The organism is Mesorhizobium sp. M1A.T.Ca.IN.004.03.1.1 (assembly GCF_003997555.1).
GTDB lineage: Bacteria > Pseudomonadota > Alphaproteobacteria > Rhizobiales > Rhizobiaceae > Mesorhizobium.
Genome location: NZ_RZTV01000001.1, coordinates 170,680 through 226,834 on the forward strand (window position 1 = coordinate 170,680; position 56,155 = coordinate 226,834).

The following is a 56,155-nucleotide window of genomic DNA, read 5'->3' on the forward strand; positions in this document are numbered from 1 at the left end:
AATGCCTTCAGGCGATTGAGAAGATCGGGCCGGGCGTCGTGCTCCTCGCCGGCTGCCGGCTGCTGTCGAGGAATATGCTCGCGAAGATGCCTTGCCCGGTGCTCAACTATCACGCCGGCATTGCCCCGAAATATCGTGGCATGAATGGCGGCTACTGGGCGCTGGCCTCCGGTGATCGAGGGAATTTCGGCACCACTGTGCATCTGGTCGATGCCGGCGTCGACACCGGCGGAGTGCTGAAGCAGGCGCGCGGCAAGTCGAAACGCGGCGACACCATCGCCAGCTACGCGCTGCGGCAGGCGGCATTTTCCCGCGACATCTGCGTCCAGGCAGTGGCCGAGGCGCTGGCGGGAAAACTTACGACGATCGATCCCGGCCTGCCCTCGAAACAGTGGTTTCACCCGACGATTTGGTCCTACCTCTGGACCGGCCTGACGAGGCGCGTCTGGTAATCTGCCGGCGTCGGAAATTCAGCACTCGCTTTGCGTCATCGCCAGCGTCGCTTTTGAAGGCGCGCGCGTCGTCCCATAACAAGCGGCACAAGGGCGCATGCGGCAATGCTCCCAACATCGAGGAGTTGAGAATTCATGGCCGATCTGATCGTCGTCTATTGGCGCGATATCCCTGCGCAGGTCATCGTCAAGAAAGGCCGGCAGAACGCCAAGCGCGAGCTGCCGCTGCGCTTCACCGAGGCGATCGACATGTGCGCCATGCGCACGGGCGCCGGCGGCACCGACGATTACCTCGCCGAATGGCGTAAGGCCGATCCGGTTCCGGTCGGCGACGACATCGAAGCCGAGGTCGAGAAGGCCTACCAGGAACTCGATACGAAATATGACCGCGAGCGGCTGGTCGCTCTGGTCAAGGCTGGCGGGAAAGAAAATGTCTGAGAAGCAGCCGGCGGTCACCCAGGCGACCCTGGTCAAGAAGGCGGCGCCGAAGTCCGACTACAAGCCTGCGGACGTGTCGCCGCAACGCCGCGTTCAGCGCACTTTTGCCGTGAGGTTGTGGTCCATCCGCCATTCGCGACTGCTCGAATGGTTTTATGGCAGGTTCGCCGATGTCTTCCTGCTCTTGCATCCTTTGTGGAAGGGCATCGGCTACGGCCGCGTCGAAGCGCCGGTGAAATTCGTCGAGAAACGCGTCAAGGGCTTCATGTTCGACTGCCGCATGTGCGGCCAGTGCGTGCTCTCCTCCACCGGCATGTCGTGCCCGATGAACTGCCCGAAGCAGCTGCGCAACGGCCCCTGCGGCGGCGTGCGCGCCAACGGCAATTGCGAGGTCGAGCCGGACATGCCCTGCGTCTGGGTCAAGGCCTGGGAAGGCTCCCGCAACATGAAGCATGGCGACAAAATCCTCACCGTGCAGAAGCCGGTCGATCAGTCGCTGCGCGAAACCTCGGCCTGGCTCAGGGTGACCGCACAGGCGGCCGCGGCGCGTGAAGCCGCCCAGAACCCGCAAAACCCCGGAGCTTCAGCATGAGCATCCGCCACCAGCGCGACGAGAACCCGGCCGGCGTTCACCTGCCGCTCGATCCCCTGCCCGGCCATTCGTCGCGCGGCCGGCTGGAGCGCGTGCTGCGCCGCGGCGAGTTCGCGGTGACGACCGAGCTCAACCCGCCCGACAGCGCCGACCCTGAAGACGTCTACAACCGCGCCAAGATCTTCGACGGTTGGGTCGACGCCATCAACGCGGTCGACGCCTCCGGCGCCAACTGCCACATGTCGTCGGTCGGCATCTGCGCGCTTTTGACCCGTATGGGCTACGCGCCGATCATGCAGATCGCCTGCCGCGACAAGAACCGCATCGCCATTCAGGGCGACGTTTTGGGCGGCGCGGCAATGGGCGTCGCCAACATGCTCTGCCTCACCGGCGACGGCGTGCAGGCCGGCGATCAGCCGGGCGCCAAGCCGGTCTTCGACCTCGATTCCATGTCGCTGCTCGAAACTATCCGCATCATGCGCGACAACGGCAAGTTCCTGTCCGGCCGCAAGCTGACGACGCCGCCGCAGGTCTTCCTCGGTGCTGCCGTAAACCCCTTCGCGCCGCCTTACGATTTCCGTCCCATCCATCTCGGCAAGAAGATCGCCGCCGGCGCGCAATTCGTGCAGACGCAATATTGCTTCGATGTGCCGATGTTCCGAACCTTCATGCAAAAGGCGCGCGACCTCGGCCACGCCGAAAAAGTCTTCATTCTGTGCGGCGTCGGGCCGCTCGCCTCTGCCAAGACCGCCAAATGGATCCGCTCCAACGTGCCGGGCATCCATATCCCCGATGCGGTGATCAAGCGGCTCGAGGGCGCGCAGGACCAGAAGAAGGAAGGCAAACAGCTCTGCATCGACATCATCAACGAGGTGAAGGAAATTCCGGGCGTCGCCGGCGTCCATGTGATGGCCTACCGCCAGGAAGAGTATGTCGCCGAGATCGTCGATGAATCCGGCGTGCTGAAAGGCCGCCAACCCTGGAAACGGGAGATCCGCCGCGACGACCAGATCGTCGCCGAGCGGCTCGACCACATACTGCACGACGAGATTACCGAAACCCAGGTCGACATGGTGAAGACCGCGCATTGATGTATGTCGCCCAAAAGTGGGAACCGGTTTTGGGACACCGACATACATGAACTTAAAGTCCAAGGCGCGGCCGGCACCCGTCCGCTTGAACAAGACCAGATAACGATATAAAGAACTCTTTATATCCCGACGGAGAGATTGCATGACCCGCACCATCGTCGCCTCGGCGACCCGAGAAATCGTCATCGGCTTCGATCAGCCCTTCTGCGTGATCGGCGAGCGCATCAACCCGACCGGCCGCAAGAAGCTGGCCGCCGAGATGGTGGCCGGCAACTTCGAGACCGTCATCAAGGATGCGCTGGAACAGGCCGCCTGCGGCGCCACCATGCTCGACGTCAATGCCGGCGTCACCGCCGTCGACCCCAATGCGACCGAGCCGGCGCTTTTGGTGCAGACGCTGGAGATCGTGCAGAACTTGGTCGATCTGCCGCTGTCGATCGACTCTTCGGTGACCGCCGCGATCGAGGCGGCGCTGAAGGTCGCCAAGGGGCGCCCGCTGGTCAACTCCGTCACCGGCGAGGAAGAGAAGCTTGAAGCCATCCTGCCGCTGGTCAAGAAATACAACGTTCCGGTCGTCGCCATCTCAAATGACGAGACCGGCATCTCGATGGATCCGGACGTCCGCTTCGCGGTCGCCAAGAAGATCGTCGAGCGCTGCGCCGATCACGGCATTCCCGCGCATGACGTCGTCGTCGATCCGCTGGTGATGCCGATCGGCGCGCTGGGCGATGCCGGCCGCCAGGTGTTCGCACTGCTGCGCCGTCTGCGCGAGGAACTCAAGGTCAACACCACTTGCGGCCTTTCCAACATCTCGTTCGGCCTGCCGCATCGCCACGGCATCAACGCCGCCTTCATCCCGATGGTGATCGGCGCCGGCATGACGAGCGCCATCATGAATCCGGTCCGCCCGCAGGAGATGGAGGCCGTGCGCGGCGCCAACGTGCTCAACGGCACCGACGAGAACTGCACCAACTGGATCCGCACCTACAAGGACTACAAGCCGGCCGAAGGCGGCCATGCGGTCGCGGCTCCGGTCGCGGTCACCGCCCCTGGCGATGGCGCCGCCGCTGCCGGCGGGCGTCGCCGCGGCGGTCGTGAAGCCCGCATGGCCAGGGGGTAAGCGCGCAATCGTGAGCCGCATTGCAAACAGCCCTGATCCGGTCGCATCGTCGATGCGGTCGGAGAAGTCTGCTTTGCGGTCAGGCGACGCCCAATATGGCGTCGAACAACGCCATTCCAGCCCAGGATCCGAAGATGCCTGTGCCGCCGCCGACGATGACATCATCGTCGTAGGCGGGCCAGAATGCGTGCAGCAGGAGCGCTCCGACGATCGCGCCGAGAATTCCGGAGGCCAGATATTGCGGATTGCGCAGCCATGGGCCTTTGAGCACGCGCACCATGGTGAAAGCGGTGAAGATGGCGGGCAGCAGAATATCCGACATGTTTGGCCCCTGGACCAACGTACACTCCACCCAACAGTAAAACGATCCGTTAAACGGTATCGGCAATTGCCATCGAGACGCGTGCCAGCATGAATCCCCCGCCCAACATCACCGATCCGCTTGTGCTGTTCATGCCGTCAGGCAAGCGCGGGCGGTTTCCCGTTGGCACGCCGGTGCTGGACGCCGCGCGCCAGCTCGGCGTCTATGTCGAGAGTGTGTGCGGCGGCCGCGCCACTTGCGGGCGCTGCCAGATCGAGGTGCAGGAAGGCAATTTCGCCAAGCACAAGATCGTCTCTGCCAACGACCACATCTCGCCCAAGGGCGCCAAGGAAGAGCGCTACGAGCGCGTGCGCGGCCTGCCCGAGCGCCGCCGCCTCTCCTGCTCGGCGCAGATACTCGGCGACCTCGTCATTGACGTGCCGCAGGACACGGTCATCAACGCCCAGACCATCCGCAAGGCAGCCGACACCAGGGTGATCGCTCGCGATACGGCAATCCGCATGTGCTATGTCGAGATTGAAGAGCCCGACATGCACAAGCCGCTCGGCGACCTCGACCGACTCAAGATAGCCTTGATGAAGGACTGGGGGTTCAAGAATGTCGAGTTCGACTTCTATCTCATGCCGCAGGTGCAGGGCATTCTGCGCAAGGGCAATTGGACCGCCACCGCCGCCATCCACAAGGATGCGGACAGCGACATCGCGCGCGTCATCGCGCTGTGGCCGGGCCTGAAGAACGAGGCCTACGGGCTCGCCTGCGACATCGGCTCGACGACCATTGCCATGCATCTCGTGTCGCTGCTGTCGGGCCGCGTCGCCGCCTCTTCCGGCACCTCCAATCCGCAGATCCGCTTCGGCGAGGATCTGATGAGCCGCGTCTCCTACGTGATGATGAACCCGGACGGCCGCGAGGGCATGACGGTCGCCGTGCGCGAGGCCGTTTCCGGACTGGTCGACAAGGTCTGTGCGGAAGGCAATGTCCAGCGCAACGACATCCTCGACGCGGTGTTCGTCGGCAATCCGATCATGCATCATCTGTTTCTCGGCATCGATCCGACCGAGCTCGGCGGCGCGCCGTTCGCGCTCGCCATTTCCGGCGCCGTGCGCATCAAGGCCTCCGATCTCGGCTTGAAACTGAACCAGGGCGCGCGCCTTTATATGCTCCCTTGTATCGCCGGCCATGTCGGCGCCGACGCAGCCGCGGTCACGCTCTCCGAGGGTCCGCACCGCCAGGACGAGATGATGCTGATCGTCGACGTTGGCACCAATGCCGAGATCGTGCTCGGCAACAGCACGCGCGTCGTTGCGGCCTCCTCTCCCACCGGCCCGGCCTTCGAGGGCGCCGAGATTTCCGGCGGCCAGCGCGCGGCGCCCGGCGCCATCGAGCGCGTGCGCATCGATCCAGACACGCTTGAGCCGCGCTACCGGGTCATCGGTTCGGAACTCTGGTCGGATCAGCCGGGCTTTGCCGAAAGCGTGCAGGCGACCGGCGTCACCGGCATTTGCGGCTCCGGCATCATCGAAGTGGTGGCCGAGATGTATCTCGCCGGTATCATCTCCGAGGACGGCGTCGTCGACGGATCGCTTGGCGCGCGCTCGCCGCGCATCGTCGCCAACGGCCGCACCTTCTCCTATGTGCTGAAGGACGGCGAGCCGAAGATCACCATCACCCAGAACGACGTGCGCGCCATCCAGCTCGCCAAGGCGGCGCTCTACGCCGGCACCAAGCTATTGATGGAAAAGCAGCACACCGACCATGTCGACCGCATCCATTTCGCCGGTGCCTTCGGTTCTTTCATCGACCCGAAATACGCCATGGTGCTGGGGCTCATTCCCGATTGCGATCTCGACAAGGTCTCGGCCGTCGGCAACGCCGCCGGCGCCGGCGCGCGCATGGCGCTCCTCAATCGCGGCTACCGCCGTGAGATCGAGGAGACGGTGAGCAGGATCGAAAAGATCGAAACCGCTCTGGAGCCAAAATTCCAGGAGCACTTCGTCTACGCCATGGCGCTGCCGAACAAGGTCGACCCTTTCCCGAAGCTCGCGGCCGCAGTGAAGCTGCCGCCGCGCAAGACGGTCGGCGAGGACGGCGCCGCAGGCGACGCCACCCCGCGCCGGCGCTCGCGCGAAGAACGGGCGGCGCGGCGTGGGCGCGAATAGGTCCCCTTCGCCCGACGCCTCTCTTTAGTTCGTATGCATGCAAATGTTTCCGGATCCATCGATCCGGAAACCGGAACGCTGTTTTCGTGAAATCCGCCGGAAACATGCCGGGCGCATTTAGCCCGCCATCGAAGGCTGGCGCGAAATGTCTTCGAGCTGGCGCGACCTTCCGGAGGAACCCACTATGTCGATGTTCGATAACCTCGGCCGCTTCGGCGTGACCATCAGGCAGGCTCATGCCCGGAGCAAGGCGATCCGCGCGCTCAACGACCTGCCCGTGCATGTCCAGAAGGATATCGGCTGGCCGGCTTCGCCGCCGAGCGACCCGCAGGCAGCCCTGCACGCGCTGCTCCTGGGAACCGCCCGCTGATGACCTTCGCCGACAAATGTAAGCTGCTCGGCAAGCGCCGAGGCCGGCAAGCGGCCTCGGCGATCGGCGACAACAAGTTGCGCGCCGCGCTGCTGCCAGGGCGCCGTTGACGCGACCGCCGTCGCATCACGCCGATGTGCCCGCTGCGAACCTTGACATTTTCAACCTAACTACAATCTTCGCATAGCAGGGGGAATTTCTCTTAGTCGGCTCGACCGATCCGTGTTCCGTATGCCCAGTTTGAAAAGCCACGTCGTTTCGTTCATTCTCAGGCACAGCCGCAAGAAGGCCTTTTCCAGTCCCGAGAATCTGCAGCGCTGGATCGCCTACGCCCGCAAGACCGAAGACTATCATCCGCCGGCTCTTCTGAAGGCGCGGCTGGATATCGCCGAGACCAGCGTCGATGGTTTCCCCGTCTATGAGATCGCACCGAAATCGGGCGAGCGCCGGCGTATCCTCTATTTGCATGGCGGCGCCTTCGTCTTTCAGATCACGTCCTATCACTGGGTGCTGATTGCCGAGATGGCGGAGCGGCTGGGCTTCGGCATCACCGTGCCGATCTATCCGATCGCGCCGGAGTACAATTTCCATGACATGTTCGGCATGGTCGGCGACGTATACCGGCGCATGCTGCAAGAGACCAATGCCGAGAACATCGTCTTCATGGGCGATTCCGCCGGCGGCAACATGGCAGTCGTGCTCACCATGATGGCCGCCGAGGAAGGCCTGCCCTCGCCGGCGCGCCACGTGCTGATCTCGCCCGGCCTCGATATGTCCTTGTCCAATCCGGAAGTGTTCGAAGCCGAACGCAACGACCCCTGGCTGGGCATCCCCGGCGGGCTCGAGGCGATCCGGCTCTACAGCGCCGGCATCGACCGCTCCGACTGGCACATCAGCCCGCTCTACGGCGATCTCTCGGTGCTGCCGAAGACGCTGCTGCTCACCGGCTCGCGCGACCTGCTCAGCCCCGACAATCTGATCTTCGCCGAACGGGCGCGCGCCGCAGGAATCGAGGTCGAGGTCGTCTACGAGGAAGGCATGTTCCACGTCTGGCCGCTGATCGATATGCCGGAAGCGCGGCGCGCACGTGACAGCATCGTCGACTTCCTCACAGCCGATATCCTACCGCAGCGAGCCCATGCATCACGCCGAACCACTTATGCGGCGCGACCTGCGCCGGCGGCCGAATAGCTCAGAACTTGCCGGTTTCCCGGAACAGTTCGAAGGTCGCGCGGATGTGGTCGGCAACCGCCTTCACCGGCGCGCTGGCATCGGGTGCCACCACCATGGCGAGATTGTAGGTGCCGATATCGGGCATGCCGTCCTTCGCGCCCAGCGAAACCATCTCGTCGCCGAGGAAGGACTTCGGCAGCGGCGCGACGGCAAGGTCGGCCATGATGGCGGCGCGCTGGCCGGCGGTATGAGCGCTCATATAGGCGATGCGGTAGTTGCGGCCTTCCCGGCCGAGCGCTTCCAGGGCGCCGGCCCGCCAGGCGCAGCCTTCTTCCCAAAGCGAAACCGGCAGCGGTTCGCGCAGATGCGCGCAGCCGCCCTTGGCGCCGGCCCAGACGATCGGCTCGGTTAGCAGCACCTCGGCGCCGACCGCGCTGGTCTTGTAGGAATTGGTGAGCAACGTGATGTCGAGTGCACGGTCGTCCATGCGGCGGCGCAGATTGACGCTCTGGTCGATGGTGACGTCGACGGCGATCGACGGATGCGATTGCGCGAAGCGCTTCAACACGTGGGGCAGCACGCGCTCGCCATAGTCGTCCGGGGAGCCAAGCCTGACCACACCGACAATGTCGGGAATGATGAACTTCGACACCACTTCGCGGTTGATCGACAAAAGCCGCCGGGCATAGCCGAGAAGCATCTCGCCGTCCGTGGTCAGCGTCACCGAGCGCGCGTCGCGCGCGAAGACGGAACGGCCGAGAATGTCTTCGAGCTTCTTGATCTGCATGGAGACGGCCGAGGGGGTGCGGAAGACCGCATTCGCGGCGGTGGTGAAGCTGCCGGTCTCGGCGATCGCCACGAAGGTGCGCAGCACGTCGAGATCGAGCAGCGGCAAAGGATGGTTGAGTGGGGCGTTCATCGGAGCTTGCCTTCAATTTTTCTGATGCAAATGATCATTCCATTTCGTTTGATTGAACATCACTTCGAGCGCATAGTCAACTCGATCGATGCAGGATGCTGCCAAAAGCAGCCATCGAACGACCATGATACAGGCCTGCACTCGACATGAAATGAAGCTGAAACAGACCTGACGTAACCCATTGCCGGGCGCCTCCCTGCCCGAATCGAGGAGAAAGAAAATGTCTATCCTGTCGTCTATCGGTCGGCTCGCGACCGAATTCAGTGCCGCCCGCGCTCGCTACCAGACCGAACGCGCAATCCATGCGCTGCCGATCGAACTGCAGAAGGATATCGGCTGGCCGGAAGCCGCCGATGTCAAGACTGGATTGCGCCACGGCGTGGGAACCTGGGCCGGAGCCAAGTAAATAAGTGTGCATCACGTGCTAAGGGCCTGCCGCGTGTCAGACCGGCAGGCCCTTTTGTTTGTACTCAAATGACTTTTCCAGCCATGCGGCCGTCGCATGACGCATATGAAGCACTCGCATAGCGACGTCCGTTTCGAATTAAACCGCTGTAACTAATAGTAAATTTCGAGCGCAGAGCTCAAAAAAGTCGCATGGGATGTCGCTTTTCATAACAAGCGCTTCGTTTTTGCGATTTAGTTTTGGCTGGAGCAGGCCTATATCACCGCCAGCAAAAACGAGCTGCCCCACTCCATCAAGCGAAGGCGACCCGTCTGAGCAACCAAATGGAGATGATGATGAAGCTGTTTGCCCGCCTGTTCCCCCGTCGCGAAATGAACCTGACGACCGCTCTTGAGCGTCAGCGTCTTGCCAAGACCATGCCCGGCCAGACCGGCGCCATGGCTGCCGCTCGCCTCGGCTTCGTTGCCTGAGACAGCAGTTTCGAACGGCACCTGGTTGCCGTCGCGCTGAATGAAATTCAACGTCGCCCGGCTCCGCCGTGGCGGCGTTTTTCTTCTGACGGCGCATTCGTTGGAACCTGAAGTGCCAACCTTCAGTCTCGCGCCATCGACGATTGCCCGTTTGCGACCCGTGTCGCAAATTTAATCGTCGCTTAGCCGTCTAGCCGATTGACAGGAATGATTTTTCCTGATGTCGCTATGCTATTAGCGACATTCTGTTCGCGTCATGGCCGCGTGAGGTTTCCCGTGAATGCCGTCAAGCACCCGATCAAGAGATCGTTTGTGTTCTTCCTCATCCCCGACTTCACCATGATCGCCTTCGCAACGGCGCTCGACCCGCTCCGCTCGGCCAACCGGATGCTCGGCTACGAGGCCTACAGCTGGCGCCTGGCCAGTATCGACGGCAAGCCCGTGCGCGCGTCGAACGGCGTCGAATGCGCCGTCAACACCTCGCTCGAGGAAGAGCGCAGGAAGATGGCCGGGCCGGACCGCCCGAACATGGCGATCGTTTGCAGCGGCATGAATGTCGAGCGCTATCATAACAAGTCGGCCTTCGCCTGGCTGCGCGAGGAATACAACCGCGGCGTCGCCGTGGGCGGCCTGTGCACCGGCGCGCACATCCTGGCGGCCGCGGGCCTGCTCTCCAACAAGCGCTGCGCCATCCATTGGGAAAACCTGCCGGGCTTCTCGGAGGCCTTTCCCAAGGCCAACGTCTTCGCCGACCTCTTCGAGATCGACCAGAATGTCTACACCTGCGCAGGCGGCACCGCGGCGCTCGACATGATGCTGAAGCTGATCGGCGACGACTTCGACGAAAGCCTCGTCAACCGCGTCTGCGAGCAAGTGCTGACCGACCGCGTGCGCAGCCCGACGGATCGCCAGCGCCTGCCGCTGCGCGCCCGTCTCGGTGTGCAGAATTCCAAGGTGCTGACCATCATTGAATTGATGGAGGCGAACCTCTCCGAGCCGCTGTCGCTGATCGAGATCGCCGACCATGTCGATCTGTCGCGCCGGCAGATCGAGCGCCTCTTCCGCACCGAGATGGGCCGCTCGCCTGCCCGCTATTATCTCGAGATCCGGCTCGACCGCGCCAGGCATTTGCTCATCCAGTCGTCGCTGCCCGTGGTGGAAGTGGCTGTCGCCTGCGGTTTCGTCTCGGCCTCGCACTTCTCCAAATGCTACCGCGAGCTCTATGCCCGCTCGCCGCAGCAGGAGCGCGTCGACCGCAAGCAGTTGCTGGCCGCCTAAGCGACAAGGCTACGAAAACCTACGGCGGCTGTGCGGTCCGTATCGCCTCAATGCGGATGTCTTCGGTCAACTGCGCCTTCAGCGCCGAGAATTCCGGGCTGTTTTTGAGCGTTGCGTTATGACCGCTCGCCGGTTTGACGACCTCAATATCGGTCGCAATAGCACTCCGCGGACGAGATGCGGTCGTTCCAGCCGGAACCTCCGAAATCGCGGACCCTGCGATTGAGCTCGATCGAGCGGCCGCGCCTTCCTGCATTCTCATAGGCGACAAGCGTGCAGCCCCGCCGCACCAGCACCGAGGAAACGCGGTCGTTCCAGAAGCCGCCCCGGAAATTGACGGCGTCGTCAGGACCCATTGCAAGCGAGCGCCCGCGGAAGTTCGCATTCTCGAACAGCACGCAGGCGGCCTCGCCGTAAAATTGGGCGCTGGCGCTTCCGGCAAATATTGTCGACGCAAGCGCCGCCAGGATGACCAAACGTTTCATGCAATATTTCCTCATTTCATCGCGTTGCGCGATGGCGCGGGCCCGATCACATTTTGCCATTGTGCTACACGAGGAAGCAAGTCCGAACCCCGCTCCGGCGGAGCTTGCCGACCGTCACCGGCTATCCATCATCCAGCCGCGGTTGCGCCACATCTTCTCACCGGCCAGGCAATCGGCGGCCGGCCTGTCGTCGGCAAGCACGACCGGCGGGTGAGCCGCCTCTTCTGCCGCCCATTGCCGCGAGGCCGGGCCGGCGAGCTCGAGCACCAGCTTGCGACGGATCGCTTCCGGGAATTGCGTCCAGTCGTTGACCGGGATCATGAAGGCGCCCGGCCCGCCGATCACGCAGTCGCTGTAGTAGCGGTCGAGATTGCCGACGTCGAAGGCGCCGCCGTACCCGCCCCTTGTCATCAGCGGCAGTCCGTTGATGGTGATGCCCTGCCTCACCACCTCGTCGCGCGTGATGTCGACCGGCGCGCCCTGGTTGTTGGGTCCGTCGCCCGAAACGTCGATGACGCGCTTGGTCCCCTGAAAGCCGCTTTCGGCGAAAAGGTCGCTGCCGAAGGCCAGCGCGCCGGAGATCGAAGTACGTCGCGCGCTGTCCGGCGGACGTGCGTTCATCTGCGCAACGATCCGTTCGGCGTCGGCGCGATTGGCAATCGCTGTCCACGGTACGACGACCCGCTGCCATCTGGTGCCGGCCCACTCGACATAGGTGACCGCGATCTTGCCGTGGACGCCGTCGGCGATGGCCTTGAGCACGTTGTCATCCGTCAGTGCCGCCGCATAGCCACGGCGCTGGATCTCGAGTTCGGCCGGCGACATGGAGAGCGAAACATCGACTGCGAGCACCAGCTCGACATCTACCGGCTCTATCGCACTCGATCGCGTGGGCGGGCCGAGGAGCAGCGCCAGCGCGGCGGCGCCGGAAAGCCAATGCCTTGTTCGGCCCAAAGCGGACATGACGCAACGGTAAGCGATAATCGCGCATGAACAAAGCAAAAAGGCCCGGCGTCGACCGGGCCTTCCACCAATCCGGACGAACGCGCGCTCGCTTAGCTGCGCGGCTTGAGATTCTCCGGGTCGTAAAGCGGCTTGTAGCCGACGCCGGCCACCTCGACCGGATAGGTCTCGCCGAAATACTCCACCTGCAGCTTGCGACCTTCCTGGCAGCAGGCCCAGGGCAGATAGGCGAGCGCGATGTTCTTGCCGATGGTCGGGCCGTAGGCGACCGACGTGGTGAAGGAGCGCCGGCCGAGCTCGTCGACCAGCGTCTCGCCGGTCGCGGGATCCTGCACCGGCATGATGCCGACCGGATAGCGCGCGACGCCCTTGGAATCGGTGTTCTCGGTCATCACCAGCGTGCAGAGCATAGCCGGCTGATGCTCGCGGGCGCGATATTCCAGGTGCTTGGCCTTGCCGCAGAAGTCGTTCTCCTTGACCTTCGGGCGGGCAAGATCTGCCTCGAGCAGATTGTATTCGGTCAAGAGGTCGGCGTTCTGCAGCCGCAGGCTCTTCTCCATGCGGCGCGTGTTGGCGTAGGTCTCGACGCCGAACGGCATCACACCGGTCGAGCGCAGCGCGTCCCAGACGGCGAGCCCGTCCTCATAGCGCATATGCAGTTCCCAGCCCTGCTCGCCGACATAGGAGATGCGGAAGGCCGTGACGTCCTTTCCGCCGATCCTGATCGGCTTGATCGCCGCGAACGGGAAATTGTCCGGCGTCAGCCCGTTCGGGTCCTCGACCACCTTCTGCAGCGTCGTGCGCGCATTCGGTCCCCAGATGCCGATGGTGACGTATTTTTCGGTGACGTCGGTGACAGTGACATCGAAACCTTTGTCCTGCGCGGTGCGCTGCATGTAGCGGAAGTCGCGCGGCCCGGCGTCGGCGCCGTCGATGACGCGGCAGCGATCGGCCATGCGGATCACGGTGAAGTCGGCGCGCACCATGCCCTCCTCGTCGAGGAAGTGGGTGTAGATGCCCTTGCCGATATTGTTGTCGCCGCCGATCTTGGCCGCGCACAGCCATTCCAGCAGCGCGACATGATCCGGCCCCTCCACGTCGTACATCGAAAAATGCGAGAGGTTGACGATGCCGCAATCCTCGCTCATCGCCAGATGCTCGGCATTGGAGACGCGCCAGAAATGGCGGTTGTCCCACTCATTCTCGCGCACCGGGACGCGGTTGGCGTATTTTTCCAGGAGATGCTCGTTGGCGGCATAGCCATGGGCGCGCTCCCAGCCGCCTAGCTCCATGAAGTAGCCGCCGAGTTCCTTCTCGCGCTCCCAGAACGGCGAGCGGCGGATGTTGCGGCCCTTGGAGAACGGCTCGCGCGGATGCACCGCCGGATTGTAGACCTTCATCGCCGTCTCGGTGCAGCGATCCCAGATGAACTCTTCCTTCGTCTGGTGCGGGTAGAAGCGCGCATAGTCGATGGCGTGATGATCGATCGCGGTGCGGCCGTCGGTCATCCAGTCGGCGATCAGCTTGCCCATACCCGGGCCGTCCTTGACCCAGATGGCGACGGCGTACCAGAGGCCCCTGACCTTCTGGCTTTCGCCCATCGAAGGCCCGCCATCGGTCGTCACCTGCAGCAGCCCGTTGAAGGAATGGCCTTCATTGTAGCCGAGCTCGCCGAGGATCGGCGTCAGTTCCATGGCGCGCTCCAGCGGCGCCATGATCTGCTCCATGTCGAGGTCGCGCTGCGAGGGCGAGAGCCGCGCCTGGTCTTTTTCCAGCAGGTCGCGCGGATGGCAAAGGCGCGGATTGGTCTCCTCGTAATAGCCCCATTCGATCTGCCCGCCCTCCGCGGTCTTGGGATCCCCGGTGTCGCGCATATAGGCCGAGTTGCCCTGGTCGCGCAGCAGCGGCCAGCCGATCTCCTTGCCGGTGCCGGCGAACTCGTTATACGGGCCGAAGAAGGTCAGCGGGTGGTCGATCGGCATGACCGGCAGGTCTTCGCCGACCAGTGCCGCGGTCAGCCGGCCCCAAATGCCGGTGCAGACGACCACATAATCGGCTTCGATCGTGCCGCGCTCGGTCACGACGCCCTTGATGCGGCCGTTCTCGACGATCAGGTCCTTGGCCGAGGTGTTGGCGAAAGCCTGGAGTTTGCCGGAAGCGACACCCTGGTCGACGAGCTTGCCGGCCACCGTCTGCGAGCGCGGGATGACGAGACCGGCGTCGGGGTCCCACAACCCGCCCTGCACAAGATGCTCCTCGATCAGCGGGAACTTCTGCTTGATCTCGGCCGGCTCGATCAGGCGCGCGCGGGTGCCGAATGCCTTGGCGGAAGCAATCTTGCGCTTGATCTCGTCCATGCGGCCATCGTCGCCGACGCGCGCGACTTCGAGGCCGCCGATGCGCGCGTAATGCCCCATCTTCTCGTAGAAATCGATGGAATAGAGCGTCGTCCAGCAGGAGAGAAAATCGTGGCTGGTCGTGTAGCAGAAGTCCGAGGCATGCGCGGTCGAGCCGATATCGGTCGGGATGCCCGACTTGTCGATGCCCACGATGTCGTCCCAACCGCGCTCGATCAGGTGATGGGCGACCGACGCGCCGACAATACCGCCAAGACCGACGATGACGACCTTCGCCTTTTTCGGAAACTCTGCCATGCCCGCGACTCCAAAGTGCTAAAGCGGGCGCGCCGGCGCCCGTTCGAATTGCCAGAATATGCAGAGGACGCGGATTGAGCTACCGCCTGTTTGCGACACGTCGCGGATGCCGCGCGACCCGGCGCGCCGGCTCGGCTCGGGATGCGATTTCGCTCGGCGAAAGCCCAGATGGTCCTCGGCCTGGAGGCCGACCTGGTAGCCGGCGGTCTTAAAGCTTGACCACGAGCTGGCCGATCTCGGCCGCGGGCGAGCGCTCCGACCTCGATCTTGATCATGCCGGGGCGGTAACGCGTCCGGAAATGATAAAAGGCCGGACAAACGCCCGGCCGTGCCGATCATATTCAAGGAGTTCTTACTTGATCCGCGCAACGCCGCCGGAGATCTCGACCGTTTCCGAACCGGTCAGCGCTTCGAGATCACCATTGGGCAGGGTGACGAAGCAGCCATTCGGGCAGAACTCCACAGTCTCGCCGGCGGCCAGCGCCAGCTCGGTCTTGCCGCCGCCTTCGGTCACGATCAACGTCCGCGTCTGGGCGTCCTTGTTGACCGCGCTGGCGGCAAAAGCCGAACCGCTAAGGGCCAGGAAAGCGACGGCGGCAACGACAGACTTCCACATTGCAATTCCGGTGTTTCCACACCGCCTCTGTTCAATTTCGCAAGGCATTCTCGCCCTTTGCGTGAGAGCTTATATGAGATGTAACGTGAACCGCAACTGAATGCCGCATTCATGCCACAATCGGCTTCGGCGGCCGCCAAAGCTAGTCGGGGTCGGGCTTGCGGCCTCTTCTCTTGGTTTTAGCCAGACGCGCCTGCTCGGCCGCGGCCTCCGCTTCCAGCCGCTCGCGTTCGGCGAATTCGGCCTCGATCTTGTCGTCGTCGATCGGCCATGGCTCATGCTTCTTGCTCTCGACCACGGCGCGGGGCGCCGACGGGATCTCGATGTGCTCGTCTTCGAAGATGTCGAAGATCGCGAATCGGATGTCGTTCTGGACGATGCTGCCGTTCAACACGTCGGCGACGAACACGCGGATCTCGAATTCCAGTGCAGCCGGGCCGAAATTGGCAAACAGCACGAAGGGCTCGGGGTTCTTGAGCACCATCGGATGGGCGCGGGCAATGCCGAGCAGGATGGCGTAGACGCGCTTGACGTCGCTGCCATAGGCGACGCCCACCTTGATGTCGACGCGGCCAAGCTTGTTGCGGTGCGTCCAGTTGCCGACCGCATTGTTGATGAGGTTCGAGTTCGGCAGGATCACCGACTGGCGCTGGAACGTCTCGATCTCGGTGGCGCGCACGCTTATCTTTCTGACCGTGCCGCTGATGTCGCCGGCGACGATCCAGTCCCCGACCTTGAACGGTCGCTCGGCAAGCAGGATCAGCCCGGAGACGAAGTTCGAGACGACGTTCTGCAAGCCGAAGCCGATACCCAGCGAAAGTGCGCCGGCGACCAGCGCCAGATTGGAAAGATCGATGCCCGCCGCCGATATGCCGACCAGCGCTGCAAGCGCGACGCCGGCATAGCCAACCGCCAGCCGGATCGAATTGCGCACGCCGGTGTCGACCTTGCCGCGCGCCATGACCGAGCCGTCGAGCCAGCCCTGAAACCAGCGCGTGAGAAAATAGCCGATGGCGAAGACGACGATGCCGGTGAGGATGCCGAGCACCGAGATGGTCACCGACCCGATGGTCACGCCCGTTGCGAGCTTAAAGGCCCAGGTTTCGATATCGCCGGGCTGGAAGCCCCACATCAAGAGGATCAGCGGCAGGAACACCAGCACGATCATCAGGTTGATGGCGATGCTGACCACCAGGCCGAGCTGGTCGAGCGCGGTGTCCTCATAGCTGGAATTGGCTGACAGCCAGCGCCCGACCGAAGTGTCGGCGAAGCCGCCCTCCTCGCCGATCGCCCGCGCCGACAGGAAGCCGATATAGGCGGTGATCAGCGTGGTGCCGGTGACGACGACCTGAATAGAGACGAAAAGCGCAAGACCGATATAGCCGAGCAGTGCCGCGGCGATTGTGGAGACGCCGAGCCCGATGGCAATGAAGCGAAGCCAAGCCGGCCACGGACGCCACGAGCCGTCCTTCGCCCTGAAAGGCTTCAGCACACCCATCAGGATCAGGATGACGCCCACGATGACGGTGGCAACGAAGCTCCTGGCGATCGTCAGCGACAGCGGCGAGCCCATCTTCTCGTTGACGACGGACAGGAAGTAGTTGAAGCCGAGGACCACGGCCATGGCGGTGGCCAGCCGCACCAGCCAACGCGCCCGTCCGGTTGCGACTGGAATAAGCCGCCAGTTCGGCAGCCGCGGCTCTAGGGCGGCATTGGTCAGCCGGTTGACGCAGAACGCCACCGCGACGACCGAGAGCAGCGCGTTGAGGAATTCGCCGATGTCGCCGCGCAGGACGTTGTAATAGTTGAAGAAGAACACGGTCGAGGCGAGGAACGCGCCGAGCGCCACGGTCGGCAGCAGCGTCGACCAGAACGCCACCGAAAGCCGGCTCAGGTACGACGGCTCTTCGACCGAAGCATCGGCCTCGAAGATGCGGCCGAAGAGACGCCTGCCCCCGATCAGCAGCACGGCCGCCAGCGCCAGCGCCATCAGCGTCGCCGCAAGCATCGCCTGGAACTTGAACTTCAATGCGAAGGTGAGCCAGGACGCCACCGCCTTGTAGAGGCCGGTGAACTGGTCGTGCGCGTCGGAAAAGGCCTGCGGGCTCAGCGCATCGCTCAACTCGTAGCGTTTCGTCAGAACGCTGCGGAAAAGCTGACTGCGTAGCGTGGCGATCCTGTCGACCAGCCCGCTGATGCGGATGGACAGGTTTTGCGCGCCGGCGACCACGGCGTTGATCTCGGCCTTCTCGGCCGTAAGCGCCGCGCGCTCGTTGGCGACGATCGCCGGCTCCGGCGGCTGCCCCTGGGCCGGCGGCGGCCCCAATACCTGGATGCGCGCATTGATGTCGTTGAGGCGTGATCGGAACGCGAGCGCGCTGTTCAGCGCTGCCCGTGAAATATCCTCGAGCTGCAAGCGGATATCGACAAGGCCGGCATCGTCCTGGTCTGGGGCGCTTAACTTCTTCTCCAGTCCGTCGGTCTTGGCCGTCAGATCCTGGATGGCCTTGGTCTGGTCGGCGATGAGCTGCGTGGAGCCCTGGCCGATCGCCTGCGCCATCGCGCTGGGCGAGGGCTGCGCCGCGACGGCGACAATGGCGATCAGGATCAGGCGGAGCAGTCGGAAAATCATGACGTGACGGGCGACTCACGGCCGAAAAATCTTCGAAAATCCTGCCCTTGATAAAGACCGGCCTATCAGGCGGCAAGACGTCTCCATCCGCGGGCCTCGGCGCGGATCGAAGTCGGCCTGTCGAAAAGCGATGGCGCAATCTTGGCTTTGCGCTTCTCGCCTGCTCTATAGTCTGCCGGCTCGCACCAAAAGGACGACAGGAAGAATGGCGGAATACTCAGCCTTTTCGCTGCTCAAGAACGCGCTCAACGGCAACCAGGACTGGAAACCGGCCTGGCGCAAGCCGGACCCCAAGGCGTCCTATGATGTGATCGTCATCGGCGGCGGCGGCCATGGGCTCTCGACCGCCTATTACCTCGCCAAGGAGCACGGCATCACCAATGTCGCGGTGCTGGAAAAAGGCTGGCTGGGCTCGGGCAATGTCGGCCGCAACACCACGGCAGTGCGCTCCAACTATCTTTTGCCGCAGAACACCCGCTTCTACGAGCATTCGATGAAGCTGTGGGAGAACCTGTCGCATGACCTCAACTACAACGTCATGTTCTCCCAGCGGGGCTGCCTGAACCTCGCGCACACACCGGCTCAGCTCGACGACTATGCAAGGCGCGGCAATGCCATGCGCCATCTCGGCGTCGACGCCGAGCTGATGAGCGTCAATGAGATCAATCGGCTTGTTCCGGCCCTGGACGTTTCGGGCTCGGCGCGATTTCCAATCCTTGGCGGGCTGATGCAGCCGCGTGCCGGAACCGCGCGCCACGACGCCGTCGCCTGGGGCTATGCGCGCGGCGCCGACCGGCGCGGCGTCGACATCATCGAGAATTGCGAGGTAACCGGCTTCCTGCGCGACGGCGACCGCATCACCGGTGTGACGACGACGCGCGGCGATATCCGCGCCAAGAAGGTGGCGCTTGCGGTGGCCGGCAGCACCGGCCAAGTCATGCAGCTTGCCGGCATTTCGCATATGCCGATCGAAAGCCACGTTCTGCAGGCCTTCGTCTCGGAATCGCTGAAGCCGATCATCGGCACCGTTCTCACCTTCGGCATGGGCCACTTCTACATCTCGCAATCCGACAAGGGCGGCCTCGTCTATGGCGGGGACCTCGACGGCTACAACAGCTATGCCCAGCGCGGCAGCCTGCCCGTCGTCGACGAGGTGATGAGCGAGATGCTGGCACTCTTCCCGGGCCTGGCGCGGGTGCGCATGCTGCGCTCCTGGGGCGGGCTTTGTGACATGACGATGGACGGTTCGCCGATCATCACCACCGGCCCGCTGCCCGGCATGTATCTCAATTGCGGCTGGTGTTATGGCGGCTTCAAGGCAACGCCAGCCTCAGGATGGTGCTTTGCCTGGACCATCGCCAAGGACGAGCCGCACGAGTTCAACGCGCCCTTCACGCTCGACCGTTTCGATCGCGGCTTCATCATCGACGACAAAGGCCAGGGCGCGACGCCGCGGCTGCATTAGGTTTCGAATCATATGCTGATCACTTGTCCCTATTGCGGCCCGCGCGATGTCATTGAGTTCACCTACCAGGGCGACGGCAACCGCGAGCGGCCGCAGCCTGCCTCGCAGGATCTCGACGCCTGGAATGCCTATGTCTACGACCGGCTGAACCCGGCCGGCGACCACAATGAGATCTGGCAGCATTCCGGCGGCTGCCGCGCGCATCTGCGGGTGGTGCGAAACACCTTAACCCATGAAATCTTGAGCACTGCCTTTGCCCGTGGCGGACACAAGTCCGCGGGCCACAAAGCGGGAGGCCACCAGTGAGCCCTCGCCGCACAGAAACCGGCGGCCGCATCGACCGGCTGCGCACCATCCGCTTCACCTTCGACGGCGCGCGCTATACCGGACACGCCGGCGACACGCTGGCTTCGGCGCTGCTCGCCAACGGCGTGACGCTGTTCGGCCGTTCGTTCAAATACCATCGCCCGCGCGGCCTGCTCGCCGCCGGCGTCGAGGAACCGAACGCTCTGGTGACGGTGCTGCGCGGCGAGGTGCGCGAGCCCAACATTCCCGCCACCATGGTCGAGATCTATGACGGGCTCGTCGCGGTCAGCCAGAACCGCTCCCCCTCGCTCGCCTGGGATATCGGCGCGCTCAACCAGCTCGGCGGCAAGCTCCTGTCGGCCGGCTTCTATTACAAGACCTTCATGGGACCGGTGATCGGCCCGTTGAAAGGCACGCGCTTCTGGATGTTCTGCGAGCATTTCATCCGCCGCGCCGCCGGCCTCGGCAGAGCCGGCACCGCGCCCGATACCTCGCGCTACGAGCGCATGAACGCCTTCTGCGACGTGCTGGTCGTCGGTTCCGGCCCGGCCGGGCTGATGGCGGCGAAGGCCGCGGCCGACCAGGGCGCCCGCGTGATCCTGGCCGAGCTCGAAGCAAAGTTCGGCGGCTCCGCCAACTGGTCGGGCGAAACCATCGACGGGGCGTCGGCAGCCGACTGGGCGGCGCGCATCGTCGGCCAGCTCGAAGGCAATGACAATGTCCGCCTTCTGCCGCGCACGACGGTGTGGGGCTATTACGACGGCAACACGCTGGCCGCGCTCGAACGGGTGACGGACCACAAGGAAGTTCCGGCCAAGGGCGAGCCGCGCCAGCGCTACTGGGCGATCCGCGCCAAAACGGTGGTTCTCGCCACCGGCTCCTTCGAGCGTCCGCTGGTATTCCCCGGCAACGATCGTCCGGGCGTCATGCTGGCGCATGCGGCCGAACGCTACGCCAATGAATATGGCGTCCTGCCCGGTGAACGCATCGCACTGTTCACCAACAATGACAGCGCCTATCGTTCCGCCGTTGCACTGAAGAAGGCCGGGGCCGCCGTCGTCGCCATCGTCGATGTCCGCAGCGACGTGTCGAACGAGATGAGCAGGCTGGCGAGCCAGGCCGAAGCAGAGCTGCTTGCCGGCCATGCCGTGGTTGCGACCGAAGGCGGCAAGGCGCTCACCGGTCTCAAGGTGCGGCGCTTCGAATTGATGAACGGCGCGCTGAGCGGCGATGAGCGCAGCATCCATGCCGACTGCCTGTTGATGTCGGGTGGCTGGTCACCGACGATCCATCTCGCCAGCCAGGCTGGAGCCAGGGCCATATGGAACCCTGCCAGGCAGGCCTTCCTGCCGCCGCAGCCGACGCAGCGCTGGATCGGCGCCGGCGCCTTCACCGGCAGTTTCACGACCGCGGAAGCCATTGCCGAAGGCCGCGCGGCTGGCCTTCAGGCCGCCGGCGGAAGCGCGTCCTCCGCTCCGCTACTCGTCGTGGAGGCCGTCCCCGGTGAACCGGATCCGGCACCGGTCTTCGAGATCAAGGCGAAGGGCAAAAGCTTCGTCGATTTCCAGCACGACGTGACCGCCGAGGATGTGCGGCTCGCGCACCGCGAGGGCTTCGTCTCGGTCGAGCATCTGAAGCGCTACACCACGCTCGGCATGGCGACCGACCAGGGCAAAAACTCCAACGTGCCGGGCCTCGCCATCATGGCCGAGGCGCTGGGCAAGCCGATCCCCGAAGTCGGTACGACGCGGTTCCGGCCGCCCTACACGGCCGTGTCGATCGGCTCGCTGGCGGCCGAGCGCTTCGGCGACCTGAAGCCCGAGCGGCTGACGCCGATGCACGACTGGCACATCGACAACGGCGCGACCATGTATGCGGCCGGTCTCTGGTACCGCCCGATGATCTACGGTCTCGCCGGCGAGACGGTCGAGCAGGCCTATGTCCGCGAGGCCGCGGCAACGCGTGAGAGCGCCGGCATCGTCGATGTCTCGACGCTTGGGAAGATCGCCGTTCAGGGCCCGGATGCGGCGGAATTCCTCGACCGTGTTTACACGAACATGTTTTCCACCCTCGCGGTCGGCAAGGCCCGCTACGGTCTGATGCTGCGCGAGGATGGGCTTGCCTTCGACGACGGCACCACATGGCGGCTTGGCGAACAGGATTTCCTGATGACCACCACCACCGCCAATGCCGGCAAGGTGATGCAGCATCTGGAGTATTTCCTCGACGTGATCTGGCCGGAACTGAAGGTCACCGTCACCTCCGTCACCGACGAGTGGGCGGGGGCCGCGATCGGCGGACCGAAAGCCAGGGCGATCCTCGCTGCCTGCGTGAAGGGCACGGCCGTCGACAACGCCGCGCTTCCCTTCATGGGCATTGTGCACGGTGAGATCGCCGGCGTGCCGGTGATGATCTGCCGCCTCTCCTTCTCCGGCGAGATGGCTTTCGAGGTCTATTCCGGCGCCGGCTATGGAACGCGCGTTTGGGAGGCTCTCATCGAGGCCGGCAAGCCTTTCGGCCTGGTCGCCTACGGGCTCGAGGCGCTTGGCACCATGCGCATCGAGAAGGGCCACGTCACCGGCGCGGAGATCGACGGCCGCACCACGGCGCGCGACCTGCATCTCGACTGGATGCTGTCGAAGAAGAAGCCCTTCATCGGTTCCGCCATGATGGATCGCGAAGGCCTGATCGCCCCGGACCGGCTGGAACTTGTCGGCTTGATCGCTCTCGACAACCGCGCGCTCAACGGTGGCGGACATATCGTCGAGGAACTCGACGAAGCGAACCCGCACGATTCGATCGGCCATATCACCGCCTGCTGCTATTCGCCGGCGCTCGGCAAATACATAGCGCTTGCGCTTGTCAAAGGCGGCAAGGCGCGCCACGGCACGCGCGCCTTCGTCTCCGATCCGCTGCGCAACCGGTTCGGGCCGGTCGAGATCGTCTCCAACCATTTCTACGATCCGGACGGGAGCCGCATGCATGGTTGAACGACAACTTCCCGAGCGGCAATTGCCTGAGCGCCTGTCGCCGCTTGAACCGGTCTATCATCCAGGCTCGCACGGTAATTTCGAGCATGGCGTTGACGTTATCCTGTCCGAAACGCGGCCGGGCTCGATCCTGCAGCTCGCAGCATGGCCGGGCGAGGAGAAGCGGCTGATGTCCGGCATATACAAGGTGACAGGCCTTGCCCTGCCGGATGGAGCCGGCGGCGGCGTCGTCAACGGCGCGAAAGCCGCGTTCGGATTCGCGCCGGGCAAATTCACCGTGGTTGACGAGGCCGAGGGCCTGGCTTCCGCGTTCACCGGCCTGATCACGCCGTCCATCGGCACGATTACCGATCTCTCGCATGGCCGCACCGCGATTCGCATCGCCGGGCCGAAAGCGGAGTGGGTGATGGCGAAATTCTTCGCTATCGACTTCGCCTTGCCGGCCTTCCCGCTCGGCGCCGGCCGCTCGACCAACCACCACGATGTCTTTGCACAGATCCAGCGCACCGGTGGCGACCAATTCGACGTCTATGTGTTCCGCTCCTTCGCGCGCTCCTTTTGGAAGGCCTTGTGCCACGCGAGCGAGGAAGTCGGCTACGAGGTGCACTAAGCGCAATTCCAGGAAACTGCGCGGCGGTTTTCCGTGCCGAATTTGCCTCTAAGCAGGCAGCACTCGGGGATTGGTTCAGCCGGCGCGTGGCACTATCGACGGCCACAACTGCCGCTTGAGCCTTGGGCCAGCGAAGACGATAGATAAGGAACGCGGCTCTCGGAGCCCTCAGGCAACCGGTTCGACAACATCCTTCCATGACCGCAGAGACTACGGCGACAGCCACGACCCGCTTTGCTCCGGCGGGTGACCCGTCGCTGCTGTTGCCGGCGACCGTCGCCTTCGGCGTGTTCATGACCAGCCTCGACCAGAATGTCATTGTGACCGCGCTGCCCGGCATCGGCGAAAGCCTGGGCCGCCCGCCGAGCCAGCTCGGGCTTTTGATCACCGTCTATGTCGCGAGCCTCATCGTCACGATGCCGCTCGGCGGCTGGCTGGCCGACCGCTTCGGCCTGCGCAACGTCTATTGCTTTGCGCTGCTGGTCTTCGCCAGCGCCTCGGCCCTCTGCGGCCTGTCGGAAAACATCTGGATGCTGGTCGGCTCTCGCGCGCTGCAGGGCTTCGGCGGTGCGCTGATGGGCACCCTCGGGCAGGTCGTGATCCTGTCGAGCTTTCCGCGCGACCGCACGCTCAGGATCAACATGTATATTTCGCTCGCCGGCCAGTCCGGCCCGCTGGTCGGGCCCCTCGTCGGTGGCGCGCTGACCACTTACGTCTCGTGGCGCTGGATCTTCTACATCAACATACCGATCGCGCTGACGGCCGCGTTGCTCGCGGCCTCGCTGTTCCCCACGACCACCAAGCCGGTCCGCACGTCTTTCGATTTTCCCGGCTTCCTGCTAGTCGGCGGCGGCATGGCGCTGCTCGTCTTCGGCATGGATTCGCTTGCCGCGAAGGACGCCGCCGCCAGCATTATCGGCGTCGAGCTTGGCCTGGCAATCGCCATCCTCACCGTCGCCGCCTTCTATTGTCTGCGGGCCCGAAACCCTTTGCTCGACCTCAATCTGCTGCGTATCCGCACCTTCCGCATCAGCTTTCTGACCGGCGGCGGGCTCGACACGATAGGGCTAAGCTCCGTTGTCTTCCTGCTGCCGCTGATGTTCCAGCTCGGCTTCGGTATGAGCGCGGTGCAGGCCGGATCGCTGACCTTCGTCGCGGCGATCGGCTCGCTGCTTATGCGCTTCTTCATGCCGCGCATCTTGAACCGCTTCGGCTTCAAGCGGGTTCTGATCGTCAACACGCCGATCGCCGCCCTGCTGGTCGCAGGTTTTGCCTTGATGCAGGAAAGCACGCCTCCCTGGATCGTGCTTGCCTACATCTTCGCCTTCGGCCTTTTCCGTTCGGTGCAGTGGGCCTCGACCGGCAACCTCGCCTACTCGGACATCGCGCCCGAGCAGCTCTCGCGCTTCAGCGCCCTGTACTACATCCTTTGGCAGCTGGCGGTGGCGATCAGCGTCGGTCTGGCCGCTGCCATGCTCTCGCTGCTCGCCGGCGGCGGCCAGGCGAGCGTCAACGACTACCGGCTCCTGTTCGTTGTCGAAGGCTTGATCACGCTTTGCGCGCTGCTCGCCTATTTCAGGCTCACCCCGCAGGACGGTGCCCATGTCAGCGGCCATGGCGGGCATATCGGCACGGATTAGCACATCGGGCTGCGATCCGCGCCGGAGAGCTATGTCGCGAACGTCACCCAGTCTTCGAGCGGCGCGCGGTCGGTGCGGAATTCGTTCTCGGGCTTGGACGTGTCCTCATGACCAAGCGCCATGCCGCAGACCACGATCTCCTCGTCTGGTATGTCGAGCACCGGGCGGATCTGCCGGTGATAGGGCGCGAAAGCCGCCTGCGGACAGGTATGCAGGCCCCTGCCCCGTGCCGCGACCATGATGTTCTGCAGAAACATGCCGTAGTCGATCCACGAGCCCTTGTTCAGCCGCCGGTCGACCGTGAAGATCAGGCCGACCGGCGCGTCGAAGAAGACGAAGTTGCGGTCGTGCTGCGCCCGCATCCTGTCGACTTCGCGCCGGCCGATGCCGATCGCGCCGTAGAGACCGAAACCGTTGGCGCGACGCCGGCTGAGATAGGGCTCGAAGAACTGGTCGGGATAGTAACGGTACTCGTCCCATTCGGCCTTTTCGGCGCGGATGCCCGAATTGAGGATGGCGTCGCTGATGCGCCGCTTCACCTCGCCCTTGGTCACATAGACACGCCAGGGCTGCATGTTGGTGCCCGAGGGTGCCCTTGCCGCGACCGTCAGGATGGCGCGGATTGTGCTGTCGTCGACCATGTCGGGCAAAAACGCGCGCACCGACCGGCGCGACATGATCGCCTCATCGACGATCGCTGCGTCGAGCGTGCTCCGGTCATTCTTCTCCAGCATGGGCCGTCCCTTCACGCATGGCTGGACCCGGCAACCCGATTCCCGCAACGACCATAGGCAGACACAAATAACTAACTGGTCCTCGACCGGACGCCCCACTCGCGATTCGATGGCGAGGCTTTGCATCAACCACCAAAATGGCGCAAGCAAATCTTGCGTTGCATGAAAATTCACTTGATTTTTTCATGCACTTGCTTTCTCATGAAATTTGAGCAGATTTTTTCACGAGGAGCGGGTGACCTCGACCGCCATCAGATCGGAGCAGGACAATGGCGAGCGGCTGCTGGCCGGCGACATTCGTGCGCTGCGCAAGGCCCGCGGGTTGACGCTTGCCGAGATTGCTCTGAAGCTCGACCGCTCGGTAGGCTGGGTCAGCCAGGTCGAGCGCGGCTTGTCGGTCCCTTCGCTTGGTGACCTGCGGGCCTTCGCCGAACTCTTCGGCGTGCCGCTCAGCCTGTTCTTCAGCCATGACGTGCCTGCCGAAGAGGAGCGCGGCGTGGTTGTGCGCGCCGGCAGCCGCCGCTCGCTTGGCACAAGCGAATCGGGCCTCGTGGAGGAGCTTCTGTCGCCCGATCTTGGCGGTAGCTTCGAGATGCTGCGCTCGGTCTTCGCGCCGGGCGCGGAATTGAAGACCGAAGCGCGCCGCCCGACCGAGGAAGCGGGCTACGTCGCGTCGGGCACTTTCGAGCTCGAGATCGGCGGCGTCTGGCATCGGCTCAGCGAAGGCGACTCGTTCCGCTTCGAAGGCAAGCCGTTCCGATGGCGCAATCCTGGCGCCGACCCGGCGGTCGTCATCTGGGTGGTTTCGCCACCGGTGTACTGAACCAATGCATGCCGCCCAAAACTGTGCCGCGGTTTTTGGGACAAGGCCTGCATGAAACAAAGAATCAAAAGCGCGTCCTGACGCGCTTTGGACGTTGGAGGAGAACATGGCCGGTTTGCCGACCACGGCACGCGTGGTGATCATCGGAGGCGGTGTCGTTGGCGCCTCCTCACTTTACCACCTTTGCAAGGCGGGCTGGACCGACTGCGTGCTCTTGGAAAAGAACGAGCTGACCTCCGGCTCGACTTGGCACGCGGCCGGCAACGTGCCGACCTTCTCGTCGTCCTGGTCGCTGATGAACATGCAGCGCTATTCTACCGAGCTCTACCGGGGCCTCGCCGACGCGGTCGACTATCCGATGAACTACCATGTCACCGGCTCGTTGCGGCTCGCCCACACCAAGGAGCGCATGCAGGAGTTCGAGCGCGCCAAAGGCATGGGCCGCTATCAAGGCATGGACATCGACCTCGTCGGCCTCGACGAGATCAAGCGCCGTTACCCCTTCATCGAGACGCATGAGCTGAAAGGCGCGCTCTACGACCCGAGCGACGGCGACATCGATCCCGCGCAATTGACGCAGGCGCTTGCCAAGGGTGCGCGCGACATGGGCGCGAAAATCATCCGCTTCTGCCCGGTCACCGGCGTTCGCCGCGAAAACGGCGAATGGGTGGTGGCGACGCCGCAGGGCGAGATCCGCTGCGAGATCGTGATCAATGCCGCCGGCTATCGCGCCGCCGAAGTTGGAAAAATGTTCGGCCGCGAAGTGCCGATGATGGTGATGAGCCATCAATATATCCTGTTCGAGGAAATCCCCGAGCTGGCCGCATGGACCAAGGAACAGGGCAAGAAACTGCCGTTGCTGCGCGACGTCGACACCTCCTACTACCTGCGCCAGGAAAAGACCGGCATGAATCTCGGTCCCTATGAGCGCAATTGCCGCGCGCATTGGGTCGGCCACAACGATCCGATGCCGGAGGATTTTTCCTTCCAGCTTTTCCCGGACGATCTCGACCGTCTCGAGCATTACCTTGCCGACGCCGTTGCCCGTGTGCCGATCCTCGGCACCGCAGGCCTTTCCAAGGTGATCAACGGGCCGATACCTTACGCGCCGGATGGCAATCCGCTGATCGGTCCGATGCCCGGCGTGCCGAATGCTTTCGAGGCCTGCGTCTTCACCTTCGGCATTGCGCAAGGTGGCGGCGCCGGCAAGGTGCTGGCCGAATGGGTGACCGAGGGCCAGACCGAATGGGACATGTGGTCCTGCGATCCGCGCCGCTTCACCGCCTTTGCTTCGGCACCCGACTATTGCGTTGCCAAGGGCATGGAGATCTACGGCAACGAATACGCCATCCAGTTCCCGCGCCACGCCTGGCCGGCCGGCCGCGACCGCAAGCACTCGCCGCTGCATGAGCGCGTCAAAGCGCGGGGTGGCCAGTTCGACGCTTATAACGGCTGGGAGCGCGCCACCTGGTACGCGCAACCGGGCGACGACATTTCGGAAGAATCAACGCTGACTTTCCGCCGCGACGGGCCATGGCAGCAGCGCGTTCGCGAGGAATGCCTGGCTGTGCGCGACGCAGCCGGCATCCTCGACCTGCCCGGCTTCTCGCGTTTCAACCTCGAAGGTCCGGGCGCCGCCGAATGGCTGGCCCTGCAGGTCACCGGCCTCGTGCCGAAGCCCGGCCGCATCGGCCTGGTTTATTTCGCGGACGATAAGGGCCGCATCGTTACCGAAATGTCGGTCGTGCGCCATGGCGAGGACCAGATGACGCTAATCACCGCGGCCGTCGCGCAGTGGCACGACTTCGAATGGTTGAAGTCGCGCATGCCGGCCGATGCGGCCTTCAGGCTGACCGATCGCACGGAGGAATACTCAACCCAGATTCTCGCCGGCCCGAACTCGCGCGCTATTCTTGCTGACGTCTGCGACGCCGATCTTTCCCTGCCTTGGCTGACGCATCAGGAGACGACCATCGCCGGCCGCTGGGCGAAGCTGGTGCGCGTCTCCTTCGCCGGCGAGCTCGGTTGGGAGATCCACACCAAGGTCGCGGACACGGCTACCGTCTTCGACGCGGTCTGGGCCGCCGGCCAGAGGCATGGCCTAAAGCCCTTCGGCATGTACGCGCTGGATTCGCTTCGGCTGGAAAAAGGCTACCGCGCCTGGAAAGGCGACCTCTCGACCGACTATTCGATCCTGCAGGGCGGGCTCGAACGCTTCGTCAAATGGGACAAGCCCGACTTCCGCGGCAAGGCGGCGCTGCTCAACGAAAGGCAGCAGGGCGTGAAGAAGCGCTTCGTCACGCTGGTCGTAGAAAGCCCCAGCGATTGCGACGCGCCCTATATGTCGACGCTCTGGCATGACGGCAAGATTGTCGGCGAGACGACGTCGGGCGGCTGGGGCCATCGCGTCGATAAGTCGATCGCGCTCGGCATGCTGCGTTCCGACCTGACCGAGCCCGGCACGGCGGTCGAGGTCGAAATCTTCGGCGACCGTTTCAAGGCGGTGGTGCAGAAGGACGAGCCGTTGTGGGATCCGAAGAACGAAAGGTTGAGAGCATGACATCCGTCATTCTTGCCGATGGCGGCATGGGCCAGGAGCTGGTCCGTCGCAGTCAGTCCGAACCGACGCCTTTGTGGTCGGCCAGAGTGCTGATCGACGAACCGGAACTGGTGCGCGACCTGCATGCGGAATTCATCCGTGCCGGCGCCCGCGTCATTACCATCAACACCTATTCGGCCACGCCCGAGCGCCTGGCGCGCGAGGGCGCGGAAGAGCTGTTTAAGCCTCTGCAGAAGCGCGGCATCGAGCTCGCCCGGCAGGCGTGCGACGAAGCGGGTGAAGCCGCCATCGCCGGCTGCCTCTCGCCTCTCTTCGGCAGCTACGCGCCGGCGCTGACCATCTCCTTCGAGGAGACGCTCGGCATCTACCGCCGCATCGTCGCCGAGCAGGCAGAAGGCGTCGATCTGTTCCTGTGCGAGACCATGGCTTCCGCCGACGAGGCCCGCGCGGCGGTCACCGCGGCATGCGAGAGCGGCAAGCCGGTCTGGGTATCATGGACTCTCGCCGACCACGGCACGCCCCGCCTGCGCAGCGGCGAGAGCATTGCCGCCGCGGCTAGCGCCCTCGGCGATCTGCCGGTGGCGGCACGGCTGCTCAACTGCTGCCGGCCCGAAGCCATTGCCGCCGCATTGCCGGAACTGCTGGCCCTCGGCGGTCCGGTTGGCGCCTATGCCAATGGCTTCACCTCGGTCGAGGCGCTCAAGCATGGCGGCACGGTCGACGTGCTGCACGCGCGCCATGATCTCGATCCGCACGCCTATGCCGACCAGGCGATGGGCTGGGTCGAGACTGGCGCCAGCATTGTAGGCGGCTGTTGCGAAGTCGGGCCGGCTCACATCGCTGCGCTACGCGACCAGCTCATTGAGGCCGGCCATCACATCTCGGGAGTAGCCTGATGCCAAAACCATCAAAGCGCATTACCGGCATCGTGCCATCGGGCAAGGATGGCTGGGAAGTCCACTTCGCCGCCTGGACCCGCAGGGCAGCCGGCGAGGACATCATCGTGCTCTCGGTCGGCGACCATGATTTCGACACGCCGCCGCAAACGATCGAGGCCTGCGTCAACGCCGTCCGCGGCAGCAACCACCACTACACGCCGCTTTCCGGGCTGCCGCGCCTGCGCAAGGCGATGGCAGCGGCCTCCTCCGCCTGCACTGGGGTCCTGACGGAACCCGACGAGGTCATCGCCACGGCCGGCGGTCAGGGCGCGCTCTATGCCGCCGTGCAGGGCGTGCTCGACCCCGGCGATCACGCCATCGTCGTCGCGCCTTATTATGCCACCTACCCCAACACCTTCAGCGCCGCCGGCGCCAGCTTTACCGTAGTCGAGACGCCCGCCGAGGACGGCTTTCAGCCGCGCGCCGACAGGATCCGCGCGGCGCTCAGGCCCAACACGCGCGCGATCCTGATCAACACCCCGAACAACCCGACAGGCGCAGTCTATTCGCGCGAACGGCTCGAGCAATTGGCCGAAATCTGCAAGGAGCACGATCTCTGGTTGCTGTCCGACGAGGTCTACTGGACGCTCGGCGGCGGCGAGCACATCTCGCCGCGCTCGCTGCCCGGCATGTCCGAGCGCACGCTGGTCATCAATTCCATGTCGAAAAGCCACGGCATGACCGGCTGGCGCATGGGCTGGCTCACCGGCCCGAAGGCGATGATCGCGCTGATGACCGATCTCAACCTGGTGACCACCTACGGCCTGCCGGCCTTCATCTCGATCGCTTGCGCCGAGGCGCTTGAAAACCACTACGGCGTGGACGAAATAGCCGAGCGTTACGCCGGGCGCCGCGCCGTGTTCCTCGACGCCATTCGCGGCGCAAATGAAGTCACCGTGCGCGGCTCCGAAGGCGGCATGTATGTCATGCTCGACATATCGGCCATCGAGCCCGACGACGAGAAATTCGCCTGGGCGCTGCTCGACAAGGAGAAGATCGGCGTCATGCCTGGCTCGAGCTTCGGCGAGGCCGCCGCCGGCCACATCCGCATCAGCCTCTGCCAGCCTGAACCTGTCCTTCAGGAAGCAGCGCTTCGCGTGCGCCGCTTCGCTTCCGACTACCGCCGCGAGGCCGCATGACCAAAACCATTCCAACCAAAGCTCGCGCGGTCATTATCGGCGGCGGCGTCTCCGGCTGCTCGGTCGCCTATCATCTGGCCAAGCTCGGCTGGACCGACATCGTGCTGCTTGAGCGCAAGCAGCTCACCTGCGGCACGACCTGGCACGCCGCCGGCCTGATCGGCCAGTTGCGCGGCTCGCAGAACATGACCCGGCTGGCGAAATACTCGGCCGACCTCTACGTCAAGCTCGAGGCGGAGACCGACGTCGGCACCGGCATGCGCCAGGTCGGCTCGATCACCGTGGCGCTGACCGAGGAACGCAAGCATGAAATTTATAGGCAGGCCTCGCTAGCCCGCGCCTTCGATGTCGACGTGCGCGAGATTTCGCCAACCGAAGTCAAGGAGATGTACCCGCATCTCAACGTCTCCGATGTGGTCGGCGCGGTGCATTTGCCTCTCGACGGCCAGTGCGACCCCGCCAATATCGCCATGGCGCTGGCCAAGGGCGCGCGGCAACGCGGAGCGACGGTTATCGAAAACGTGAAGGTCATCAAGGTCCACACCAGGAACGGCCGCGTCTCCGGTGTCTCCTGGGCTCAGGGCGAGGACCAGGGCACGATCGAGACCGACATCGTCGTCAACTGCGCCGGTATGTGGGCGCGCGAGCTCGGCCGGCAGAACGGCGTCACCATCCCGCTGCACGCCTGCGAGCATTTCTACCTCGTCACCGAGCCCATCCCCGGCCTCACCCGCCTGCCGGTGCTGCGCGTGCCGGACGAGTGCGCCTACTACAAGGAAGACGCCGGCAAGATGATGCTCGGCGCCTTCGAGCCGGTGGCGAAACCCTGGGGCATGGACGGCATCCGCGAGGATTTCTGCTTCGACCAGTTGCCCGAGGACATGGACCATTTCGAGCCGATCCTCGAAATGGGCGTCAACCGTATGCCGATGCTGGGCACGGCCGGCATCCACACCTTCTTCAACGGCCCCGAGAGTTTTACTCCCGACGACCGCTACTATCTCGGCGAGGCGCCGGAACTCTCCGGCTACTGGATGGCGACCGGCTACAATTCGATCGGCATCGTTTCCTCCGGCGGCGCCGGCATGGCCCTGGCGCAGTGGATCAATGACGGCGAGGCGCCTTTCGACCTCTGGGAGGTCGACATCCGCCGCGCCCAGCCCTTCCAGAAGAACCGTCGCTACCTCAAGGAACGCGTCTCCGAAACGCTCGGCCTGCTCTACGCCGATCATTTCCCCTATCGCCAGATCGCTACCTCGCGCGGCGTGCGCCGCTCGCCTCTGCACGAGCATCTGAAGGCTCGTGGCGCCGTCTTCGGCGAGGTGGCCGGCTGGGAGCGCGCCAACTGGTTTGCCCGCGAAGGACAGGAGCGCGAATACCGCTATTCCTGGAAGCGGCAGAACTGGTTCGACAACCAGCGCGAGGAACACCTCGCCGTGCGCAACGGCGTCGGCCTGTTCGACATGACCTCGTTCGGCAAGATCCGCGTTGAAGGCCGCGACGCTTGTGCCTTCCTGCAGCGGCTCTGCGCCAACGACATGGACGTGGAACCGGGCAAGATCGTCTACACGCAGATGCTCAACGCCAAAGGCGGCATCGAGAGCGACCTCACCGTGACGCGGCTGTCCGAGACCGCCTATTTCCTCGTCGTGCCGGGCGCCACCTTGCAGCGTGACCTCGCCTGGCTGAGGCGGCACGTCGCCGACGAATTCGTCGTCATTACCGACGTAACCGCTGCCGAAGCCGTCATCTGCCTGATGGGCCCCGATTCGCGAAAGCTGATCCAGAAGGTGAGCCCCAACGATTTTTCCAACCAGGCCAATCCGTTCGGCACCTTCCAGGAGATCGAGATCGGCATGGGGTTGGCCCGTGCCCATCGCGTTACCTATGTCGGCGAGCTCGGCTGGGAACTCTATGTCTCGACCGATCAGGCCGCCCATGTCTTCGAGGCGATCATTGAAGCCGGCGCCGATGTCGGGCTGAAGCTCTGCGGCCTGCATACTCTGGATTCCTGCCGCATCGAAAAGGCCTTCCGCCATTTCGGCCACGACATCACCGACGAGGACCATGTGCTGGAGGCAGGCCTTGGCTTCGCGGTGAAGACGGCCAAGAGCGACTTCATCGGTCGTGACGCGGTGCTCAGGAAGAAGGAAGCCGGGTTGAGCCGCAGGCTGGTGCAGTTCCGCCTCAAGGACCCGCAGCCCCTGTTATTCCACAACGAAGCAATCCTGCGCGACGGCATGATCGTCGGTCCGATCACCTCGGGCAATTACGGCCACCATCTCGGCGGCGCGATCGGGCTCGGCTATGTGCCCTGCGAGGGCGAGAGCGAGGCTGATGTGCTGGGCTCATCCTACGAGGTCGAGATCGCAGGCGAGCGTTTCGCCGCGGAAGCATCGTTGAGGCCAATGTACGACCCGAAGGCTGAACGGGTGCGGATGTAGCGCAGTGTTCCCTTCTCCCCGTTCAACGGGGAGAAGGTGCCCGAAGGGCGGATGAGGGGCAGCGCCACACCTTTGCGACGCCGCCCCTCATCTGCTGCCGCCGTCTTCTCCTCATTTAACAGGGAGAAGAGAGCTATCCTCAAAAGCTTTCCAGCCTCGCCCTTACCTTCGCCAGAAACGCCGTCCGGCTCTTCGGCGTTGAGGAATCCATCAGGTAGTGCGCCAGGAAGAATGTCTTGCAGCGGGGGGCGCAGATGGCGCGCATGCCGCGCAGGATCGTCTTGCGGCCGGGCTGGCCGACAACGACGCTCCACCACGTCGGCGCGCCACAGGTGGTGATGACGCCGACCTTGGTCACATGGGTCATCAGCGATTGGATCCGGCCTCTGCCGCGCGGCAGCTTGAAGGCGATGTCGGTCGCCCACACGCGATCGAACCAGCCCTTCAGCATCGCCGGCAATCCGTACCACCAGGTGGGGTAGATGAAGAGGATCGCCTCGGCCCATTGCAGATGCTCGAAATGCGGCCTGAGCTCGGGATCCTCAGGCGCGCGCTCGTTGTAGGAGCGCCGCTCTTCGCAGCTCATCACCGGATTGAACTTCTCGGCATAGAGATCGAGCAGCCGCACGTCCCAGCCTCGTCGCGTCAGCACCTCTATCGCCATGTCGCGGATCGCGGCGCAATAGCTCTCCGGCACCGGATGGCAATAGACCACCAGCACGCGCATCAGAATTGATCCATGCTGGCGGCTACCTTCGCCATGAAGGCCTTGCGCGTCTGATCCGTCGAAAGGTTCATCGAATAGTGTGCGAGGTAAGAGACGGAGGCGCCTGGCTTGATGGTGGCCCGCAGCGTGCGCTTCACCATTTTGCGCGGCGGATCGCCCATCAGCATGGCGCGAAAACGACTGCCGCCGTAGGTGGTGATGGCCGCGAGCTTGCGGATGTTGTGCAGCGTCGGCCGAACCTTGCCGTCGACCAGCTTGAACGATACGCCGGGCAGGAAGACGCGGTCGAAGAAGCCCTTCAGGATAGCTGGATAGCCGTAATTCCAGACCGGAAACGACAGCACCAACGCTTCCGCCTTCTGAAGCCTTGCGATGTAACCGGCGACCGCCTCGTTCGGCCCGCGCTGATCGTGGTAGCCGAGCCGCTCTGCGCGCGTCATCCGCGGATCGAAATCCTCGGCATAGAGGTCGCAGTCGTCGATCGTGTGGCCCGCCGCGCCGAGCCGCTCGACGATCGTCCGATGCAGTCCGGCGTTGAAGCTGGTCTCCACCGGATGTGCGTAGAGCACGAGGATGTTCACGGGAGTGGATCCCGCAGGTCAGCTCGACAAACCCCTGTTGTCCCATGCCACATCTCCTCCCTTGTGCGGGAGATGTCGCCAAAGGCGACAGGCCAGAGGAGGGTGCAGCGCCGGGCGCTCATCGCGATCACCTCGCCTTTTGCAGCCCCTTGAACAGGAACGGCTTGCCGGAGCGATAGTCATAGCCCGGATTCTCCCAGGCAATCATCTTGCCGGGGTTGAGCAATCCTTGCGGGTCGGTCTCGCGCTTGAAGGCAAGCTGAACCTCGTCAGTCTGCTTCATGCCGCCCTCTTCCAGCGTGTAGCGATGGGGGTTGAAGATCCAGCAGCCATTGTCCTCGTGGATACGGATGATCTCGTCGAGCCTTTCTTCCGTGGTGAAACGGACCAGCGGCAGCCCGGCGGCGCCGATCGCGCCGTCGAAGCGGATGAATTCGAGATGCGCCGGCACCTCGTCGCCGAAGCGGTCGACCATCGCCTTGACGTGCGCGAGATGGTCCGGCGACGGATAGCGCGCCTGCAGATAGGTGATCGTCGGATCGACCCTGATGGCGCGCAGCGTCGTGTGGTTCCACGTCAGCTCGTAGGCCGGCGGCAATCCCTTGAGGTCGGTCTCCTGGTCGGCCCGGAAGACGATTTCGCCTTTGCTGGCCCGGACGAACGCGAGGAACCCATCCATCGCGTGCGGCGCGATCATGCACACCACGATGCTCTGCTCGCGCCGGAAGAACTTCTGGTGTCGCTTGAAATAATCGTAAGGAATGGGTGCCGCGATCGGCGTGATCAGCTTCGCCAATATGCCGTCCTGCTCGGCGAGGTCGTTGCCGAAGCCCGCGGCACCCATGAAATCGTCGAAGCCGACGATGACATCGAGCCAATCGTAGGACGCCGTCAGCGGCATCTCAACCTCGGTGATGATGCCGTTGGTGCCATAGGCATGCATGACCTTGAGCACGTCCTCGCCCGAGAGGTCCATGACGCGCGGCTCCGCCTCCATCGTCACGGTCCGCAGCCGGATCACATTGCCGAGATCGCGCAATCCGCCCCAGCGGATCGAGCCGATACCGCCCGAGCCGCCGGCGACGAAGCCGCCGATGGAGGCGGTGTTGTAGGTGGAGGGCGACATGCGCAGTTCCTGCGCGGAATGTGCCCGCGTGGCGCGATCGATGTCCGCCAGAACCGCTCCGGGCCCGGTCACCACGCGGCCCGGCGCGATCGCCTTGACTTCGTTCATCTCGGCGAGGTTGAGCACCACGCCGCCCGACAGCGGCATCGCCTGTCCGTAATTGCCGGTGCCGCTGCCGCGTGGTGTGACTGGAACGCCGTGCCGGTGGCAGGCGGCCAAAATGCGGATCACCTCGTCCTCGTTCTTCGGCGCCACGATCAGGTCACCGGTGACATGATCGAGCTGTTGTTTTAGGACGGGGCTGTACCAGTAGAAGTCGCGGCTCTTCTGCTGGACGATGGCCGGATGGTCGTCGATCTTGAGGCCTTCGAGATCGCGCTTCAGCGCTGCGATATCCATCATCACACCATCAATTCGTCGAGTTCAGCATAGTCGGGCAGCCGGCGCTCGATCGCCCTGCCCTCGCGCACCACGATGCGATCCGATTCGGGCCGCGACAGCAATTCGGTCCAGTTGCGTCCCTTGAAGACGACGAAGTCGGCGGTGCCGCCGGCGGCGAGAGTGCCGACGCCTTCCAGCCGCATCACCTCGGCCGGCGTCACCGCTATCGCTTTCGGCCAGTCACCGACAGGGTGGTCGAGGTGCAGGATGCGTGTCGCCATGCGGTAGACCTCCAGCATATCGAGGTCGCCATAGGCGTAGAACGGGTCGCGCGTGTTGTCGGAAGCGACAGCCACCTTGATGCCGCGTGCCTTCATCTCGTGCAGCAGCGTCACGCCGCGCCAGCGCGGCGTGGTGTGGTTGTTGCGACGGTCCTGCAGATAGAGGTTGCACATCGGCAGCGACACTACGGCCAATCCGGCCTTCGCCACCTTGTCCAGCGTGTCGAGAACTTCGAGGTCGGGCTGGCGCGCCAGCGAGCAGCAATGCCCGATCAGGATATTGCCCTCAAAACCGTTCCACAGCGAAGCCTCGGCGATCTTCTTCAGCGAGACGGCCGCGACATCGTCGGTCTCGTCGGCATGGAAATCGAGGTCGAGCCCATGCTTTATGGCTTCAGCGAACACCTTGTCGAGCAGTTCCTCGAGGTCGGGCACCATGTAAGTGACAACGCCGAGCACGCCCTTGGCCGCGGCGACGCGTTTTGCCAAACGCTCGAACCAGGCCTTGTCGCGCACGCCTTCGATGCCAAGCAGACAGGCGGCCTGCAGCTCGATCCGGCCTCGCCATTTTTCCCGCATCGTCTCGAACACCGGCCAGGAAATTTCCTCCTGCGGCGCCACGCTGTCGAGATGCGTGCGCAAGGCCCTGGTACCGTGCGCGTAAGCTGAGCGCAGCGAGAAATCCATGCGCCTCGCCACGTCCTCCGCGCTCCAGCGAGCGGTGCGGTCGGCGGCAGTTGCGTTGAGCGCGCCCATGAATGTGCCGTCGGGATTTGGCTTGCGCGGCCAGATATGGCCCTTGTCGATATGCGTATGGCAGTCGACGAAGCAGGGCAGCACGATGCGGCCGCCAAGGTCGATTGCGTCGAATGGCTGCTCGGCTTTGCCGTGCGCAATGATGCTAGCAATCTTGCCGTCGGCGACGGCAATGTCGGCAAGCGCAAAACCATCGGCATCGAAGCTTGCGGCAAGGCCCGGCGTCAGCGATTGATGAACGCGGACGTTGGCGAGCTGGTAACGACCAGAGGCTGGGATCAACATTCAGGCACCCTAGCGCTCCTGCTTCAGCGCGCTCTCGTGCCAGCGGCGCAGGATGAGATGCGACACCAGCGACAGCACGAGGAAGATCAGGATGCCGGTGAGCGAGATCAGGATCAGCGCCGCGAACAGCCTGGGAGCATTGAGCCGGTAGCCCGCCTCGATGATGCGCGAGGCAAGCCCGGACGATTGCCCCTGCGCGCCGGCGACGAACTCGGCCACCACGGCGCCGATCAGCGACAGGCCGCCGGCGATCTTGAGCCCACCGAGGAAATAGGGCATCGCCGCCGGCAGGCGCAGATAGCGCAATTGCTGCCAGCGGGTCGCGCCGTTGAGCTTGAACAAATCGCGCAGGTTGCGGTCGACTGAGTTCAGCCCGAGCGTGGTGTTGGAGAGGATCGGGAAGAAGGCGACGATCCAGGCACAGAGCAGGAGCTTGGTCGTCTGATTGTTAATATAGATGTTGATCAGCGGGAAGATCGCCACGATCGGCGTCACCTGCAGCACGATGGCGAAGGGGAAGAACGACATTTCGACCCATTTAGACTGCGCGAACAGCACCGCCAGCCCGACGCCGCCGATGACGGCAAGCAGCAGGCTGAGGAAGGTGATCCTGAGCGTCACCAGCAGCGAAGAGAACAACAGCCCGGCATCGTCATGCAGCGTCTGCAGCACCACGCCCGGGCGCGGCAGGATGTATTGCGGGATCTCGTTCCAGACGCAGATGCGATCCCACAGCCAGATCGCAAGCACCATGATCGCCAGAGGCAGAACCCATTTGCCGATCCGCTCCAGCCGCTCCTGGCGGACGCGGCGCGCCTCTTCCGCGTCGAGCTTCAGGGCATTGTCTTCAATGGCCGTCATGATGAGGTCCGGCGGTTGAGTTGATGGCATTGACCAGCACGTCCGAGGCCTGCCGGCAGAGCGCCGCATAGTCGGGCGAAGTCCGGAATGCCTCGTCGCGCGGATAAGGCGCTTCGATTGCAAGCTCGCCGTGAACGCGGCCCGGTCGTGCCGCCATGACGACGACACGACTGGACAGGAACACGCTTTCGAAGACGCTATGGGTGACGAAGACGACGGTAAACCGCTCGTCCTGCCAAAGCTCGAGAAGATCGTTGTTGAGCTTGAAGCGGGTAATCTCGTCGAGCGCCGCGAAGGGCTCGTCCATCAGAAGAATGCGCGGCTTGGTCACCATAGCCCGTGCGATCGAGACACGCATCTTCATGCCGCCGGAAAGCTCGCGCGGCACGGCATTCTCGAAACCGGTGAGGTGCACGCGCGACAGCATTTCCATCACCGCGGGCTTGGCCTCCGCGCGCGATACGCCTTTCAGCCTGAGCGGCAGCCAGACATTGTCGAAGACGCTGGCCCATGGCAGCAGCGTCGGCTCCTGGAAGACGAAGCCGATATTCGAGCGGTCGATCGAGCCGCGCCAGTCGAGCTGACCGGAGGTCGGCGTCGACAGGCCGGCGATCAACCTGAGCGCCGTCGACTTGCCGCAGCCCGAGGGCCCGAGCAGGCTTAGGAAATCGCCTTCGCGGATCGCCAGGTCGACCTTGCTCAGCGCCGTGACGCCGTTGGAAAAGACCTTGCCGACATTGCGTAAGGAAAGCAGCATCGGGCTCTCACCCGATGCCGTTGCCTGCGCCACTTTCTCCTGGATCATCTCAGGCAGGCCGCCTTACTTCTTCAGCTCCCGCCCGACCCCCTTGTTGATGAAGGCGAGCGTATAGGCCTTCTTGATGTCGATGCCCGGCTGCGCGACCTTGGCCTTGACCATCTTGTCGTAGAAGCTCTGGATGCGCGCTTCGGTCATGCCGCCGATACCGAGCTTTTCCGTATCGCCGGAATCGACAATGCCGAACTTCTTCAGCTGTTCGATCGAGAAGGCGATCTGCTCATCCGTCATGTCCGGATTGTCCTTCTTGATCATCTCGTTGGCGGCCTTGTTGTCGCCGTAGAGGTAGTTGTACCAGCCCTTGGCCGAGCCATCGACGAAGCACTGCACCACCTCCGGCCGCTTGTCGATGGTGTCCTGCATCACTTCGATGGTCGTGGCATAAGTATCCCAGCCATTGTCGGCGAGCAGGAACTGGTTCGGCACGAAGCCGCCCTGTTTCTGCACCGCGTAGGGCTCCGACGTGACATAGCCCTGCTGGATCGACTTCTTGTTGGCGATGAAGGGCGCCGGATTGAAGGTGTATGGCACGCGCTTGGCGGCATCGAAGCCGAGATCGGTCACCATCCACTGGAAGAAGGTCTGTGCGCCCTCGTCGCCGAGGATATACTGGTCGGCGTTCTTCAGGTCCTCCCACTTGTCCAGCCCTTCGCCCGGATGGGACATGATGACCTGCGGGTCCTTCTGGAAGTCGGCGGCGACGACGCGCATCGGAATCCCCTGCTGCACGGCGTCGAAGGCCGAGAGCAGGTTGCCGCCCATGTAGAAATCGATCTTGCCGGCCAGCAGCATCGGCCGGCCGCTGACCTGCGGGCCGCCCTGCATGATGGTGACGTCGAGGCCGCAGGCGGCGTAGGTTCCGTCGGCGATCGCCTGGTAGTAGCCGCCATGTTCCGGCTCGGCCAGCCAGTTGGTGCCAAAGGTGACCTTCTCGTTGGCCGCAGCGCCCAGCGTGCTGGCAGCAAGCAGCGCGATCGCACCCGCCAGGATTTTTTCTTTTCCGTACATAAACATCACCCTCTCTTGGCTCCGGCGCGCTGCGCGCTGGGCTCCACTCCATTGGTTCAAGAAGCAAGACACATGCCACCGCCTTGGGCCGCCTGCTTGCGCGGCAGTCATTGCCGAGACCGGACGGGTCATGCTGTACAAATGGCATCGTGCCCATTTTTTGGACGCCTGTCCATAATCGCCCGGGCGGCATGCACCGCATCTTGAAGCTTTCATGAATCCGGCCTTAGTCTGCCTGCCGACAGGAGAATGCCATGCTCAATTATCTCGCCCCCAAGTCGATCAAGCCGCCCTTTGCCCGTTATAGCCATGGCGTTGAAATTCCAGCGGGAAAGCGCCTTGTGCTATGTTCGGGTCAGTTGGGCATCGCGCCGGATGACGCCGTCCCGGAGGATGCCGGCGCGCAGACCGAGCTTTGCTTCAAGAATATTGCCGCAATCTTAAGCGAAGCCGGGCTGACGCTGAACGATGTCGTGCGCATCAACGCCTTCGTCACCGATCGCGCGCATCTGCAGGCCTATATGGACGTTCGCAATCGCCTGTTTTCCGATCCGGCGCCCGCTTCGACGCTGATGATCGTTTCAGGTTTTGCCCGCCCGGAATTCAAGGTTGAGGTGGAGGTTCTGGCAGCAGGCTAGCTGTTGCCCGGAATGCCCAGGCGCTTTAGACCTTCGGGCCGAACAGCAGACCATCGGGAGACGACAGTGACGACAAGACGTGTGTGGTGGGGCGACTATCGGACGACCGAATACGCCTCGATCGACGCGGAAGCGACGATTGCCGTTCTGCCGGTGGCCGCGGTCGAGCAGCATGGCCCTCACCTTCCCGTCTCGACCGACACCTCGATCATGATGGGCATGCTGGAGACGGTGATTGCGCGCCTGCCCGAGGACATCGACATCCGCCTCCTGCCGGTGCAGGCGGTGGGCAAGTCGAACGAGCATCTGCATGCGCCGGGAACGCTCACCTTGCCGGCCACCACCCTGGTCGACGCCTGGACGGAGCTTGGCCTCTCGGTCGCCCGCGCCGGGGTCAGAAAGTTGATCGTCGTCAACTCGCATGGCGGCAACGAGGAGATCATGGGCATTGTCACGCGCGAATTGCGCGTGCGCGCAAAGATGCTGGCGGTGAAGACGAGCTGGCAGCGCTTCGGCCGTCCCTCCGGCATGTATACCGAGCTCGAGGACCGTCACGGCATCCATGGCGGCGATGTCGAGACCTCGCTGATGCTGCATTTCCGGCCAGATCTCGTCGATATGGGCAAGGCCGACAATTTCGTCTCCAATGTCGGTCGCGCCGAAAAGGAATTCGCCCTGCTGCGGCACACCGGAACGCACGCCTTCGCCTGGATCGCCAGCGACCTCAATCCGAACGGCGTGGTCGGCGACGCCAGCATCGCCACCGCCGAAAAAGGCCGGCTCACGGCCGAGCATCAGGCCGATGGCTTCATCAGCCTGGCCAGGGATGTGCGTAAGGCGAGGCTTGCCGACTGGCTGGCGTAGCGGAACAGTGCGAGCTCAATCTCTAATGCTGAGTTCGAACGGAATCCCTTCAAATGCATCTGCACCGCGCCCGATTGCTTCGACCGCCGCGATCATCCGGCCTTCTCGCCCAAGCAACATATCCGCAACGGCAATCAGCCTTGGATTGGGCGTCGCTGACGGCGAGAGAAAGCGCAGCGTCTTCGCCAGCTCCGCCTCGTCGCGTTTGGGCGCCAGTGCCGCCGCGATAACATAGGCCGATGCCGTCGAGCGGCTGATACCGGCATAGCAGTGCACGACCATCGGTTTGGCCCTGTCCCAGCGATAGGCGAAGTCGAGCAGCGCGCGCACATGCTCCTCGCCCGGCATGGTCATGCCTTCCTGCGCGGCGACGATGTCGTGCATGACGAGATGCAGATGGTTTTCGGCCAGTATCGAGGCCGGACGGATCATCCCGGTGCCGTCGGCGAGCAGCGACAGCAAGCGCTCCGCGCCGGTTCTCGCAACGGTCTCCTCCACCTTCGACAGCGAACAGACATGGATCATCGTCAGCACTCCTTCGGCGCATAGTCGCGCCGCGAGGCCCACGCTGCAAGCGCGCTCTCGAGCCGCTGCCACTCCTCTTCGCTGCCGGGCAGACCGACGCGCAAGGCGTGCGGACGATCGGCAAAATGGCGGACCAAGATACCGCGTTCGCCAAGAGCGGAGAACAGGGAGGCAGCATCGGAGAACGACAAATAGCGGAACAAACTGGTGCCGCCGGCGACCGCGATACCGAATCGGCTGAGCAGCGCGTCGAGGCGCTTGGCATCGGCTGCCAGGCCCTGTCGCATGTCATCCTGCCACCCGGCATCCGCCAATGCGCGGATTCCGTATTCAAGTGCAGGACCGGCGACAGCCCATGGCCCAAGCTGCGCCTCCAGCCGCTCGGCTGTCAGTTGGTCGGCCAGCGCGAAACCAAGCCTGACGCCGGCAAGGCCGAAGAATTTGCCGAAGGAGCGCAGCACCACCATACCACCCTGGCCCACATCGCCGGCAAGGCTGTGTTGGACCGGGCCGACATCCATGAAGGCTTCGTCGACCACCAGCAGGCCGCCCTTCGCGCGAAGCCGCGCAGCAAGGCCGACCAGGCGGTGCCTTTCGATCACTCGCCCATCCGGATTGTTCGGGTTGACCAGCACGGCAAGGTCAGCGTCCGCCAAGGCGTCGAAGTCGCCCACCTCCACAATCGCATGGCCTGCAATCGCGGCCGCCCTGGCGTGCTCGGCATAGGTTGGACCCAGCACCAGTGCCTTGCCGGGCCTCACCAGCGAAGCGACCCGCGGCAACAGGATCTGCGTGCCGGGCGCGGCCACGACATGCGCCGCCGACCGCGCGCCATACGCCTTGGCCGCAATTTCGGCCAATTCGCGCAGTCGTCCTGGCTCGGGCAATCGTGACAGGGCGGTGGCGGGCAGATCGAAAAGCGGATAGGAGTGCGGATTGATACCTGTCGAGAGGTCAAGGAAAGGCTGTGGCGCATGAGGAAAGAGCGCGCTTGCCCGGCCAAGGCTGCCGCCGTGATCAACCGCTGCAACCGCTCCGCTTAGAAGCTTCATGTCGATACTGATCGCTTTCCTGTCACTCGCCATCGAACGTGCCCTTGGCTACCCGGACTGGCTGTTTAACGCCATCGGGCATCCGGTAACCTGGATCGGCAGGCTGATATCCTTTCTCGATCGCAGGCTCAACCGCGCCACCGATTCCGACGAATTGCGTCGCCGCCGCGGCCTCCAGGCGCTTCTGGTCGTCCTGCTGGTGCCGGCGGCCATAGGCCTGGCGCTGCATGTCCTGCTCTGGCTGATCTTTCCGTCCGGCCTGGTCATCGCGGCCATTCTCAGCTCCTCGCTTCTGTCGCAGAAGAGCCTCGCCGAGCATGTCGAGGATGTCGCCGATGCGCTGGAGACCGGCGGCCTCACGCTCGGCCGCATCGCCGTTTCGCGCATCGTCGGCCGCGATCCGGACAAGCTCGACAGGGCGGGCGTTGCCCGAGCCGCGATCGAAAGCCTGGCAGAGAATTTCTCCGATGGCGTCGTCGCGCCTGCCATATGGACCGGTGTCGGTGGTTTGGCCGGGGGTGCTGCCTACAAGGCCGCCAACACCGCCGATTCCATGATCGGCCACCGCACGCCGAAATACGAGGCCTTCGGCCGGGCGGCCGCTCGCTTCGACGACCTGGTCAACCTGCCGGCATCGCGGCTCACCGGCCTGCTGATTGTGCTGGCGGCCTTCATCGTCAAGGGCGCCGACCCCCGCAACGCCTGGCAGGTCATGCGGCGTGACGCGAAGAAGCACCGTTCGCCCAATGCCGGCTGGCCGGAAGCCGCCATGGCCGGCGCGCTGGGGCTCGCCCTGGCCGGACCGCGCAGTTATGGCGGCGAGGTCGTCGAGGATGCCTTCATGGGCGAAGGCGGCAGGCGCGAGGCCGAAAGCACCGACATAAGGCAGGCGCTGGAACTCTATCGCGTCGCCGACGGGCTGCTGATCGGCCTGTTCGCGATTTTGTCGGCGACGGTGATCTATCTGACCATTTTGATCGGCGGCTAAGGCGCCTCAGAACTCGATCCCCTGCTGCGCCTTCACGCCGGCCGCGAAATGGTGCTTGGTCAGCCCCATCTCGGTGACGAGATCGGCCGCCTCGACCAGCAGCGGCTTGGCGTTGCGGCCGGTGACGACGACATGCAGGCCCTCGCGGCGCGCCTTCAGCGCCGCGACCACCTTTTCCAGCTCGAGATAATCGTAGCGCAGAGCGATGTTGAGCTCGTCGAGGACGACGAGGCTGATCGAAGGGTCGGCAATCAGCTCGAGCGCCTTCGCCCAGGCAGCCTCGGCGGCGGCTATGTCGCGCTTCAGGTCCTGCGTCTCCCAGGTGAAGCCCTCGCCCATCGCGTGCCAGACGACGCGATCGCCGAAGGCGGCGAAGGCATCCTTCTCGCCCGTGTGCCATTTGCCCTTGATGAACTGGACGACGCCGACGCGCTTGCCGTAGCCAAGCATCCTCAGCGCCAGGCCGAACGCAGCCGTGGTCTTGCCCTTGCCCGGCCCCGTATTGACGATCAGCAGTCCCTTCTCGATCGTCTTGCCGGCCACCTCGGCATCCTGCACCGCCTTGCGCTTGGCCATCTTGGCTCGATGGCGTTCGGCATCCTTGTAGTCGATGATCGTGTCTTTGATCTCGCCCATGTCACTTCGCCTTGAGCGGCAGCCCCGCCACCATCATCAGCACGCTGTCGGCGACAGCCGCGACCTGCTGGTTGAGCCGCCCGGCGGCGTCGCGGAACCGGCGCGCCAGCGCATTGTCCGGCACGATGCCGAGCCCGACTTCGTTAGACACCACAAACCACGGTCCGCGCGGCTGCGAAAGCACATCCGAGAGCCGCCGGCACTCGGCCTCGATATCGTGGTCCGCCAGCATATGATTGCTCAGCCACAATGTCAGGCAATCGATAAGCACCGGCTGGTGATCGGGCAAGGCGTCGATCGCGCCGACCAGGTCGAGCGGCGCATCGACGGTGACCCAGCCTTTGCCGCGGCGCGAGCGATGCAGCGCGATGCGCTCGCGCATCTCCTCGTCATAGGCCTGCGCGGTGGCGATATAGGCCCAAGGCGACGGGCTTGCCGCCACCAGGCACTCGGCATGCGCGCTCTTGCCGGAGCGCGCACCGCCGATGATGAAGGTCAGATGGCCCTCCGCGCGATCAGGCAAAGCTGTCGCGCAGGCTGGTCGACGTACCGGTGAAGCGGCCGCGCACCACACCGACGGCCGCACCGAGCACCAGCCAGAAGACCAGATCGGTGAGGGTCACCGCCACCACGAACTGATGGTGCAGCCCCTCGGGAATCGCCGTCTCGAAGCTGACGGGCTGCGGCGCGCCGACTACGTGCGGAGCGACGATCAGCACGACCGCCAGAATTGCCAAGGGCAGCGACTTGCGAAAGGCGATCAATCCAAGGCCGACCGCGGTTGCGGCCACCGTCGAAATCCACCAGATCTGGCGCGGCAGAAGTTCCGCCGCCGGCATGGCCGGCAGTTCCGGCGGCAGGCCGAGGCCGGGCGCGAGCGTGAAAACCGCAAAGCCGGCAAGGCCCCAGAACACGCCCTGGCGCCAGCTGCCGATGCCACCGGCGAATTCCGAGACCGCGACCAGGATCAGCGCGAAGCCGATGCCGGTGACGATGTTTGCGACAACGTTGAAGGCGAAGCGCTCGAAGCCGTCGGCCGGAGCCCAGCCCTCGTCCTCGGTCGGAGCCGCCGCTTCCGTCGACGCAGGAGCGGCGCTGCTCATCGCATTGCCCGCCGGTTCGGCCGAGCTCATGGCAGTGCCAGTTCCAGTGTTGGCGGCATGGTCGTGGTGATGACCGCCGCCCGCCTTTTCATAGACTTCCGCTTTGAGGATCAGCGGCACGGTCGCATAGGCCTGCATGCAGGCAAGCGCGATGCCCGCCACGAGCCCTGCGATCGCCGCGACGAACACGACGTTGCGAAACAGATTCATGATATCGGGCCTTCGTCAGTGGCAGGGAAAAGCCATCGAGTGACGATAGTCGTGGGCAGCGTTGTGGATCGCATCGATGTGCGAGAAGCCGACGAAACCGACGACGAAAATGCCGAGCAGCGCGGCGAGAGCCAGCTGCATGATGCGCGACTGCGAGGAGACGGAGGCGCCGAGGGCGACGGAAGCGGTATTCATGTCTTGTCCTTTCGCCCTCCACCCGAGGGCATCGAAGTCAACTTTCCTGTCGCCGGCAGGTCTCCTGGCTCGCGGATTCGCACCCTTCCCCACCTTCCCGAGGACAAACCTCAGTGGTCTATGGAGAGGACTACCGCACACAGTTGCGGGGGCAGCCACGGCTTAGGGCAAAGACTCCACCCTCACCGCATTCCCTCTTGGCTCCAAAAACGGAACCGACGACGCCAGCGACTATAGGCAGAATCGTCGCGACCGGCAAACCAAATTCCGTCACGCCGCAGCGTGATTGCGGCACCGGTTTCGGACTAAGATCCGGCGATCCGCTCGGCGACGAGCTGCTGCAATCGCCACAAATGGCGGTCGTGAATACCGCGCTGTTCGAGGTTCTTCACCGTGTTGTAGAGATAGTCGGCGCCTGAACCCCAGTGGCCGCACGAGGTCGCCAGCCGTTCGACCACCTCGTCTTCGTTGAGTGGGCCGGCATAGGTCGTGCCTTTGCGATTGATGACGAAGGCAAGCGCTCTCAACGGCCCCTTGTCGGTTGCGAGTTGCAGCAGGCGCGGCCGGTAGCTGGTCGGCTTCAGCGTCATCTCGCGGCGAAAAAGCCTGTCCAGCGCCTGCCGGCGGTCACCACCGTTCAGGCGGAAAGCAACGCCCTTGCATTGGCCGCCACGATCCAGCGCCATCATCAGGCCGGGGCTTTGCTTGGTGCCGCGCCAGCGCGTCATCTTCATGCAGAAGGAGCGATGCCAGCCGCGAGCCACGGCGACGCGCTCCTCAAAATGCTCGATTTCCGGTTTCCAGATCAGCGAGCCGTAGCCGAACAGCCAGAGAGGCTCGGTTGCAGGTAGCTCGGCCTCGAATGCATCCAGCATGGCTTCATAGTCGCTGTCCACGAGATGCTCGGCATCCGGGTCGGGCCCCGGGTCATCGACCGCGCGAAAACAGCGGGCGACCAGTTCCACGGTCAGCGACATCGTTCTTGCAGGCATACTTTGCAATCCTGGGCAGCCGGCGAAACCGCAGGCGATTACGAAGTGACCTTAAGGGCAGCACCCGGAAGCGACAATGGCCGCGCAATTGACAACGGTCCTGCCCGGGTGTCGGCTGTCATCAGCCAAGGGGAGCCGCTCATGCAGCCAAATCCTAGCGAACACAGCCGCTACAATGGCCTCACCAGCCTCGAGCCGACGTTGCCTGCAAGCGCCTATCGGGAAGCCGACGCTTACCGGCTCGATCTCGAAGCGATCTGGTATCGGAGCTGGCTCATGGTTTGCCGCGAAGCCGATCTCGCGGAACCTCTTGCCTTTCGAACCGCGCGTATCGGCTCGCAGGAGGTCGTCGTGCTGCGCGACGAGGCCGGGAGCTTGCGCGCCTTCCACAACACCTGCCGGCATCGCGGCTCGCAGCTCTGCCTGGAAAGCGAAGGGCGGCTGAAGGCAAGGCTGCTCACCTGCCCCTACCACGCCTGGTCCTATTCGCTGCGCGGCGATCTCGTCCGTGTCCCATCGAAATCGCTGCCCGAAGGCTTCGACAAGGAAAATTATCCGCTCTACCGGGTGGCGCTGTCAGTGTGGCGCGGCTTCGTCTTCATCAATCTCGCAGAGGATCCCGATGGCTCGGGGGAAGCCTCCTTCGACTCCGCCTCCCGCGATCTTTCGAACTGGCCGCTGGAGACGCTCGTCCCCGGGCACCGGCTCACCAAGGTGATGAACTGCAACTGGAAAATCTTCTGGGAGAACTTCAACGAATGCCTGCATTGCCCGGGCGTGCACAAGGACCTGTCGCGGCTGGTGCCGATCTATGGGCGCGGCCTGATGGCGAGGCATGACGATCCGGAATGGGCGCGCTATGCGGATAATGATGCGCCGGAGTTTTCCGGCGGCCTACGCGCCGGCGCCGAGACCTGGTCGCGCGACGGACGCGTCCATGGGCCGGTCTTTGCCGGGCTGACGCCGGCCGAGCGAGCCGCCGGCCAGACCTACGCTACCTCGCTGCCCTCGATGTTCGTCGTCGGCCATGTCGACTATGTCCGCACGGTGCGTCTCGCCCCGCTCGGGCCGGAGCAGACGGAACTCACCGCCGAATGGCTGTTCGCGCCCGATGCCCTGGCACAAACCGATATCGACAACATCGTCGCCTTCGGCGCGCAGGTGCTGGAGGAGGACGCCGCGATCTGCGAGATCAACCAGAAGGGCATGCACTCGATCCGCCACCAGGCCGGCGTGCTGATGCCCGAGGAGTACGATTTGCGCCGCTTCCACGAGTGGGTGCGTGGGCGCCATGCCGCGTTGCAGCCGGTCAAAACGACTTCGGCAGATAGCGCCAGGTGAAGAAGCCACAGAAGGCGGCCAACAGGCCGAGCGTGACGAACACCGAGCCGAGACCGAAGAAGGAGAGCACCACCGAATAGACCAGCGGCGGCGTCAGCTCGGAGAAATCGAGATAGGTTCGGTAGACAGCCGCCATCTGCGCTCGTTCATAGGAACGCACTGAGCGCATGAAGGCTGTCGAGCCCAGCGCGTCGAGCGCAATGGTGAACAAGGCGCCGCCGAGCAGGAAGGCGGCGGTGAGCAGCGGCGCGGCGGCGCCGACGCCGCCGGCCACGAAGAGCATCGCCGCCATGGCGAAATAGGCGAAAGCCATGGTCCGACGGCCGCCGAAGCGCTTTCCCGCCCTGCCCCAGAAGATCGCCATGAACAGAAGCGCATTGCCGGCCGAAACCAGCAGCCCGCCGGCAAGCTTGCCCTCGCCCGTGATCACCATGAACAGCGGGCCATAGACGAAGAAGGTCGTCCAGAACACGAGCGCCCGAAGGCGATCAGCCACGCGAGGCGCAACCGCGGCTGCGCGACGAAGCGGCCGATATTGGCGAGCGGGTTGATCGGACGGCTCTTGCCGGGACGGATCGAAGGGTTGTCGCCCAGCCGATAGGTCCAGAACAACGCCAGCAGCGCCAGCGCGAAAGCCACGACCGCGCCGTTTGCGGCATAAATCCCGAAGCGCGTATAGAGGAAAATGCCGAGCGTCGGCCCGCCGGTCCAGGCGAACATCGACCAAGCCATGCGCAGCGATTCCGCCTGCATGAAGTCGGTCTTGCGGATATGGTCCATGATGTAGAGGTTAAGCGTGATGGACAGCGCGCTCGCCCCCATGACACGGCACAGCATCCCGGCGAGTTGTCCCGGCAGCGTGTGGGTGACGAAGAACACCGAGCCGATCGCCAGCATCAGGCAGCCGGCCGTGTAGACCCAGCGCCGCGCGAAGCGGCGGATCAGCATCGGCATGAACAGCGTCACCGACAGCCCGAGCAGCGACACGATGGTGTAGAGGATCGAGACGATCTGCTCGTTGTGCAGGATTTCGTAGGCCTGGATCGGGATGACGCTGGAGATGGTGGCGCGAGCAAAGGATTCGACCGCATAGAGCGAAGCGAAGGTGCGCGCATCGGCGGGCCTGAGAGCCGGAAGCCAGATCGGATGGCGCACATGGGTGGACATCGGCCCTCCGAAAAGTGAATCGCTCGCCAAATCTGGCCGGACCAGTCGCGGACCGGTAGCAGGAAACCGACTCCGAGAGGCCGAAAAGCGAAGCCGGCCAGAGGCTTTCCGCCGCTGGCCTAAAGCGGCTTGCCATGCCGCCTGAATGGCAGCAGCCGATCCACCCTCTGTTGTTCGCCCGAACCGTGATAGTCGTTTGGCACGACTGAATCGGATTGCGAGATCAATGACCCTTCAGACGACCGGCGTCGCCGTTCAAGACGCGCCGAAACACGGCCGCATCGTCGCCATCGACGTCCTGCGCGGCATCGCGCTGATCGCGATGGCGAGCTATCATTTCACCTGGGATCTCGAAAACTTCGGCTACACCTCGCCGGGCCTCACCGCCTTTGGTTGGTGGAAGCTCTACGCCCGCTGCATCGCCTCGACTTTTCTGTTCCTGGTCGGTGTCAGCCTTTTCCTCGCACATGGCCGCCATATCCGCTGGCCTGCCTTCTGGAAGCGCTTTGCAATGGTTGCGATTGCGGCGATCGCCATCTCGGTCGTCACCTATATCGCCACGCCGGACGGCTTCATCTTCTTCGGCATCCTGCACGAGATCGCGCTGGCAAGCCTGCTCGGCCTGGCTTTTCTCAGGCTGCCGACATTGCTGACGGCGATCGTCGCCGCGGCCGTGATTGCGGCGCCCTATTATCTGCGGTCGGAAGTCTTCGACCATCCGGCGCTGTGGTGGGTCGGACTGTCGCCGACCAACCCGCGCTCGAACGACTATGTGCCGCTGTTTCCATGGTTCGGCGCAGTGCTTGCCGGCATCGCGGTCGTCAAGCTCGCTTCGGCATCCGGGCTTCTCGCCCGGCTGGCGACCTGGATGCCCGGCCGCTGGTCGACCCCGCTGACTTTTATCGGCCGGCACAGCCTCGCCTTCTATCTCATCCACCAGCCGCTTCTGTTCGGCGCGGTGTGGCTGTTCTCGCAGGCCATGCCGGCCGCGCCACAAGACAAGGACGCTGGTTTCCTGTCGGCTTGCCAGGCGCAGTGCGAACAGCAACGGGACAGCAAGTTCTGTTCCAGCTATTGTGGCTGCATGCTGGACACGCTGAAGGGCGAAGGGTCTCTCGACAAGCTCTACAGCAACGACCAGTCCAGCGCCTGGAAATCGCATCTGGCCGATCTGGCGAGCACTTGTACCGCCGCGACCGAGGACGAGATGGAAGGAGGGCAGCAATGACAGGCATCGCAAAGCCCGGACACGGGATCATCCCCTGGCCACCTGTGATCTATGTCGTGGCGATCGCACTGAGCGTCGTGCTCGGCATGCTCTACCCGCTGCCCTGGATCGGGGACATATTCGGCGCTATCCTCGTCGGCGCCGGCTGGGTAGCGCTCTTTGGCGTGGCAGCGCTCTGGGTTACCGCGATCCGCGCGATGGTGCGCGCCAGGACGACGCTCAATCCCAATGCCGAGCCCGACCATCTGGTGACATCGGGGCCCTTCGGCATCACCCGCAACCCAATGTATCTCGCCAATACGCTGCTGTTGATCGGCGTCTCCTTCATCACCGGTATCGTATGGTTCCTGCTGTTTGCCTTCCTCGCTGCCTTCGCGACGCAGAAAATGGCGATCGAGAAGGAGGAAAAGATACTGGCGGCAAAGTTCGGCAAGAAATACCGCGATTACGCCAAGCGGGTCCGGCGCTGGATCTGAGGCTGTATCGACAATGAAGGTTGCTGGGTGCGAGCAGGGCCGCACCTCGGCGATTAGCAGAAGCATCCGTGACATCCTAGGGCGAAGCAAGCCGCGACGCCGCTTCGCGGCTGCTCCGCCGTGGGATGACGAAGTTCGAAAGCTCCGGCCAATCTCGAACGTCTGCGACGGTTAGCCTAGCTGAATTCTTTGGCTGTCAGCGGGCTACGTGTTCACGCCCAGCTCCGCCAACCGCTCCACGCAGGACTCCTCGGCCTGGTCGAGCTCGGCAAGCGTCTCCTCGAGGTCGCGCCGTTTCTGGCGTAGGTCCTCGCGCTTTTCCTCGATGCGCTTGATCATCAGCTTGAGCTGGCCGACCTCGCCGGGCGGTTCCTTGTACATCTGGATGATTTCGCGGATTTCGGCGATCGAGAAGCCGAGCCGCTTGCCGCGCATGATCTGGCGGATCAGATGCCGGTCGGACGGGCGAAACAGCCGCGTGCGCCCGCGCCGGATCGGCTGCACCAGCCCCTCGTCCTCATAGAACCGCAACGTCCGGGTGGACACGTCGAATTCGCGCGTCAGCTCTGTGATCGTGTAATATTCCCGCATTCTCGCTCCCACGCCCAAACGTCCAGGCATCGCCACGCAGAAGCGTCGCCCTTTCTCCAATCAACCCCGTCTGTGCCGGAATCGGCATCTGACCCCAGGGCAACGTCGCACGGCATTTACGTAAAAGTCAATTATAGCACTGTCTCAGGGAACGCCAAACCACCACGTGGCCAATGCGAGGAATGCAAAGAAGCCGACGCAGTCGGTGACGGTCGTGACGAAGACGGCGGAGGCTACCGCCGGGTCGATCTTGAAGCGGTCGAGCAGCAGCGGGATGAGAATGCCTGCCAGGGCCGCCGCGAACATGTTGATGATCATCGCCGCCGCGATAATGCCGCCCAGGTTGGGGTCGTGGAACCACAGTCCAGCAACCATGCCGATCAGCACCGCAAAGACGATGCCGTTGATGAAGCCCACTCCCACCTCACGGCGGATGATCCGGGCGGCGTTGTAGATGTCCAGATCCCTGGTCGCCAGCGCCCGCACCGTGACGGTCATCGTCTGCGAGCCGGCATTGCCGCCCATGCCGGCAACGATCGGCATCAGGACAGCGAGCGCCACGATATGCTCGATGGTCTGGTCGAACAGGCCAATCACCGAGGCCGCGAGAAACGCCGTGACCAGATTGACGAGCAGCCACGGCACACGCGATCGCGAGGTCGCAAGCACGGTGTCGGATAGCTCTTCGTCACCGACGCCGCCCATGCGCAGAAGGTCCTCCTCTGCCTCCTGCTGGATGACGTCGACCACGTCGTCGATGGTGAGCACGCCGACCAGACGCTCGTTCTCGTCGACCACGGCGGCCGAGAGCAGGTCGTACTGCTCGAATTCCCACGCCGCCTCTTCCTGGTCCATGGTGGCGGGGATGGCATGGCGCGTCTCATGCATCACCTCCTCGACCTTCACCGCGCGCTTGGTGCGCAGGATCTGGTCGAGATCGATGGCACCGAGCAGTTTGAAGCTCGGGTCGATGACGAAGATCTGGCTGAAGCGATCGGGAAGGTTCTTGTCCTCGCGCATGTAGTCGATCGTCTGGCCGATGGTCCAAAACGGCGGCACGGCGACGAACTCGGTCTGCATGCGCCGGCCGGCCGTCTCTTCCGGATAGTCGAGCGCGCGCCGCAGCCGGATGCGCTCGGTGAACGGCAGTTGCGACAGGATCTCGTCCTGGTCCTCCTGGTCGAGGTCTTCCAGGATGTAGACGGCGTCGTCGGAATCGAGTTCCTGCACCGCCTGCGCGATCTGTTCGTTGGGCAAATTGTCGACGATGTCGAGCCGGATCGCCTCGTCGACCTCGGTCAGCGCCGAAAAGTCGAAATCCGAGCCAAGCAATTCGACCAGTGCGCGGCGCTGCTCGGGATGGAGTGCTTCCAGCAGATCGCCGAGTTCCGACTGATGCAGGTCGTCGACTTCGCGTTTTAAGATGAGCGTGTCGCGATCGGCGATGGCCGCGCCGATCTGCGCAAGGAAGGCAGAACGGACGGCGCCGTCCTCGCCATAGATGTCGGCGCCGCCTTCCTCGACGGTCCTGGCGCCGGTCGTCTCTCTGTCCTGGCCTTCCACCAGCGCCTCCCGCCAACAGCAATCCGGAAAGGGTGTGAATCAGGTCTAGAGCATGAGCCCGAAAAGTGGAAACCGCATTTCGGGAAATCCGATGCTTATGCGGCAGATAGGGTCGAGACACGATTCGTCCTGAGAAAATATAGCCGTAGCGCGCGGAATACTCAGAGAAATGTCCCCGCGACGCCTCCCGGTAAAGGCGGGTCGCGCCGCATTTGCGGGTTCAGCCGCCGCGACAGCGCATGTCGCTGCGGAAAGAGCGCCCTTTTGCTGTTGGGGCAGAATTGCCATGATGCAGGTCCAGGTGGATCGGCAAGATCGACAGGACAATCGGCAGGCCTTGAACCTCAAGTCCCGGAAAACGAACGAAGCAGTTGGCGAGCAGCGCGTGCGTGTTATCGTCGCCGAGCGCAATCCGCTTGTCGTGTCTGCGCTTCGCGAGATGCTGGAATGCGACGGGCGTTTCGAGCTGTTGAGCTCCGTGCCGAGCGGCAAGCAATTCCTGGAATTGGCGGCGAACACCAGGTTCGACGTCGCCGTCATCGGCTGGAAGCTCGCCGACATGGATGGCGCCGATGTCCTGGCGGAAATCCAGAACCGCAAGCTCGACCTGCGCATCACGGTCTTTTCCAATGATCATGACATCGGCATCCTGAAGCAGTGCGTGCGGCTCGGCGCCCAGGGCTATTGCTTTCAGTTCGACGATCCCTCGATCATATTCGAGACGATCCTGGCGGTCGCGCATGGGCGGATCTGCATCCCTTACATCGACATCAACAAGGTCAACGATACGCCGCTGTCGCAACTCACCGTGCGCGAGCGCGAATTGCTTGCGGTGCTTTCCGATGGCTGGACCAATCTCCAGATCGCGACCCGCACCGGGATCTCCGAGAACACGGTGAAGTACCATCTCAAAAATCTTTACGACAAGCTTGACGTGCGCAACCGCGCCATGGCTGTCGCGCTCTATGCCAACGAGAAGCGACGCGGCTCCAAATCGCCTTTCGGGTAGGCGGATCGGGTAGGCTCGACCTACCCACGCGTGGCGACAACTTACCCGGCAAGGTGTTGTCGCTCGGCGCCATCGACATGAAACATCCTCCAGCATCCCAAAAAACGCAGGAGGAGTTTGCGCATGGCCGGGTTTACCCATCTTTTCATCCCTGGACCCACCAACATTCCTGAAGAGGTCCGGCAGGCGATGAACCTGCCGATGGAAGACATGCGCGCCGCCTCCTTCCCCAATCTCACGCTCCCGCTGTTCGAGGACATCAAGAAGGTTTTCAAGAACGAGACCGGCCGCGTCTTCATCTATCCGTCGTCCGGCACCGGCGCCTGGGAGGCGGCGATGACCAACGTGCTCAACCCGGGCGACCGGGTGCTTATGTCGCGCTTCGGCCAGTTCTCGCATCTGTGGGTCGACATGGCCGAGCGCCTCGGCTTCGACGTCGACGTCATCGATTGTGAATGGGGAACCGGCGTCCCGCTCGACCTCTACGCCGAAAGGCTGCGGGCGGACAAGTCGCACCAGATCAAGGCGGTCTTCTGCACTCAAAACGAGACCGCGACCGGCGTTACCAGCGACGTCGCCGGCTGCCGAGCGGTGCTCGATGCGGTGAACCACCCAGCGCTCCTCTTCGTCGACGGGGTCTCGTCGATCGGCTCGATCGACTTCCGTCAGGAGGAATGGCGCGTCGACTGCGCGGTAAGCGGCTCACAGAAAGGTTTCATGCTTCCCGCCGGCCTCGGCTTCCTGTCGGTCAGCAAGAAGGCGCTGGCGGCGTCGCGAGTCGCGACCCACCGGCGCTGCTACTTCTCCTTCGATGACATGATCCGCGCCAACGACGCCGGCTATTTCCCCTACACACCCGCCACGCAGCTGCTGCGCGGCCTGCGCGCCTCGCTCGACCTGATCGCCGAGGAAGGGCTGGACAACATCTTCGCGCGCCACCATCGCCTGGCCGAAGGCGTGCGCAA

At 63.9% G+C, this 56,155-nt stretch carries 53 protein-coding genes, 1 pseudogene and 1 riboswitch (2 of these 55 running past the window's edge); of the genes and pseudogenes, 28 read left to right on the forward strand and 26 right to left on the reverse strand.

Translation table 11 applies throughout. The annotated features are described in order from the left end of the window. From EOD29_RS00825 to EOD29_RS00845, 5 genes are all read left to right on the forward strand, one after another. Positions 1-452, forward strand: the 3' portion of a protein-coding gene (locus EOD29_RS00825) for a formyl transferase (RefSeq protein ID WP_127245713.1). It extends 331 nt beyond the left edge of the window; the window shows 452 of its 783 coding nt (coding positions 332-783); its start codon lies beyond the left edge, outside the window; the stop codon is at positions 450-452. A 135-nt stretch (positions 453-587) separates the two neighbouring features. Then, positions 588-890 (forward strand): virulence factor, encoded by a 303-nt coding sequence (locus tag EOD29_RS00830; RefSeq protein ID WP_066999671.1) that lies wholly within the window; start codon positions 588-590, stop codon positions 888-890. After that, on the forward strand, positions 883-1,482 hold the full coding sequence (locus EOD29_RS00835) for a methylenetetrahydrofolate reductase C-terminal domain-containing protein (protein WP_066999668.1): 600 nt from the start codon (positions 883-885) through the stop codon (positions 1,480-1,482). The genes EOD29_RS00830 and EOD29_RS00835 overlap by 8 nt, the downstream gene beginning before the upstream one ends. Beyond that, the gene (locus EOD29_RS00840) at positions 1,479-2,573 is read left to right on the forward strand and encodes a methylenetetrahydrofolate reductase (RefSeq protein ID WP_067329305.1); all 1,095 of its coding nucleotides are present in this window, start codon (positions 1,479-1,481) and stop codon (positions 2,571-2,573) included. Before EOD29_RS00835 ends, EOD29_RS00840 begins: the two co-directional genes overlap by 4 nt. A 142-nt stretch (positions 2,574-2,715) precedes the next feature. Continuing rightward, positions 2,716-3,693: a methyltetrahydrofolate cobalamin methyltransferase gene (locus EOD29_RS00845; protein ID WP_095778498.1), complete on the forward strand. Its 978-nt coding sequence runs from the start codon at positions 2,716-2,718 to the stop codon at positions 3,691-3,693. A gap of 79 nt (positions 3,694-3,772) precedes the next feature. Here EOD29_RS00845 and EOD29_RS00850 read toward each other — a convergent pair whose 3' ends face one another. Further along, on the reverse strand, positions 3,773-4,015 hold the full coding sequence (locus EOD29_RS00850; RefSeq protein ID WP_245299687.1) for a hypothetical protein: 243 nt from the start codon (positions 4,013-4,015) through the stop codon (positions 3,773-3,775). 89 nt (positions 4,016-4,104) lie between these two features. Between EOD29_RS00850 and EOD29_RS00855 the strand changes: the two genes are divergently transcribed. The 3 genes from EOD29_RS00855 (at position 4,105) to EOD29_RS00865 (ending at position 7,735) form a co-directional block, all read left to right on the forward strand. Beyond that, entirely contained in the window at positions 4,105-6,174 is a 2,070-nt protein-coding gene (locus EOD29_RS00855; protein ID WP_127245714.1) for an ASKHA domain-containing protein, read from the forward strand. Between the two features lie 184 nt (positions 6,175-6,358). Then, complete coding sequence (locus EOD29_RS00860) at positions 6,359-6,544, forward strand: hypothetical protein (RefSeq protein WP_067329623.1); 186 nt, start codon at positions 6,359-6,361, stop codon at positions 6,542-6,544. 231 nt (positions 6,545-6,775) lie between these two features. Further along, on the forward strand, positions 6,776-7,735 hold the full coding sequence (locus EOD29_RS00865; protein WP_127245715.1) for an alpha/beta hydrolase: 960 nt from the start codon (positions 6,776-6,778) through the stop codon (positions 7,733-7,735). A gap of 1 nt (position 7,736) precedes the next feature. Here the strand turns inward: EOD29_RS00865 and EOD29_RS00870 are convergent, their stop codons facing one another. Then, positions 7,737-8,636 (reverse strand): LysR substrate-binding domain-containing protein, encoded by a 900-nt coding sequence (locus EOD29_RS00870; RefSeq protein ID WP_066999645.1) that lies wholly within the window; start codon positions 8,634-8,636, stop codon positions 7,737-7,739. Positions 8,637-8,856: 220 nt separating this feature from the next. Here EOD29_RS00870 and EOD29_RS00875 point away from each other — a divergent pair, with 220 nt between their 5' ends. Then, on the forward strand, positions 8,857-9,042 hold the full coding sequence (locus EOD29_RS00875) for a hypothetical protein (RefSeq protein WP_127245716.1): 186 nt from the start codon (positions 8,857-8,859) through the stop codon (positions 9,040-9,042). A gap of 254 nt (positions 9,043-9,296) precedes the next feature. Here the strand turns inward: EOD29_RS00875 and EOD29_RS35765 are convergent, their stop codons facing one another. Continuing rightward, positions 9,297-9,563, reverse strand: a complete 267-nt coding sequence (locus tag EOD29_RS35765) for a hypothetical protein (RefSeq protein ID WP_164748305.1) — start codon at positions 9,561-9,563, stop codon at positions 9,297-9,299. Between the two features lie 288 nt (positions 9,564-9,851). Between EOD29_RS35765 and EOD29_RS00885 the strand changes: the two genes are divergently transcribed. Then, entirely contained in the window at positions 9,852-10,790 is a 939-nt protein-coding gene (locus EOD29_RS00885) for a GlxA family transcriptional regulator (RefSeq protein ID WP_348626470.1), read from the forward strand. A gap of 143 nt (positions 10,791-10,933) precedes the next feature. Here the strand turns inward: EOD29_RS00885 and EOD29_RS00895 are convergent, their stop codons facing one another. From EOD29_RS00895 to EOD29_RS00915, 5 genes are all read right to left on the reverse strand, one after another. Beyond that, on the reverse strand, positions 10,934-11,275 hold the full coding sequence (locus EOD29_RS00895) for a peptidase inhibitor family I36 protein (RefSeq protein ID WP_067000849.1): 342 nt from the start codon (positions 11,273-11,275) through the stop codon (positions 10,934-10,936). 114 nt (positions 11,276-11,389) lie between these two features. Beyond that, positions 11,390-12,238 carry a DUF1194 domain-containing protein gene (locus tag EOD29_RS00900; protein WP_127245717.1) on the reverse strand — a complete coding sequence of 283 codons (849 nt, stop codon included), beginning with the start codon at positions 12,236-12,238 and terminating at the stop codon, positions 11,390-11,392. A 92-nt stretch (positions 12,239-12,330) separates the two neighbouring features. Next, positions 12,331-14,892: an FAD-dependent oxidoreductase gene (locus EOD29_RS00905; protein WP_127245718.1), complete on the reverse strand. Its 2,562-nt coding sequence runs from the start codon at positions 14,890-14,892 to the stop codon at positions 12,331-12,333. A gap of 352 nt (positions 14,893-15,244) precedes the next feature. Further along, positions 15,245-15,508: a hypothetical protein gene (locus tag EOD29_RS00910; protein ID WP_066999629.1), complete on the reverse strand. Its 264-nt coding sequence runs from the start codon at positions 15,506-15,508 to the stop codon at positions 15,245-15,247. A 142-nt stretch (positions 15,509-15,650) separates the two neighbouring features. Continuing rightward, positions 15,651-18,140: a mechanosensitive ion channel family protein gene (locus EOD29_RS00915; protein WP_127245719.1), complete on the reverse strand. Its 2,490-nt coding sequence runs from the start codon at positions 18,138-18,140 to the stop codon at positions 15,651-15,653. Between the two features lie 205 nt (positions 18,141-18,345). Here EOD29_RS00915 and EOD29_RS00920 point away from each other — a divergent pair, with 205 nt between their 5' ends. The 5 genes from EOD29_RS00920 (at position 18,346) to EOD29_RS00940 (ending at position 25,151) form a co-directional block, all read left to right on the forward strand. Further along, entirely contained in the window at positions 18,346-19,605 is a 1,260-nt protein-coding gene (locus EOD29_RS00920) for a sarcosine oxidase subunit beta (protein ID WP_127245720.1), read from the forward strand. Between the two features lie 12 nt (positions 19,606-19,617). Next, on the forward strand, positions 19,618-19,911 hold the full coding sequence (locus EOD29_RS00925) for a sarcosine oxidase subunit delta (protein WP_067329272.1): 294 nt from the start codon (positions 19,618-19,620) through the stop codon (positions 19,909-19,911). After that, positions 19,908-22,901 (forward strand): sarcosine oxidase subunit alpha, encoded by a 2,994-nt coding sequence (locus tag EOD29_RS00930; protein WP_127245721.1) that lies wholly within the window; start codon positions 19,908-19,910, stop codon positions 22,899-22,901. Before EOD29_RS00925 ends, EOD29_RS00930 begins: the two co-directional genes overlap by 4 nt. Before the next feature lie 22 nt (positions 22,902-22,923). Further along, positions 22,924-23,511, forward strand: coding sequence for a sarcosine oxidase subunit gamma (locus EOD29_RS00935; protein WP_127246121.1), 588 nt, complete (start codon positions 22,924-22,926; stop codon positions 23,509-23,511). Positions 23,512-23,708: 197 nt separating this feature from the next. Then, entirely contained in the window at positions 23,709-25,151 is a 1,443-nt protein-coding gene (locus tag EOD29_RS00940; protein WP_127245722.1) for an MFS transporter, read from the forward strand. A gap of 29 nt (positions 25,152-25,180) precedes the next feature. On the opposite strand, the gene EOD29_RS00945 is transcribed toward EOD29_RS00940, so the two are convergent. After that, positions 25,181-25,885 (reverse strand): nitroreductase, encoded by a 705-nt coding sequence (locus EOD29_RS00945; RefSeq protein WP_127245723.1) that lies wholly within the window; start codon positions 25,883-25,885, stop codon positions 25,181-25,183. A gap of 235 nt (positions 25,886-26,120) precedes the next feature. Here EOD29_RS00945 and EOD29_RS00950 point away from each other — a divergent pair, with 235 nt between their 5' ends. From EOD29_RS00950 to EOD29_RS00970, 5 genes are all read left to right on the forward strand, one after another. Continuing rightward, entirely contained in the window at positions 26,121-26,708 is a 588-nt protein-coding gene (locus EOD29_RS00950; protein WP_206520444.1) for an XRE family transcriptional regulator, read from the forward strand. Positions 26,709-26,814: 106 nt separating this feature from the next. Beyond that, complete coding sequence (locus EOD29_RS00955) at positions 26,815-29,268, forward strand: FAD-dependent oxidoreductase (RefSeq protein ID WP_127245724.1); 2,454 nt, start codon at positions 26,815-26,817, stop codon at positions 29,266-29,268. After that, entirely contained in the window at positions 29,265-30,164 is a 900-nt protein-coding gene (locus tag EOD29_RS00960) for a homocysteine S-methyltransferase family protein (protein WP_127245725.1), read from the forward strand. Before EOD29_RS00955 ends, EOD29_RS00960 begins: the two co-directional genes overlap by 4 nt. After that, positions 30,164-31,345: a pyridoxal phosphate-dependent aminotransferase gene (locus EOD29_RS00965; RefSeq protein ID WP_127245726.1), complete on the forward strand. Its 1,182-nt coding sequence runs from the start codon at positions 30,164-30,166 to the stop codon at positions 31,343-31,345. Before EOD29_RS00960 ends, EOD29_RS00965 begins: the two co-directional genes overlap by 1 nt. Further along, the gene (locus tag EOD29_RS00970; protein WP_127245727.1) at positions 31,342-33,789 is read left to right on the forward strand and encodes an FAD-dependent oxidoreductase; all 2,448 of its coding nucleotides are present in this window, start codon (positions 31,342-31,344) and stop codon (positions 33,787-33,789) included. Before EOD29_RS00965 ends, EOD29_RS00970 begins: the two co-directional genes overlap by 4 nt. 139 nt (positions 33,790-33,928) lie before the next feature. Here EOD29_RS00970 and EOD29_RS00975 read toward each other — a convergent pair whose 3' ends face one another. From EOD29_RS00975 to EOD29_RS01005, 7 genes are all read right to left on the reverse strand, one after another. Next, entirely contained in the window at positions 33,929-34,516 is a 588-nt protein-coding gene (locus EOD29_RS00975) for an NAD(P)H-dependent oxidoreductase (RefSeq protein WP_067329249.1), read from the reverse strand. After that, positions 34,516-35,097: an NAD(P)H-dependent oxidoreductase gene (locus EOD29_RS00980; RefSeq protein WP_067329247.1), complete on the reverse strand. Its 582-nt coding sequence runs from the start codon at positions 35,095-35,097 to the stop codon at positions 34,516-34,518. The genes EOD29_RS00975 and EOD29_RS00980 overlap by 1 nt, the downstream gene beginning before the upstream one ends. A 127-nt stretch (positions 35,098-35,224) precedes the next feature. Then, positions 35,225-36,622 (reverse strand): FAD-binding oxidoreductase, encoded by a 1,398-nt coding sequence (locus EOD29_RS00985; RefSeq protein ID WP_127246123.1) that lies wholly within the window; start codon positions 36,620-36,622, stop codon positions 35,225-35,227. Positions 36,623-36,624: 2 nt separating this feature from the next. Continuing rightward, complete coding sequence (locus tag EOD29_RS00990; RefSeq protein ID WP_127246124.1) at positions 36,625-37,923, reverse strand: cytosine deaminase; 1,299 nt, start codon at positions 37,921-37,923, stop codon at positions 36,625-36,627. 12 nt (positions 37,924-37,935) lie between these two features. Continuing rightward, positions 37,936-38,787 carry an ABC transporter permease gene (locus EOD29_RS00995; protein WP_127245728.1) on the reverse strand — a complete coding sequence of 284 codons (852 nt, stop codon included), beginning with the start codon at positions 38,785-38,787 and terminating at the stop codon, positions 37,936-37,938. Then, positions 38,774-39,592 carry an ABC transporter ATP-binding protein gene (locus EOD29_RS01000; protein ID WP_095801964.1) on the reverse strand — a complete coding sequence of 273 codons (819 nt, stop codon included), beginning with the start codon at positions 39,590-39,592 and terminating at the stop codon, positions 38,774-38,776. Before EOD29_RS01000 ends, EOD29_RS00995 begins: the two co-directional genes overlap by 14 nt. 15 nt (positions 39,593-39,607) lie before the next feature. After that, positions 39,608-40,612, reverse strand: a complete 1,005-nt coding sequence (locus EOD29_RS01005) for an ABC transporter substrate-binding protein (protein WP_067329238.1) — start codon at positions 40,610-40,612, stop codon at positions 39,608-39,610. Between the two features lie 254 nt (positions 40,613-40,866). On the opposite strand from EOD29_RS01005, the gene EOD29_RS01010 reads away from it, so the two are divergent. Both EOD29_RS01010 and EOD29_RS01015 read left to right on the forward strand, forming a co-directional pair. Next, the gene (locus tag EOD29_RS01010; protein ID WP_067329236.1) at positions 40,867-41,250 is read left to right on the forward strand and encodes a RidA family protein; all 384 of its coding nucleotides are present in this window, start codon (positions 40,867-40,869) and stop codon (positions 41,248-41,250) included. Between the two features lie 66 nt (positions 41,251-41,316). Then, a complete protein-coding gene (locus EOD29_RS01015; protein ID WP_095801965.1) occupies positions 41,317-42,114 on the forward strand; it encodes a creatininase family protein in 798 nt (265 codons plus the stop codon). A gap of 15 nt (positions 42,115-42,129) precedes the next feature. Here the strand turns inward: EOD29_RS01015 and EOD29_RS01020 are convergent, their stop codons facing one another. Together EOD29_RS01020 and cobD are read right to left on the reverse strand one after the other, a co-directional pair. Next, entirely contained in the window at positions 42,130-42,639 is a 510-nt protein-coding gene (locus EOD29_RS01020; protein WP_127245729.1) for a tyrosine phosphatase family protein, read from the reverse strand. A 2-nt stretch (positions 42,640-42,641) separates the two neighbouring features. After that, positions 42,642-43,691, reverse strand: coding sequence for a threonine-phosphate decarboxylase CobD (gene cobD / locus EOD29_RS01025; protein ID WP_095829299.1), 1,050 nt, complete (start codon positions 43,689-43,691; stop codon positions 42,642-42,644). Here cobD and cbiB point away from each other — a divergent pair. Continuing rightward, entirely contained in the window at positions 43,690-44,679 is a 990-nt protein-coding gene (gene cbiB, locus EOD29_RS01030; RefSeq protein WP_095801967.1) for an adenosylcobinamide-phosphate synthase CbiB, read from the forward strand. The genes cobD and cbiB overlap by 2 nt on opposite strands. Positions 44,680-44,685: 6 nt before the next feature. Here cbiB and cobO read toward each other — a convergent pair whose 3' ends face one another. The 5 genes from cobO to EOD29_RS01055 all read right to left on the reverse strand — a co-directional run bounded on the left by cobO (position 44,686) and on the right by EOD29_RS01055 (position 47,815). After that, on the reverse strand, positions 44,686-45,315 hold the full coding sequence (cobO, locus tag EOD29_RS01035) for a cob(I)yrinic acid a,c-diamide adenosyltransferase (RefSeq protein WP_095825696.1): 630 nt from the start codon (positions 45,313-45,315) through the stop codon (positions 44,686-44,688). Position 45,316: 1 nt separating this feature from the next. After that, complete coding sequence (gene cobU / locus EOD29_RS01040) at positions 45,317-45,838, reverse strand: bifunctional adenosylcobinamide kinase/adenosylcobinamide-phosphate guanylyltransferase (protein WP_095801969.1); 522 nt, start codon at positions 45,836-45,838, stop codon at positions 45,317-45,319. Beyond that, a complete protein-coding gene (locus EOD29_RS01045; protein ID WP_067329223.1) occupies positions 45,831-46,628 on the reverse strand; it encodes a CbtA family protein in 798 nt (265 codons plus the stop codon). The genes cobU and EOD29_RS01045 overlap by 8 nt, the downstream gene beginning before the upstream one ends. 15 nt (positions 46,629-46,643) lie before the next feature. After that, positions 46,644-46,823, reverse strand: coding sequence for a CbtB domain-containing protein (locus EOD29_RS01050; RefSeq protein WP_067329221.1), 180 nt, complete (start codon positions 46,821-46,823; stop codon positions 46,644-46,646). 36 nt (positions 46,824-46,859) lie between these two features. After that, positions 46,860-47,058: riboswitch (cobalamin riboswitch) on the reverse strand. 70 nt (positions 47,059-47,128) lie between these two features. Next, the gene (locus EOD29_RS01055; protein WP_095780833.1) at positions 47,129-47,815 is read right to left on the reverse strand and encodes a gamma-glutamylcyclotransferase; all 687 of its coding nucleotides are present in this window, start codon (positions 47,813-47,815) and stop codon (positions 47,129-47,131) included. A 141-nt stretch (positions 47,816-47,956) separates the two neighbouring features. On the opposite strand from EOD29_RS01055, the gene EOD29_RS01060 reads away from it, so the two are divergent. Further along, positions 47,957-49,156 (forward strand): aromatic ring-hydroxylating dioxygenase subunit alpha, encoded by a 1,200-nt coding sequence (locus tag EOD29_RS01060; protein ID WP_127215867.1) that lies wholly within the window; start codon positions 47,957-47,959, stop codon positions 49,154-49,156. Here the strand turns inward: EOD29_RS01060 and EOD29_RS37995 are convergent. Continuing rightward, a pseudogene (locus tag EOD29_RS37995) lies at positions 49,125-50,323 on the reverse strand (MFS transporter). The gene EOD29_RS01060 and the pseudogene EOD29_RS37995 overlap by 32 nt on opposite strands. Positions 50,324-50,549: 226 nt before the next feature. On the opposite strand from EOD29_RS37995, the gene EOD29_RS01070 reads away from it, so the two are divergent. Together EOD29_RS01070 and EOD29_RS01075 are read left to right on the forward strand one after the other, a co-directional pair. Then, on the forward strand, positions 50,550-51,551 hold the full coding sequence (locus EOD29_RS01070; protein WP_127245730.1) for a DUF1624 domain-containing protein: 1,002 nt from the start codon (positions 50,550-50,552) through the stop codon (positions 51,549-51,551). Then, positions 51,548-52,027: an isoprenylcysteine carboxylmethyltransferase family protein gene (locus EOD29_RS01075; RefSeq protein ID WP_067329213.1), complete on the forward strand. Its 480-nt coding sequence runs from the start codon at positions 51,548-51,550 to the stop codon at positions 52,025-52,027. Before EOD29_RS01070 ends, EOD29_RS01075 begins: the two co-directional genes overlap by 4 nt. Positions 52,028-52,231: 204 nt before the next feature. Here EOD29_RS01075 and EOD29_RS01080 read toward each other — a convergent pair whose 3' ends face one another. After that, on the reverse strand, positions 52,232-52,618 hold the full coding sequence (locus tag EOD29_RS01080; RefSeq protein WP_040969921.1) for a MerR family DNA-binding transcriptional regulator: 387 nt from the start codon (positions 52,616-52,618) through the stop codon (positions 52,232-52,234). A gap of 144 nt (positions 52,619-52,762) precedes the next feature. Then, positions 52,763-54,181: a magnesium transporter gene (mgtE, locus tag EOD29_RS01085; protein ID WP_127245731.1), complete on the reverse strand. Its 1,419-nt coding sequence runs from the start codon at positions 54,179-54,181 to the stop codon at positions 52,763-52,765. A gap of 385 nt (positions 54,182-54,566) precedes the next feature. Here mgtE and EOD29_RS01090 point away from each other — a divergent pair, with 385 nt between their 5' ends. Together EOD29_RS01090 and EOD29_RS01095 are read left to right on the forward strand one after the other, a co-directional pair. Then, positions 54,567-55,190 (forward strand): response regulator transcription factor, encoded by a 624-nt coding sequence (locus EOD29_RS01090; RefSeq protein ID WP_067329607.1) that lies wholly within the window; start codon positions 54,567-54,569, stop codon positions 55,188-55,190. A gap of 123 nt (positions 55,191-55,313) precedes the next feature. Beyond that, on the forward strand, positions 55,314-56,155 hold the 5' portion of the coding sequence (locus EOD29_RS01095; RefSeq protein ID WP_127245732.1) for an aminotransferase class V-fold PLP-dependent enzyme. It continues 349 nt past the right edge of the window; 842 of the gene's 1,191 nt are visible here — the first part of the coding sequence; it begins with the start codon at positions 55,314-55,316; the stop codon falls past the right edge of the window.

What these genes read in the sequence shown, in the direction of transcription:
- EOD29_RS00955 (WP_127245724.1), top strand. Translation starts at nt 26,815, where the DNA reads ATGGCCGGTTTGCCGACCACGGCACGCGTGGTGATCATCGGAGGCGGT.
- EOD29_RS00975 (WP_067329249.1), bottom strand. Translation starts at nt 34,516, where the DNA reads ATGCGCGTGCTGGTGGTCTATTGCCATCCGGTGCCGGAGAGCTATTGC.
- EOD29_RS00925 (WP_067329272.1), top strand. Translation starts at nt 19,618, where the DNA reads ATGCTGATCACTTGTCCCTATTGCGGCCCGCGCGATGTCATTGAGTTC.
- EOD29_RS00920 (WP_127245720.1), top strand. Translation starts at nt 18,346, where the DNA reads ATGGCGGAATACTCAGCCTTTTCGCTGCTCAAGAACGCGCTCAACGGC.
- EOD29_RS00860 (WP_067329623.1), top strand. Translation starts at nt 6,359, where the DNA reads ATGTCGATGTTCGATAACCTCGGCCGCTTCGGCGTGACCATCAGGCAG.
- EOD29_RS01000 (WP_095801964.1), bottom strand. Translation starts at nt 39,592, where the DNA reads ATGATCCAGGAGAAAGTGGCGCAGGCAACGGCATCGGGTGAGAGCCCG.
- EOD29_RS00850 (WP_245299687.1), bottom strand. Translation starts at nt 4,015, where the DNA reads ATGTCGGATATTCTGCTGCCCGCCATCTTCACCGCTTTCACCATGGTG.
- EOD29_RS00895 (WP_067000849.1), bottom strand. Translation starts at nt 11,275, where the DNA reads ATGAAACGTTTGGTCATCCTGGCGGCGCTTGCGTCGACAATATTTGCC.
- EOD29_RS01070 (WP_127245730.1), top strand. Translation starts at nt 50,550, where the DNA reads ATGACCCTTCAGACGACCGGCGTCGCCGTTCAAGACGCGCCGAAACAC.
- EOD29_RS00965 (WP_127245726.1), top strand. Translation starts at nt 30,164, where the DNA reads ATGCCAAAACCATCAAAGCGCATTACCGGCATCGTGCCATCGGGCAAG.
- EOD29_RS00985 (WP_127246123.1), bottom strand. Translation starts at nt 36,622, where the DNA reads ATGGATATCGCAGCGCTGAAGCGCGATCTCGAAGGCCTCAAGATCGAC.
- EOD29_RS01005 (WP_067329238.1), bottom strand. Translation starts at nt 40,612, where the DNA reads ATGTACGGAAAAGAAAAAATCCTGGCGGGTGCGATCGCGCTGCTTGCT.
- cobO (WP_095825696.1), bottom strand. Translation starts at nt 45,315, where the DNA reads ATGGGCGAGATCAAAGACACGATCATCGACTACAAGGATGCCGAACGC.
- EOD29_RS00870 (WP_066999645.1), bottom strand. Translation starts at nt 8,636, where the DNA reads ATGAACGCCCCACTCAACCATCCTTTGCCGCTGCTCGATCTCGACGTG.
- EOD29_RS00840 (WP_067329305.1), top strand. Translation starts at nt 1,479, where the DNA reads ATGAGCATCCGCCACCAGCGCGACGAGAACCCGGCCGGCGTTCACCTG.
- EOD29_RS00845 (WP_095778498.1), top strand. Translation starts at nt 2,716, where the DNA reads ATGACCCGCACCATCGTCGCCTCGGCGACCCGAGAAATCGTCATCGGC.
- EOD29_RS00830 (WP_066999671.1), top strand. Translation starts at nt 588, where the DNA reads ATGGCCGATCTGATCGTCGTCTATTGGCGCGATATCCCTGCGCAGGTC.
- EOD29_RS01020 (WP_127245729.1), bottom strand. Translation starts at nt 42,639, where the DNA reads ATGATCCATGTCTGTTCGCTGTCGAAGGTGGAGGAGACCGTTGCGAGA.
- EOD29_RS01075 (WP_067329213.1), top strand. Translation starts at nt 51,548, where the DNA reads ATGACAGGCATCGCAAAGCCCGGACACGGGATCATCCCCTGGCCACCT.
- EOD29_RS00855 (WP_127245714.1), top strand. Translation starts at nt 4,105, where the DNA reads ATGAATCCCCCGCCCAACATCACCGATCCGCTTGTGCTGTTCATGCCG.
- EOD29_RS01045 (WP_067329223.1), bottom strand. Translation starts at nt 46,628, where the DNA reads ATGAATCTGTTTCGCAACGTCGTGTTCGTCGCGGCGATCGCAGGGCTC.
- EOD29_RS01050 (WP_067329221.1), bottom strand. Translation starts at nt 46,823, where the DNA reads ATGAATACCGCTTCCGTCGCCCTCGGCGCCTCCGTCTCCTCGCAGTCG.
- EOD29_RS00865 (WP_127245715.1), top strand. Translation starts at nt 6,776, where the DNA reads ATGCCCAGTTTGAAAAGCCACGTCGTTTCGTTCATTCTCAGGCACAGC.
- EOD29_RS00995 (WP_127245728.1), bottom strand. Translation starts at nt 38,787, where the DNA reads ATGACGGCCATTGAAGACAATGCCCTGAAGCTCGACGCGGAAGAGGCG.
- EOD29_RS01080 (WP_040969921.1), bottom strand. Translation starts at nt 52,618, where the DNA reads ATGCGGGAATATTACACGATCACAGAGCTGACGCGCGAATTCGACGTG.
- EOD29_RS00915 (WP_127245719.1), bottom strand. Translation starts at nt 18,140, where the DNA reads ATGATTTTCCGACTGCTCCGCCTGATCCTGATCGCCATTGTCGCCGTC.
- cobD (WP_095829299.1), bottom strand. Translation starts at nt 43,691, where the DNA reads ATGAAGCTTCTAAGCGGAGCGGTTGCAGCGGTTGATCACGGCGGCAGC.
- EOD29_RS00885 (WP_348626470.1), top strand. Translation starts at nt 9,852, where the DNA reads ATGATCGCCTTCGCAACGGCGCTCGACCCGCTCCGCTCGGCCAACCGG.
- EOD29_RS00940 (WP_127245722.1), top strand. Translation starts at nt 23,709, where the DNA reads ATGACCGCAGAGACTACGGCGACAGCCACGACCCGCTTTGCTCCGGCG.
- EOD29_RS00905 (WP_127245718.1), bottom strand. Translation starts at nt 14,892, where the DNA reads ATGGCAGAGTTTCCGAAAAAGGCGAAGGTCGTCATCGTCGGTCTTGGC.
- cbiB (WP_095801967.1), top strand. Translation starts at nt 43,690, where the DNA reads ATGTCGATACTGATCGCTTTCCTGTCACTCGCCATCGAACGTGCCCTT.
- EOD29_RS01055 (WP_095780833.1), bottom strand. Translation starts at nt 47,815, where the DNA reads ATGCCTGCAAGAACGATGTCGCTGACCGTGGAACTGGTCGCCCGCTGT.
- EOD29_RS00875 (WP_127245716.1), top strand. Translation starts at nt 8,857, where the DNA reads ATGTCTATCCTGTCGTCTATCGGTCGGCTCGCGACCGAATTCAGTGCC.
- EOD29_RS00945 (WP_127245723.1), bottom strand. Translation starts at nt 25,885, where the DNA reads ATGCTGGAGAAGAATGACCGGAGCACGCTCGACGCAGCGATCGTCGAT.
- EOD29_RS01010 (WP_067329236.1), top strand. Translation starts at nt 40,867, where the DNA reads ATGCTCAATTATCTCGCCCCCAAGTCGATCAAGCCGCCCTTTGCCCGT.
- EOD29_RS01060 (WP_127215867.1), top strand. Translation starts at nt 47,957, where the DNA reads ATGCAGCCAAATCCTAGCGAACACAGCCGCTACAATGGCCTCACCAGC.
- EOD29_RS00900 (WP_127245717.1), bottom strand. Translation starts at nt 12,238, where the DNA reads ATGTCCGCTTTGGGCCGAACAAGGCATTGGCTTTCCGGCGCCGCCGCG.
- EOD29_RS00960 (WP_127245725.1), top strand. Translation starts at nt 29,265, where the DNA reads ATGACATCCGTCATTCTTGCCGATGGCGGCATGGGCCAGGAGCTGGTC.
- EOD29_RS00835 (WP_066999668.1), top strand. Translation starts at nt 883, where the DNA reads ATGTCTGAGAAGCAGCCGGCGGTCACCCAGGCGACCCTGGTCAAGAAG.
- EOD29_RS00970 (WP_127245727.1), top strand. Translation starts at nt 31,342, where the DNA reads ATGACCAAAACCATTCCAACCAAAGCTCGCGCGGTCATTATCGGCGGC.
- EOD29_RS00910 (WP_066999629.1), bottom strand. Translation starts at nt 15,508, where the DNA reads ATGTGGAAGTCTGTCGTTGCCGCCGTCGCTTTCCTGGCCCTTAGCGGT.